Origin of the sequence: Agromyces sp. NPDC127015, from assembly GCF_042725165.1 — a bacterium.
Taxonomy (GTDB): domain Bacteria; phylum Actinomycetota; class Actinomycetes; order Actinomycetales; family Microbacteriaceae; genus Agromyces; species Agromyces chromiiresistens.
This window is the reverse complement of the sequence record NZ_JBHXDI010000001.1, coordinates 115343-170419: the sequence shown is the minus strand read 5'-3', so window position 1 is coordinate 170419 and position 55077 is coordinate 115343. Positions and strand designations below refer to the sequence as shown.

Here is a 55077-nt window from a genome sequence, read left to right as displayed (position 1 = left end):
GGAGCAGGCCGCGTCGAACGCGCTCATCCGCCCGCTCTCGGTGTACAACGGGGTCGACGAGCGGCACGTCCCGGCCAAGGGCTGACCATGTCGCACGTCTTCCTCGAGATGACGATGACGCTCGACGGCTTCACGGCCGCACACGGCGTGAGCCTCGAGCATCCGCTCGGCATCGACGGCGAACGCGTGCACGAGTGGATCCGCAACTCGGTGTTCGACGGGACGGTGCCGCGCGACAGCGACGCCGTCGTCGACACGGGGCCGCAGCGCATCGATCGCGAGGCGGCCGAGCGCATGTTCGAGTCGACGGGGGCGTTCGTCATCGGTCGGCGCACGTTCGACGTGGGCGAGGGCCCGTGGAGCGACGACCCGGTGTTCGAGGGCCGGCCGTGCTTCGTCGTCACGAGTCGCGATCGCGAGCCGATCGTGCGCGGCGGCTCGCGATTCGAGTTCGTCACGGGCGGGGTGGCCGAGGCGGTCGAGCGTGCGAGTGCCGCCGCGAGCGCCGCGTCGGTGTGCGTGATGGGCGGCGCAGAGGTGGCCCGCCAGGCGCTCGCCGCCGGCCTCGTCGACGAGGCGCGCCTGCACCTCGTGCCCGTGCTCCTCGGCGGCGGCTCGCGACTGTTCCCCGACTCGGCGGCGCACCGCGTCGAGCTCGAGACTCTCAGCGTCGCGCAGGGCGCGAAAGCGACGCATCTGCGCTACCGGGTGCTGCGTCCGGAGGCGGTCGAGTAGCGAGCGCCAGCGAGCGTATCGAGACCACTCGCCTGTGGTCTCGATACGGCGCTCCGCACCTACTCGACCGACGGCTGGACCGTGATGAGGTCGACGGCCGAGGTGTTCATGAGCACCGCGCCCTCGTCGCCGACCACGACGATGTCCTCGATGCGCACCCCGAACCGCCCGGGCAGGTAGACCCCGGGCTCGATCGAGAACGCCATGCCGGGCTCGAGCGGCCGCGTGTTGCCGGCGACGATGTAGGGGTGCTCGTGCACCTCGAGCCCGATGCCGTGGCCCGTGCGCGTGATGAAGAACTCGCCGTACCCGGCCTGCTCGATCACCTCGCGCGCGGCTCGGTCGATCGACTCGGCGGTCGCGCCCGGCCGCACGGCGGCGACGGCGGCGCGCTGCGCGGTGCGCACGAGTTCGTGGACCAGCGCGAACTCGGGGTCGGGCACGCCGCCCGCCACGAGGTAGGTGCGCGTGCTGTCGGAGTTGTAGCCCGCCGGGTTCGGCCCGCCGATGTCGACGACCACCGGGTCGCCGGCCTCGATGACCCGGTCGGATGCCTCGTGGTGCGGCGATGCGCCGTTCGGGCCCGACGCGACGATCACGAAGTCGGCCGTGCGGTGTCCCTCTTCGACGAGCGCGGCGGCGATGTCGGCGGCGACCTCGTTCTCGGTGCGGCCGGCGCGGAGCCATTCGCCGATGCGCCGGTGCACACGGTCGATCGCCGCGCCGACCGAGGCCAGCTCCTCGATCTCGTGCGGCTCCTTGCGCATCCGCAGTTCGCCGATGAGCTCGCCGGCGGGCCGCAGGCGCAGCTCGGGTCGGGCCGACTGCAGCCGGAACGCATGCAGGAACGGGAGGTGATCGTCGACGGCCGCGGCGCCGAGATCGTCGCCGAGTTCGCCGAGCAGCGCGGCGTAGGGGTCCTCGCCGTCGAGCCACGTCACGAAACGGATTCCGGCCGCCTCGGCCGGGCTCCCGTCCCAGCCGCCGCGCTCGAGGGCGGGCAGGATCATGACCGCATCGTCGGGTGCGTCCGAGGGCACGGCCAGCAGCGTGAGCCGCTCGTGCGAGGCGACCGAGCGGCCGACGAGGTAGGCGAGGTCGGGCCCGGGCGCGACCAGCACGACATCGACGTCGGCGTCGCGCGCGGTGCCGGCGAGGCGGCGGAGGCGTTCGGTGGTCGTGGCGGCGGCGGTCGACATGCCATGGAGTCTACGGCGGGGCCCCGAGGCGCCGAATGGGGCGCCCGGTGGCGGCGCGCGGCGGCGGGCCACCGAGCATGTCGGATGCCTCGACCGCTCGCCGCACCCTATGCTGCTGACGTGGAACCGGAACCCGAGACGCGGGCGCAGCAGCCCGTGCCCAAGCGGCGGTTCCACTGGCTGCGCACCGCGAGCGACCGGGTGCCGACGAAGTGGTTCGCGACCGCGGGCACCGTGCTCTTCCTCGCGGCGACCGCCGCCTTCGGCGGCCTGGCCACCGCGGAGGAGCCCGGCCCCGCCGCCCTCGCCGTCGGCGAGGAGCATCGCAACGACCAGCTCGCCGTCGCGGTGCAGCGCGCGGTGCTCATCGACAAGCTGCCCGAGGCCGGCATCACGGTCGAGCCGGGACAGCGGGTGCTCGCGCTCGTCGTCGACGCCGAGAACCTGTGGACCGAGCCGCTCATGACTGCGCGGGGTTACAGCGTGCGAGACGCGGTCGTCCTCGAGCGGGGCTCCGACGTGGTCGAGGCCGACGAGGTCGCCCGGCTCGACGACGGCACCTTCGGACCGTGGCTGCAGCCCGGGGTGCCGGCGACCCTCGTGCTCGCGTGGGCGGTCGACGGGCGGTCGTACCGCGACGACCAGGAGCTGCGCTTCGTGGTGCGCGACGAGACCCTCTACACCGCGTCGTTCGTGGCGAGCGGGCGGAGCTGGGAGGACCCGGTTCCGGCGGCGTACGTCACCGTCGCGATCGAGGATGTCGGGGCGGGGAAGGATCCCGATGCGGATGCCGCGGACGACACGCCCGTCGATCCCGCCGTCGGTCAGAGCGACGAAGGGGCCGCCGGATGACCCGCCGCTGGGTGCCCCCGGTCGCGGGCGCCGCCTTGGTCGCGGCGGCCTGGGGCGTCACGGCCGTGACCCCGGCCGAGGACTCCGCCGAGCAGCCGTTCGTCGTCGCCGCGCCGGTGGGGATGCGCGCCGAGGGCCGGAACCTCGCGCTCACCGTCACCGGCGTGCGCGCCGCCGACGCCGTGGTGAACGGGGGCTGGCGGGCCGAGGGGGAGTGGGTGGTCGTCGATGTCGAGTCCGAGGCGACCCGGATGGAGACGGGAACCCTGTTGCAGTTCGTGACCCTCCGCCTCGGCGGCCGCACCTACCGGGCGAGCGAGCGCCCGCCCGATTCGATGTTCGGCCATCCGCTCTCGGTCGGCCTGCCGTCGGCCGGCTCGGTCGCATTCGAGCTGCCCGAGGGCGCGCTCGACGCCGGCGCAGCGGGCGTACCGGACGAGCTCGTGCTGCGCTTCGGCCTGAACCTCGACGACCGACTCGACTCCGTGCTCGAGACCCGCGTGCCGCTCGACGATCTCGAGCACGTCGGGGAGGCCGAGATCGCGCCCGTCGACTGGGCGGGCTCATGAGCGAGGTGCGGCAGGAGGGGTCCGTGAGGCCAGGGCGACGCCGACGCCCGGGCGGCTGGTGGCGGCGCAACGCCGCAGCCCTCGTCGCGCTGGCGCTGCTCGTGCCCGCGACCTTCGGTATCATCAGCTCGAACGAGGCGAGCACGAACGCGACTCGCGCGCAGATCGTGCCGATCGAGGTCGAGTGGGGGCAGACGTACGACTACGCGGGCACGACATGGGGGCCCGCGACCGTCGAAGAACTGCCCGTCACCGACGAGTACGACATCCCGCAGGACGCTCGCCTCATCGAGGTCACCATCCCGGTGGTGCCGGGCGATGAGGAACCGGGATGCTTCCCGCCGACGCTGCTCGAGACGGGCGGCGAGCAGCGGCAGTGGGATCAGTCGGGGATCCTCCTCGGCTGGAACACCACCTCATGCGCGCTCATGGGGACCGAGCCGTTCGACATCGTCGCTCCGTTCGTCCTCCCGCCCGATGCCGAGGGCCCGTTCGTCGTCGACCTCGAGCTCGTCGCCGACGCGCCGGCGATCCTCCGGCTGCCCGTCGGCGACTGAGGCCGCCGCGGCATCGGCGTCGGAACCGGGCGCCGTCGGGGCGCCGGGCGCCGAGGCATCCGTCGCGGCGAGCCGTCCGATGACCGCGTCGTACGCACTCGAGACGAGGGCGATGCGCACGGGCTCCGTCACGAGCGGCACGACGAGCAGGATGGCCGTGTCGGCCACGAACCAGAACGTCTTGAGGTCGTGCGGTCCGATCGCCCGGGTGATGCCGTAGCCCAGCAGCCGCTCGCCGGCGACGAGGAGGGTGGCGAGCAGGATGTAGCCGCCGATCAGCACCGGCCCCGCGCGCCACATGAGCACGAAGGCGCGGCCGATGGGTCGGAACCGCGAGACGAGCTCGCCTCCGATGTCGGCGAGCCGGCGGCGGACGCCCGACGGGAGTGCGCCCCAGCCGTGGCGCGCCCGATCGAGGATGCCGACGGACAGCTGCGGCGCCTCGGCGGCGACCGCCTGCCCGTAGATCACCCCTGCGATCGTGAGCCAGGCGACCGGCAGCAGGATGACGCCGCCGAGTTCGCCGAGGAGCCACTCGACGCCCTCCCAGACCCAGGCGATCGGCACCAGCTGCTCGGCGGTCCACGCGCGGAGGTCGGCGAGCCACACCATCCCCTGCCGCGAGGCGACCCACTCGCCGATCCAGCCGGTCGCCTGCGAGAGCAGCATCACGGTGAGGAACACCCAGATCGCCTCGAGGTAGACGGCGACGAGGCTGAGCAGGCGGGGGAGCCGGTCGCGGTAGCGATTCCAGGCCCAACGACCGGCGAAGGCGACGACGATGAGCAGGATCGTGACGGGTTCGAAGCCGAGCTGGTCGATGGTGCCCGCACCGCGAGCGACCGCCTCGCCGCCCAGCAGCTCGGACGCCCCGTTGACCTCCGTCTGCACCTCGAGTGCACGTGCCGAGTAGGCGGCCATGTCGTCGCGCAGGTAGCCCCAGGCGGCGTAGAACGCGAAGAACGGCAGCACGCCGGCGAGCAGTGCGTCGACGAATGCCCGGCGCCGCTCCGACGCCGACGGCGGCAGCGGGGCGATCGCACCGAGACGGGCCATGCCGTCTCGCACGGTGAGGAACATGGCCACGAAGCCCACGAGCCGCGCGAGGATCGCGAGCGGCATGAGCAGCAGGCCGCCGACCGCGCTGTACGCCCCGACGAACCCGGCGAGCTCGATGACGAGATAGCGGACGAGCACTCCGGCGAGGAACCACGCGAGCAGTGCCGGCCAGTGCGCGGCGAGCAGCCGTCCCGTCGTCTTCAGCATGGCGAGCACGACACCACGGTAGCGGCTCCGCCAGGCAGGGGCACGCGCATCGTGATCGGTCCCCACAACTTCGGCGCGAGGCATCCGCCCGTGATTGTCTGGATCGACGGATTATCCATATCCACTGCGATCTCGTCATACAGTCGTGGATCATGCACATGTTCTTCCGCACGATGCTGCATTTCGTCCTCGCGCGCTTCCGCTCACGGCTCGGCCACGGCGACGTCGCCCGCACGAACTTCGTCACGCTGCCGACCGACCTCGACATCCTCAACCACATGAACAACGGGGTCTACTTCTCGATCATGGATGTCGCGCGGTTCGAGATGCTCGTGCGCAACGGCGTCTGGCAGCTCATGCGTGATCGCGGCTGGTACCCGGTGGTCGCGAGCGAGACGATCACGTTCCGCAAGTCGCTCAATCCGTGGAAGCGGTTCACGGTCGAGTCGCGCATCATCGGCCACGACGACAAGGCCGTCTACATGGAGCAGCGATTCGTGCGCCCCGATGCATCGGGCAAGCCCGAGATCTATGCCACGGGATACATCAGGGCCCGGTTCCTGCGGAAGGCGGGCGGCACGGTGCCGATGGGCGAGCTCGTCGAGGCGTTCGGCGTCGAGGGCTTCGAAGGCATCCCCGAGTGGATGGAGCGCTGGGGCAAGGACGTCGCGCTCCCCGTGACCCGCGCCGCGGCGCCGTCGATCTGGGAGTGACGCCCCCGGCGGTCGGGTCGGCGCGGAGCGCCGTGTCGAGACCCCCGTTCAGGCCTCCTTCGCGAGCCCCTCGAGCACGAGGCCGAGCTTGTCGCCGAACGTGCACGCGAACAGCTCGTCGACCGGGCCGTCGTCGATCTGCTCGGTCAGGTTCGAGGCGATGAGCGTGTTGATGAGCATGCCCTGGGCCATGAAGCGCATCGCCTCGTCGGCGTCCATCACGTCGCGCATGCGCGAGTAGATGCGCATGAACCCGGCGCGCGCGACCGGACCGATACGGGGGTCGTGGCCGAGGAGGAACCCCTGCATCAGCGCGAGCAGGATGCCGCGGTCGGTCTCGACGAGCTCGACGTACGCCTCGCCGATGCGCGGGCCGACCGGCTTCTCCGAGGTCTCGTCGGCGACCGCCGCGTCGAAGGCCGCGAGGATGCGGGCGCAGGTGCGCTCGAGCACGTCGATGAACAGCTGCTCCTTCGTGCCGAAGAGGCGCACGACGTAGGGCTGGCTGATGCCGGCGGCCTTCGCGACGCGGTCGGTCGTGGCGCCGGCGTAGCCGAGCTCGCCGAACACGCCGGTGGCGGCTTCGAGGATCTGTTCGCGCCGCTCCGTCGCGGGGATGCGATCCGTGGTGGAACTCATGCTTGACATGTTATCAGTCGATTACTACAGTCGCTTCCATACTGGTTATCAGTCGATTACCACACCATCTCGAAGGAGCTTCCGATGTCCACCAGCGCACGCCGCATCCCCGTGTGGCTCGCGATCGTCGCGGCATCCCTGCCGATGTTCATGGCGACGCTCGACAACCTCGTCATCACCAATGCGCTCCCAGCGATGGCCGTCGACCTCGGTGCCTCGATCGAAGAGCTGCAGTGGTTCGTCAACGCCTTCACGCTCGCGTTCGCGACCTTCATCCTCGCCGCGGCCGCGCTCGGCGACCGCATCGGCCGCCGCACCGTCTTCGTCGTCGCGATCGCGATCTTCACCGGGGCGAGCGTGCTCGTCGCGCTCAGCACCGAGCCGTGGATGGTCATCGCGAGCCGCGCCGTGCAGGGCTTCGGCGCCGCGGGCATCATGCCGCTCTCGCTCACCCTGCTCGCCGGCAGCGTGCCGAAGCGACTGCGCCCGATGGCGATCGGCATCTGGGGCGGCGTCGCCGGCCTCGGCGTCGCGCTGGGCCCGCTCATCGGCGGCGCCGTCATCGAGGGCTGGAACTGGCAGGCCATCTTCTGGCTCAACGTGCCCGTCGGTCTCGTCGCGATCCCGCTCGCACTCGCCGTGCTGCCGAACACGCTCGGGGCGCGGGCCCGCATCGACCTCGTCGGGGTCGCGCTCGCCGGTCTCGGCGTGCTCGGGCTCGTCTTCGGGATCGTCCGCGGCAACGACGCGGGCTGGGAGAGCCCCGAGGTGATCGGCTCGCTCGTCGCCGGCGCGCTGCTGCTCGCCGGGTTCATCGCCTGGGAGGCGCGGGCGAAGGCGCCACTGCTGCCGCTGCGCCTCTTCCGCGACCGCAGCTTCACGGCGGCCAACCTCGTCGGCTTCTGGTTCAGCTTCGGCATGTTCGGCTCGGTCTTCGTGCTCATCCAGTTCCTGCAGGTCGTGCAGGGCGCGTCGCCCCTCGAAGCCGGCGTGCAGACGATGCCGTGGACGCTCGCGCCCATGTTCATCGCCCCGATCGCCGGCGCGATCGCCCCGCGCGTCGGCACGCGCACCCTCATCGTCACCGGTCTCGCCCTGCAGGCCGCGGCGCTCACCTGGATCGCGCTCGAGATGGACCCCGACGTCGCCTACGCGTCGCTCGTCGGGCCGTTCCTCATGGCCGGCATCGGCATGTCGCTCGTCTTCGCCCCGATGTCGACCGCCGTGCTCGCGCACATGCCCGAAGACGACCACGCCAAGGCGTCGGGCACGAACTCGACGCTCCGCGAGGTCGGCGTCGCGCTCGGCGTCGCGGTGCTGACGGCCGTCTTCACGGGAACGGGCGGTGAGCTTACGCCCACCGGCTTCACGGATGCCGCGGTGCCGGCCGTGCTCGTCGGCGCCGCCGGCCTCGTGGTCGCGCTCGTCGCGGCGCTCTTCCTGCCCGCGGGCCGCGGCACCGGCGAGCAGGGTCCGGCGGCCGAGGACGACGCGGCCGGGGCATCCGCGGTCGGAGCCGAGCCGGCCGGCCCGGCCGGGCGCGCCGAGCCTGCCGAGCCTGCCGAGCCTGCCGAGCCCGAGCCTGCTGCCGTGTAGCGCGGCCGCGACCGGGCGGCGAAGGCGCGGCGCAGAGGGTGGCGCGGCAGGTGGGCGGTGAAATCGCTAGCTGCGCGCCTGCCTCGGGATCACGACCTCGCGGATGATGAGCAGGATGCCCGCCGAGATCGGGATCGCCACGAGGGCGCCGAGCAGGCCGAGCAGCGTGCCGCCCGCGAGGGCGGAGATGAGCACGATCGTGCCGGGCACCTGCACGGCCTTGCCCATCACCTTCGGCGTCAGGATGTACGCCTCGACCTGCATGTAGACGAGCATCGCGATGAGCACGATGATGCCGGCGAGCGGCGAGACGAAGAGCGCGACGATCGTCATGATCACGGTCGTGATGACGGTACCGATGAGCGGGATGAGCGTGATGAAGAACGCGAGCACACCGATGAAGAGGGCGTACTTCACGCCGACTGCCGCGAGCAGGATCGTCGAGAACACGGAGTTGCAGAACGCGAGCACGACCATGCCGCTCAGGTACTTGCCGACCGAGAGCATGATGCGCTCTGCGAGGCTCTCGACCCGGGCTCGGTGGCTCGCGGCCACCAGGGTGTAGCAGGCGCGCTTGGTCGTGTCGAGGGTCGCGATGAAGTAGATCGAGAGCACCACGACGAACACGCCCGTCGAGATGCCGTCGAGCAGTGCGGCGCCGAACTGCAGGGCGCCGCCGCCGATCGCCGCCCACGTGTCGGGGTCGGTGAGCACCCCGCCGACCCACTCGACGATCGACGAGAGCACGCCGTTCGTCGACTCGTCGTACCGCTCGAACCACCCGGAGTCGACCAGGTGGTGGATCTCGGCCGGCATCGTCTTGATGAAGACCGCCGCCTGGTTGACGACCGGCGGCACCACGAGCCACACGATGCCGACCACGACGGCGACGAACAACAGGATGACGGTCACGATCGCGGCGCCCCGAGGCAGCCCCCTGCGCTGGAACCAGCGGATGAGCGGGTCGAGCCCGAGCGCGACGAACGCGGCGATGAACACCGAGAGCACGACGCCCTGCAGCGCGACGAGCGCCGACGCGAGCATGAGCGCGAGCAGCACGCCGAGCGTGACGATGAAGCCCCAGCGCAGCGGGTGGTTGACGAAGAGCCCGTCGCGCGGGCGATCGCGTCGCCGCCGGAGGCGTTCTGCCGTGTTCACGCGCGCCAGTCTAGGGTCGGGCCGGCCTCAGTTGGCGGTGTCGGGCACCTTCAGTTCGCGGTAGTGGGGCGAGAACTGGGGGAAGTAGGTCTCCCACGCGGGCATCGCGGCGCCCGAGCGGGCGGCGATGAGCCGGTCGAGGTAGAAGTCCCAGCCCGGGCCGATGCTCGCCGCGTCCGCCCCGTCCTTCACGCGCTGGCCGAGCGTCAGGGTCGTCATGCCGCCGCCCTCGACGAGGTGGCAGAACACCCGGACCCCGCTCGGTCCCGACCCCGAATCGGCCGTGAACCGGTGGGGTGCCGCGCACTCGAGGATGGAGACGTTCATCCACTCGGCGCCCTCCTCGCTCATCTGGAAGCGCACGCCGCCCGTCGACGGGCTGCCCGTGTAGGTGCCGATCCACGCCTTCATGGCGTTCGGGTTCGTGAGGCTGTACCAGACGTCCTCGATGGGCGCATGGAACAGCCGATCGAACTGCAGGTAGAGCCCGTCGGCCTTCAGCACGTAGTGCCCGGTCGGTTTCGCGGTCATCATCGCCCCCAGTCTTTCGTTCAATTCAGGCTAAGCCCGCGGATGCACGAACCACTAGAGTCGGTGGCATGAGTTCGAAGGGGCGCGTTGCGCACGAAGAGACGATGGACATCACCGAGGGCAAGTCGGGGCTGTGGGGCTGGCTCGCCGGCCTGATCGTGCTCGTCCTCGTCGCCCTGCCGCTGTCGGCCGCGTTCGCATTCGCGACGAACCCGCACACGCAGCAGCTGTTCTCGGGGCGGCTCGAAGAAGTGGGCACCGGCGCCTACCAGACCTTCTGGTGGATCGTGACGCTCTTCCTCGTGGCCGTGCCGATCCTCGTGGGCTACGTCGTCGCGAATCTCTCGGCGAAGTCGCTGGCGATCGCGGGCGCCATCATCGCGCTGTTCGTCATCGCGATCATCGTGCTCGGCCAGATGTTCATCTTCTGACCCCGGCACCGGGTCTCACCCCGTTCGGGTGGATGCCTCGTCGAAGGCGTCGCGGGCGTCGGTGATCTGCTCGTGGTGGGCGGCAGCCCACCCCACGAGTCCGAGCACGGGTTCGGCGAGCGAACGGCCGAGCTCGGTCGCGGCGTACTCGACGCGAGGCGGGATCTCGGCGTAGCTCGTCCGTGAGACGAGTCCGTCGCGCTGCAGGTTGCGCAGGGTCTGCGTGAGCATGCGGTGCGAGATGCCGTCGATGCGGCGCTGCAGTTCGGTGAAGCGCAGCGGTTCGTTGTGAAGCAGCCCGACGACGAGCAGGCTCCACTTGTCGCCGACGCGGGCGAGCACGTCGCGGATGACGTCGCTCGCCTCGTGCTCGACGCTGCACGGCGACGCCGCGGGCGGCAGGCGATCGACGACGGCGTCGGCGGTCAGCGGGGTCGCCATGGTGCTCCTCTCCGGTCGCACGCTGCCCCCGATACGCACCTCGGGGTGCGTGACGCACGGTGAAGTGCGTGGGGGTCGTCGGTTAGAGTCACCGATCGTGCGTTACGCACTGATGGTAACCGACTCGTCTGGAGAAACACCTTGATCATCGCGCTGTGGATCGTCACCGGCCTGCTCGCCCTCCTGTTCGTCATGGCCGGAAGCATGAAGGCGCTGAAGTCGCGCGAGGCCGTGCTCGCCAACATGCCCTGGGTCGAAGACGTCAGCGCCGGCCAGCTGAAGACCATCGGCATCCTCGAGCTGCTCGGCGGCATCGGGCTCGTGCTGCCCGCCGCGACCGGCATCCTCGCCTGGCTCACCCCGACCGCGGCGTTCGCGCTCGCCGTCACCATGGTGTTCGCCGTCGCGCTGCACGTGAAGCGCAAGGAGTCGTTCGTGCCGAGCCTCGTGCTGGGCGTCGTCTCGCTCGTCGTCGGCGTCGGTTGGATCGTGCTCGCCTGAACCGCGGCATCCTCGTGTCTGGTCGCAGGCCATACCATACGGTATGGTATGGAACATGGATGCCGCCCTTCCCGACCCGGTCTGGCCCGTCGTGCTCCTCGCTGCGATCTGCTTCGGCGACGCCCTGCTCTGCCTGAAGCCCGTCGCATTCATCGCGAAGTGCTTCGAGGACGTGGGCTTCCCGAAGAAGTGGTGGTGGGTGATGCCGCCGATCAAGTTCGCCGCCGCCGCGGGGCTCATCGCGGGCATCTGGATTCCGTACCTCGGCGCGCTCACCTGCGCCGCGCTCATCGCCTACTTCCTCGTCGCGATCGGCATGCACGTGCGGGCGCGCGACCTCGGGCGCAACCTGTTCCTCAACGCGACGGGCATGCTCGTGATCTGCCTCGCGACCGGACTCTTCTGCTTCGTGCTCTGACCTGCGGGCCTCCGCCCCGGTGCGCCGGCCGGCCTCAGTCTCCGGCGCCGTCGCCGTCGCCGTCGGCCGTCGGTCCGCCCGCGACCGGGGCGATCTCGAGCAGGAGCTCGTAGACCGCCCGGAGCTCGTCGCTGCTGATCGGCGGCACCGTCGCGGCCGCGCCGACCGAGACGAGGTACGGCACGAGTGCCGCGGTCCGGGCGGCCGCGTCGGATGTCGTCGCCGGCCGCCACACCGCCTGCAGCGCATCGATGATGCGCGCGTCGATGCGCGCCTGCGTCGCCCGCGCATCGTCGTCGGAGTGCGCCCAGGCGCGCACGGCAGCGTCGAGCGCGGTCGGGCGGATCGATGGAGCGCCCGAGATCGCGAGCTCACTGAGCCACGAGAGGGTGGCGCGCGTGCCGCGGGCGCGCTGTGCCGCGATCCCCTCGTCGATCGCGGCGAGGGTGTGCTCCTCGTAGTACGCGAGCAGTGCGTCCTTGTAGGCGCCGGCCCCGGTGAAGTGGTGGTGGAACGACCCCTTCGTCACGCCGAGGCGTGCCGCGAGCCGGTCGATCCGCAGCCCCGGCGCGCCTTCGGTCGCGAGCACCTCGAGCCCCTCGTCGAGCCAGCGCTCGCGTGTCGTCGACATGGAGCCACCGTACCGGAGGGTATGGCGCGGCGCCCCATCCTCAGCCGCCGCGCCCTCAGCCCGCCAGCTCCTCGAGCACGGCCATCGCGGCGTTGTGCCCGCCGATGCCGCTCACCGCGCCGCCGCGGACCGCGCCCGACCCGCACAGGAGCACGCGAGGGTGCCGCGTGGCGACGCCCCACCGCTCGGCCGACGTCGCGAGCGGCGCGCCGTCGTCGGCCCACGGCCACGACAGCGGGCCGTGGAAGATGTTGCCGCCCGGCATGCGCAGCGACTCCTCGAGGTCGAGGGTCGTCTTCGTCTCGATGCACGGCCGGCCCGAGGCATCCTTCGCGATGACGCCCTCGACGGGTTCGGCGAGCACGCTGTCGAGCGAGTCGAGCACCGCCTGCTGCAGCAGCTCGCGCAGCTCGGCGTTGCCGTGGCGTTCGAGCAGGCGGTGCGGCACGTGCAACCCGAAGACGGTGAGCGTGTGCATGCCCGCGGCGGCGAGTTCGGGCGCGAGGATCGACGGATCGCTCAGCGTGTGGCAGTAGATCTCGCACGGCATGGGCGAGGGGATGCCGCCGCGCACGGCTGTCGAGAAGGCGGCGTCGAGCTGCGTCGCGAGCTCGTTGATGTGGAAGGTGCCCGCGAACGCCTGCTCGGCGGCGACGTCTGCGTCGCGCAGCCGGGGCAGCCGCTCGAGCAGCAGGTTGACCTTGACCTGTGCGCCCTCGGGCGCGTGCAGAGCGTGCAGGCGCGCACGCACGACGGGCGGCACCGCGGCGGCATCGGGGTCGCCCGCCTCGACGAGCCGCTCGAGCACGGCGGGCGCGACGTTCGCGAGCACCGTGCCCGCGGTCGCGACCCGTTCGCCGCCGTCGACCCGGTAGCGCACGCGACCGGTCGGGTCGACGGCCACGACCTCGGCGCCGGTCACGAGCCGCGCTCCTGCCGTGCGCGCCGCACGCTCCAGCTCGCCCGAGACCGCGCCCATGCCGCCGATCGGCACGTCCCAGTCGCCGGTGCCGCCGCCGATGACGTGGTAGAGGAAGCACCGGTTCGCGTCGAGCGACGGGTCGTCGAGCGCGGTGAACGTGCCGATGAGCCCGTCGGTCGCGACGACCCCGCGCACGAGGTCGCTCGCGAAGGTCGCGTCGATCGTCTCGCCGAGCGGGCGCTCGACGAACGCATTCCAGACGTCGTCGTCGCCGACGAGCGCGCGGGCCTCGGCGCGGGTCGGCAGCGGCTCGGTCAGGGTGGGGAAGAGGCGCTCGGCCAGCCGTGCGGTGCTTCGATAGAACGCGTCCCAGGCGGCGGCGTCGGCCTGCGCGTCGACGCGCTCGAAGGCGGCGCGGGATGCCTCGGGGCCGGCGTCGCCGTCGACGAGCAGGCCGCGCCCGGGGTCGGCGGGGTCGGGCGTGTACGACGAGAACCGGCGGCGGACGAGCCCGATCTCGAGGCCGAGGTCGTCGACGATTCGCTGCGGCAGCAGGCTCACGAGGTACGAGTAGCGGCTGAGCCGTGCGTCGACGCCCTCGAACGCCTCGGCCGAGACCGCCGCGCCGCCGAGGTGGTCGTCGCGCTCGAGCAGCAGCACGTCGAGGCCGGCGCGGGCGAGGTAGGCGGCGGCCGTGAGGCCGTTGTGGCCTCCGCCGACGATCACGACGTCGTGCGCGGTGAGGGCGGCGGCGGTGGGGGCGGCGGCGGCGGGCTCGGGCGCTGGTCGGGGGAGCGGCATCCTCCGAGCGTAAACGCCCCGGCTGGGGCGGGGGTTCCGCAAACGGCAATGCCGGTTCCGCCTCACATGGGGCGGAACCGGCATTGGCCGAATCGTTACTCCCGGCGGGGTGCCGACGACGGCTGCGGGCGTCACGATGGAGCGAGCATCAACTCGGGAGGCGTCATGATCGGCTCGACTGTGCTCACCTCGTGCGCGACGAACGTCGACTGTCACGACACGGCGGCGGTCACGTTCGATGCGTCCTGGCTGGTCGCGACCCTGCTCGTGCTCGGGGCGGTGATCGTCGTCGCTGCCGTCGTACTGGCGCGTCGAGGTTCGAAGGGCTGAGCGCGCTCAGCGCGCCCGGCGCATCGCGCGCACGCCGACGACGACACCCACCGCGCACGTGACGATCGCGGCGATCGCGCCGCCGACGACGGCGGGGGCTCCGAAGTCGCCGGCGAGCAGCGCCCGCTCGGCGCCGACGAGGTAGCTCAGCGGGTTCACGGCAGCGGCCACCTTCATCCAGCCGGGGCCGTCGTCGAGCGGCAGCAGCATGCCCGAGAGGATCATGAGCGGGAAGAGCAGCGTCTGGTGCACCATCCAGAACATCCAGTCGCGGTTCCGGCAGGCGAGCGCGAGCGTGTAGCTCAGTGCACCGAAGCCGATGCCGAACACCGCGAGCACGAGCAGGCCGGCCACGAGCCCTGCCGCGTTCACGCTGAACCCGAACGGCACGGCGACGAGCACGACGATCGTGCCCTGGATGACGAGGGGCACGACCTCCTTCAGGGCGCGGCCGACGAGCAGGGCGCTCCGCGAGAGCGGGGCGACGAGGGTGCGCTCGTGCGAGCCGGTCTGCATCTCGAACAGCAGGTTCGCCCCGGTCGAGGCGGTGCCGAAGAGGGCGACCATGACGAGGATGCCGGGCACGAACCACTGCAGCGTGCCTGCGACGTCGCCGCCGGCGGCGCCGATGAGCAGCGGCCCGAAGAGCCCGAGGAAGACGAGCGGCTGCACGAGCGAGAACACGACGCTGAACGGGTCTCGGATGAGGGGCTTCGACTCGCGCACGAAGACGGCGGCGGTGTCGTGGACGAAGCCCGTGGGGCGGGCGGTGGGTGCGGTGGTGGTCATGAGAGCGGTCCCTTCAGGTGATCGTGCGGTCAGACGGTGGCGAGTTCGGCGGGCTCGGCGTGCGCCGCCTCTTCGCGGAGACTGCGGCCGGTGAGGGCGAGGAAGACGTCGTCGAGGGTCGGCTGCCGGTGCGTGGCGGCGACGACCTCGATCCCGGCGTCCGACAGGTCGCGGATGTAGCGGGGCAGCGCCCGGTCGCCGCCCGGTGCCGTGACGGCGACGACCCTCGGGTCGGCCGGGTCGGGCTCGGCGCCGATGCGGGCGGCTGCGGCCGCGGCATCCGCGGCGGTGTCGAACGCGAGCGTGACGCGGTCGCCCGCGAGCGACGACTTGAGCGCCCCTGCCGTGTCGTCGGCGATGACCGAGCCGTGGTCCATGACCATGACGCGCTCGGCGAGCTGGTCGGCCTCGTCGAGGTAGTGCGTCGTGAGGAAGATCGTGGTGCCGGTCTCGCGGCGGAGCTCGACGATGTGCTGCCAGAGGTTGGCCCGGCTGTGCGGGTCGAGGCCCGTCGACGGCTCGTCGAGGAACAGCAGCCCGGGCCGGTGGATGAGCCCGAGCGCGATGTCGAGCCGGCGCTTCTGCCCGCCCGAGAGCTGCTGCACGGTGCGGTTCGCGACCTGGCCGAGCTCGAGCGACTCGATGAGCTCGGCCGCGCGGGCGCGGGTCTCTCGGCGGCCGAGCCCGTAGAACGCGCCCTGCGCGTGCAGTTCGTCGCGCACGCGCTGGGTGTGCCCGCCGGAGCTGCCCTGGCCGACGTAGCCGATACGGCGGCGAACCCCGGCCGCGTCGGTGCGGATGTCGCATCCGGCGACCGTGGCCCCACCGCTCGTCGCGGGCAGGAGGGTCGTGAGCATGCGGAGCGTCGTCGACTTTCCGGCGCCGTTCGGGCCGAGGAACGCGACGAGCTCGCCCTCGCCGACGGCGAGGTCTAGGGAACGGACGGCCTCGACGGTCTGCCCCTTGGAGCGGAACGTCTTCGTGAGGCCCTGTGCGGTGATCATCTGGTTCGTCATGCGGCCAGTCTCTCGAGGCATCCGGTCACTTTCTGTCCGCATTAGAGGGAGAATCGGAACATGGCCGCGACCACCTCGAGAACCCTCGAACTGCTCTCCCTCCTGCAGAGCCACCGGCACTGGTCGGCGCGCGAACTCACGGGCCGGCTCGGCGTCAGCGAGCGAACGCTCCGACGCGACGTCGAACGGCTGCGCGAGCTCGGCTACGGCATCGAATCGGTGCGCGGCAGCGCCGGAGGCTATCGGCTCGAAGCGGGTACGGGACTGCCGCCGCTGCTGCTCACCGACGACGAGGGCGTCGCGATCGCGCTCGGCCTGCGCTCGCAGGCGACGGCCGGGCTGCGCGGCGCCGAGCACACGACGCTCTCGGCGCTCGCGAAGATCGAGCAGGTGCTGCCGCCCGCGCTGCGCCGGCGCATCGAGGCGCTGCAGTCGCACACGGCGGTCGGCGTCGGCGTGGGCGGGTGGAACCGCTCGGGCCGTCCGGCACCCGAGGTCGACGCCGAACTGCTCGGACTGCTCGCCCTGTCGTGCCGCGACGGCGAGCGGCTGCGGTTCAAGTACACGGATGCCTCGGGGCAGGGGTCCGCCCGCAGCGTCGAACCGTACCGGCTCGTGCCCGTCGCCCGTCGCTGGTACCTGCTCGCGTGGGACCGCGATCGCGACGACTGGCGCACGTTCCGGCTCGACCGCATCAGCGACGTGTTCCCGACCAGGGTGCGCTTCGAGCCGCGTGCGCTGACCGAGGAGGATGCGCGCGAGCGCGTCGAACGCGCGGTGCGCTACCGGCGCCGCAGCATCGAGGCGCGCGTGATCGTCGAGCTTCCGCGCGCCGAGCTCGTCGAGCACCTCGGCTGGTACGGGCGCGAGGTCCAGGCCGTCGATGAGGCGCACTGCGCGTGGCCGCTCGAGGCCGAGTCGGTCGAGGCGCTCGCGATGGCCCTCATGTGGATTCCTCCGGGCGTGCGCTACCGCGTCGAAGGGCCGGAGCTGGCCGAGTTCCTCGGCCGGCAGGCCGAACGCTTCGCGCAGGCCACCGCCTGAGCGGGCGCGCTCAGTCGGAGCGTTCGAGGGTGCCGATCTCGTAGCCGTCCTGGCCGAGCACGGTCATCGTGTCGTCGGCGATCGTGGCCTCGTTCAGCCCCGCGAGCCAGGTGTCGACGCCTTCGCACGCCATCTGGGTGACGGCGACGTCTTCGAAGTGGACGTGGTCGGACTCGTCGACCGTCCAGGTGCCGCTCAGCCGGTTGCAGCCGTCGGTGCCGCTGAAGTCGCCGCCCTCGTCGAGGGTGAGCGAGGGTGAAGCCGTGTCGGTCGCATCGCCCCAGGTGCCGGTCGGGTCGATGGAGCCTCCCTGCACCGACCCCTCCTCCCCGAGGCATCCGGTCAACAGGAGCAGCATGACCGCTGCGCCTGCACCGAGCGCGACCCTCCGAGTGATGGTCATGCCGGTCAGGGTAGTGGCCCGGCGGGTCGGCCGCCATGCCCAGAAGTGGGCTGCCTACGCCGTGCGGGGGAGCGTCGCGACCACGGCGTCGTGATCGTCGTGGACGGTGAGGGTGTCGCCGTCGACCTTGGCCCAGTCGAGCTTCGCGAGCGACTGGTCGACGCCCTCGCAGGCCATCATCGTGGACGCCATCCGGTCGAACTCGATCGTGCCGTCGTCGTCGGGCTCCCACGAACCGGTGAGCGAGTTGCAGCCGTCGCTGCCCGTGACGGTGCCGTCGGCGGCGATCACGAGGAACGGCTGCTGCGGCGCATCGGTGCCCCAGGTGCCGACGAACGCGCTCGCCGCTCCCGACGCCGCCGGGTCGTCGCCCGCGACGGCCGGCTCGTCGGAGGTGCGTTCGAGCGTGCCGAGCTCGACGTCGTCGTCGCCGAGCACCGTCATCGTGTCGCCGTCGATCGTCGCCTCGTCGAGTGCCGAGAGCCAGGTGTCGACGCCCTCGCAGGCCATCCGTGTCGAGGCGACGTCGTCGAACTCGATGCGGCCGGCGCCCTGGTCCTCCCAGCGGCCGGTGAGCCGGTTGCAGCCGTCGGTGCCGGTGAGCGTGCCGTCGGCGGCGAGCGAGAGCGACGGCGCCGTGGTGTCGGTCGGGTCGCCCCACGTGCCGACGGCGCTCGCCGGGCTCGGGCTCGGCGACGAGTCATCCGACCCGCCCGGGCTCGCGCACGCGGACACCAGGGCGACGGTCATGACGGCGATGATCGCCGCGCCGGTTCGCATGAGCGGGCGGCGCGGGGCGCGGTTCCGGAGCGTCAGCGGTTCCATGCGCCGAGCGTAGCCCTCGGTGGGGCTCGCCGTGCCGCGCCGTGCCGCGTCAGTCGGCGGCGGGCGTCGCGGTCGCGCGGGCCGCGCGGGCGAGTGCGTCGCGGCACGCGACGACGGCCGGCCGGGCGGCGGCGGCGTGCCGCGTCGACGTGAAGACCTCGCGCTCGGGGTGCCCCGGCAGGTCGACGAGGCGCACGCTCGGCGCCTCGCCCGCCCACACGAGGTCGGGCAGGAGCCCGGCGGCGTTGCCCGACCGGATGAGCCGGATGTGCGCCATGAGGTCGGCGGTCTCGAACCGCACGTCGGGTTCGAAGCCCGCCTCGCGGCAGAGCTGCTCGGCCCACTCTCGAGACGCCGTGCCGGCAGGCTCGAGCACCCAGGGCATGCTCGCGGCGGTCTTGAGCCCGGCGGGGCGCGACGCGGGGTGCGGCGGCAGTGCGAGCCGGATGGCGTCGGCGGCGAGGTGCACCCGGTCGAGCTCTTCGCGGTGCGCGCGCGTGTGCCCCGGGTACTGCTCGGCGATGACGAGGTCGAAGTCGCGCGCGGCGACCTCGAAGAGCCCGACGTCGGGTTCGCGCTCGGTGATCTCGACCCGCAGCGCGGGGTGCTCGGCGCGCAGCAGGGTGAGCGCCTGCGGCACGACCGCGTGCGCCGCCGACTGGAACACCGCGATGCGCACGGTGCCGCCGACCGAGGTGAGCGAGCGGGCGACGTCGGCCTCGGCCTCCTCGAGCCGGTCGAGCACCGCGCGCGCGTGCTCGACGAGCACGAGCGCCTGCGGCGTGAGCTGCACGCGCCGGCCGACCTGCACGAGCAGCGGCACGCCGGCCTCGCGTTCGAGCTGGCTGAGCTGCTGCGACACGGAGGAGGGGCTGTACGAGAGGGCCTCGGCGACTGCGGCGAGCGTGCCGCGCTGGCTCAGTTCGACCAGCAGGCGCAGGCGGCGCACATCGAGCATGGGGGCCTCCGGGGGCATCCGAGCAATCGTTCGGTTTCCCTGAATAGTATGCATCGGAATCGTTCGCTGTACCTGACGGATGTCGCGGCGCACACTTATCTCGAGAGGCGCGCGACAACCCCCGGCGTGCCCGAAGCAAAGGACACTACCCTCGTGACCATGTCGAACGCCGCCACTGACGCACGGCCGGATACCGATCACGTCGTCGCCCTCGTGCGCCGCTGGCTCGAAGAGAGCGCGAATCACCCCGTCGACCCCGCCGCCGAGCGTCTCGCCGGCGTGCTGAAAGACCCGAACGGCCTCGCGTTCACCGTCGGCTTCGTCGACGGCGTCATGCGCCCCGAAGACCTCGGCGTCGCCGGCCGCAACCTCGCCCAGGTCGCGAAGCTCACCCCGAAGTTCCTGCCGTGGTACCTGAAGGCCGCGATCCGCCTCGGCGGGATCGTCGCGCCCGTGCTGCCGTGGGTCGTCATCCCGATCGCGCGCCGCGTGCTGCGCGCCATGGTCGGCCACCTCGTGCTCGACGCCACCCCGGCGAAGCTCGGGCCGGCGATCGCGAAGCTGCGCGAGTCGGGCAACCGGCTGAACCTCAATCTCCTCGGCGAGGCCGTGCTGGGTGAGGACGAGGCCGACCGGCGCCTCACGGGCACCTACGAGTTCCTCGCGCGCGACGACGTCGACTACGTGTCGATCAAGGTGTCGTCGGTCGTCAGCCAGCTCTCGATGTGGTCGTTCGACGAGGCGGTCGCGAAGGTCGTCGCGAAGCTCACCCCGCTCTACGAGCTCGCGGCCGCCGGCAGCGCGAAGGGCACGGCGAAGTTCATCAACCTCGACATGGAGGAGTACCGCGACCTCGACCTCACGATCGCGGTCTTCACGACCCTGCTCGACCAGCCGCAGCTGCGCGGTCTCGAGGCCGGCATCGTGCTGCAGACCTACCTGCCCGACGCGCTCGGCGCCATGCAGGAGCTCACCGCGTGGGCGCAGGCCCGGCGCGCCGCGGGCGGCGCGCCGATCAAGGTGCGCATCGTGAAGGGTGCGAACCTCGCCATGGAGCAGGTCGACGCGGCCGTGCACGACTGGCCGCTCGCGACCTACTCGTCGAAGCAGGACTCCGACACGAACTACAAGCGGGTGCTCGACTGGTCGATGACCCCCGAGCGCGCCGACGCGGTGAAGCTCGGCGTCGCCGGTCACAACCTCTTCGACGTGGCCCACGCCTGGCTCACCGCGCGCGAGCGCGGCGTCGAGAGCCGGGTCGAGTTCGAGATGCTGCTCGGCATGGCGACCGGCCAGGCCGAGGCGGTGCGCGGCGATGTCGGCAACCTGCTGCTCTACACGCCCGTCGTGAACCCCTCCGAGTTCGACGTCGCGATCGCGTACCTGATCCGCCGCCTCGAGGAGAACGCGAGCCAGGAGAACTTCATGTCGGCCGTGTTCGAGCTCGGCGCAGACCGGCGCCTGTTCGAGCGCGAGCGCGAACGGTACCAGCGCTCGCTCGACGCCCTCGAGGCCTCGAACGGGGATGCCGCGGTGCCGTCGCCGAACCGCACCCAGAACCGCCGCACCGAGTGGGAGGGCGACGCGCTCGCCACGGCGATGGCCGCCTCCGACGCACCCGCACCGGGCAGCGAGCACGAGGGATCGCTCACGAGCGTGGTGCTCGGCATCACGCGCGGGTCGGCGGGTGACGAGCTCGTCTCGCCCGAGGCATCCGCGTCGGCATCGGCCGATGCGCCCGGAGCGGTGGCCGGTCCGGGCGTGACCCCCGGGTTCCGCAACGAGCCCGACACCGACCCCGCCCTCGCGGCGAACCGCGAATGGGGCCGCCGGATCCTCGCCAAGGTGCCCGACACGAAGCTCGGCCTCGACGCCGTCGCGGCCGCTCGCGTCGACGACGAGGCGACGCTCGAGCGCATCATCGAGACCGTCGCGGCGAACGGCAAGGCCTGGGGCGAACTGCCCGGCGCCGAGCGCGCCGCCGTGCTGCACCGCGCGGGCCTCGCGCTCGCCGCGAACCGCGACCGGCTCATCGAGATCATGGCCGCCGAGACGGGCAAGACCATCGCCGAGGCCGACCCCGAGATCAGCGAGGCCATCGACTTCGCGCACTACTACGCCGAGCGCGCCCGCGAGCTCGACCACGTGCAGGGCGCGACCTTCGTGCCGTCTCGCCTGACGGTCGTCACGCCACCGTGGAACTTCCCGGTCGCGATCCCGGCCGGCGGCGTGCTCGCGGCGCTCGCCGCGGGCTCGGGTGTCATCATCAAGCCCGCGAAGCTCGCGCAGCGCTCGGGCGCCGTCATGGTCGAGGCGCTGTGGGAGGCCGGCATCCCCAAGGACCTGCTCGCCCTCGTCGACATCGGCGAACGCGAGCTCGGCAAGCAGCTCGTCTCGCACCCGACGGTCGACCGCGTCATCCTCACGGGTGCGTACGAGACGGCGCAGTTGTTCCGCTCGTTCCGCGAGGACCTGCCCCTGCTCGCCGAGACGAGCGGGAAGAACGCGATCATCGTCACCCCGTCGGCCGACCTCGACCTCGCGGCCTCCGACGTCGTGAAGAGCGCCTTCGGCCACGCCGGCCAGAAGTGCTCGGCGGCCTCCCTCGTCATCCTCGTCGGGTCGGTCGCGAAGTCCGAGCGGTTCCGCCGCCAGCTCGTCGACGCGGCGACCTCGCTGCGGGTCGGCTACCCGGCCGATGCGCAGAGCCAGATGGGCCCGATCATCGAGCCCGCGAACGGCAAGCTGCTGAACGCGCTCACCGAGCTCGGCATCGGCGAGGAGTGGCTCGTCGAGCCCAAGCAGCTCGACGACACCGGCAAGCTGTGGTCGCCCGGCGTGAAGACGGGGGTCGCGCCCGGCTCGTACTTCCACCTCACCGAGTTCTTCGGCCCGGTGCTCGGCATCATGCACGCGAAGGACCTCGACGAGGCGATCCGCTTCCAGAACGCCGTCGACTACGGCCTCACGGCGGGCCTGCACTCGCTCGACTCGGAGGAGCTCGCGACCTGGCTCGACCGCGTCGAGGCGGGCAACCTCTACGTCAACCGCGGCATCACCGGGGCGATCGTGCAGCGCCAGCCCTTCGGCGGCTGGAAGAAGTCGGCCGTCGGCGCCGGTGCCAAGGCCGGCGGCCCGAACTACCTGTTCGGCCTCGGCGACTGGGTGCCCGAGCACGGCAGCGCCTCGAAGTCGCTGCACCTGCGCGGCCTCGAGCGCCGCGTGACCGAGCTCATCGAGGCGGCGCAGTCGGCCCTCGACTACGACTCGTTCGAGGTGCTGCGACGGTCGGCACTGTCGGACGAGGTCGCCTGGGCCGAGGAGTACGGCACGACGCGGGACGTCTCGGGCCTCGGCGTCGAGCGCAACGTGTTCCGCTACCGGACGCTGCCGGTCGCCGTGCGTATCGGTGAGCAGGCGACCCTGGCCGAGGGTCTGCGGGTCATCGCGGCGGGACTGCTCGCGAAGGCGCCGTTCACGGTCTCGAGCGGCGTCGAGCTGCCCAAGAACGTGCGCACGGTGCTCGCCGCCCGCGACGTGCGGGTCGTGCGCGAGAACGACCGCGACTGGCTCGAGCGGGTGCGCGCCAACCGCGCGAACGCGCTGGGCGGCGCCAGCCGCGTGCGGCTCGTCGGCGGGGATGCCTCGGCGCTGGCGTCGGCGCTCGGCGGTTCGCCCGACGTGGCCGTGTGGTCGCACCCCGTGACCCCGTCGGGCCGCGTGGAGCTGCTGCCGTTCCTCCACGAGCAGGCGATCTCGATCACCAATCACCGCTTCGGCAACCCGACGACCCTCTCCGACGGGGTCATCTGAGCCGAGTTCGGTCAGTTGCAGGATGAGCCGGTCGGCACCTTCGTATGAGACGGTGCTCGCCGGCTCATCCTGCAACTTTCGACCACCGCGGCCTCGAAAGCACTCAGTCACCGCGGCGATCGCCGCGGTGCGGGAGTCGAGCCGTCCTCGACCTCCCATTCCGCTCGCGACCAGTGCGTCGGGAGCTCGCCGGTGGTTCGGCGGTGTAGCGCGCCCTGTTCATCGATCTCGATGTGCAGCGTCCGCGTATGCAGCCGGTACGTCGGCACTCCGGACAGCCAGTAGAGCGGATTGATCAGCTCGATGAGCATCCGCCAGCCGGGCGGGGTGGCGACATGGGTCATCGTCAGCTCGAACGCCGATTGCCGGGCCACATCCCAGCCCTGATTCATCCTGAGCAGCATCTCGCGGCGCAGTGCGGCGGTTCGCGCCCCCTCGTTCACGGCGAGTCAGCGCCCGCGGTTGCGGCGGCGGATGCCTCGGGGCGCGCGCCCGCCGACGAACGACTGCGCCGAGTCGACGACGAAGCCCTGTCGCAGCGCCTCGCGGCCGATGAGCATGCGGAAGCCCATCTCGTCGCGATTCGTGAGCGTGACCTCGGCCGTCACGGTGCGGCCCTGCAGCACGACGTCCATGAGCACGACGATGCGCTCCTCCGAGTGGCCCGACGAGCTCCGCACCTGGCGGCGATCGTGCACCGGCAGTTCGACGACGACCGCGTCGTCCTCGCTCTCCTGCCACGGGTGCACGCCGAAGCGCACGCGTCCGAGCGGGGCGTCGGCCGAGGCATCCGACCCTTCGGCGGGCTCGGCCGACGGCGACGGCAGCTCCTCGACGTCGAACGCGTGCAGCGACGAACTCCGCGCGCCCGTGTCGAGCTTCGCCTTGATCCATGGCACCCCGAGTGCGGGCAGCGAAACCCATTCGCGCCATCCTGCGATGGTGCTTGAATGGGAGGTCTCAGTCACATCGTCCATCTTGGCAGGGCACCACGCATGAAACTTGCGATCCTCTCGCGCGCGCCGCAGGCGTACTCGACCCAGCGGCTGCGCGCGGCCGCGCAGCAGCGCGGGCACCAGGTGAAGGTGCTCAACACGCTGCGGTTCGCGATCGACCTCGCCGGGCCCGAGCCCGACCTGCAGTTCCGCGGGCGCCAGCTGAGCGACTACGACGCGATCCTGCCGCGCATCGGCAACTCGATCACGTACTTCGGCACGGCCGTCGTGCGCCAGTTCGAGCAGATGGACGTGTACACGCCGAACACGGCGAACGGCATCTCGAACGCCCGCGACAAGCTGCGCGCGAACCAGATCCTCTCGCGGCACAACATCGCCCTGCCGCCGACCGCGTTCGTGCGCAACCGGGCCGACGTGCGGCCCGCGATCGAGCGCGTCGGCGGTGCGCCGGTCGTCATCAAGCTGCTCGAGGGCACGCAGGGCATCGGCGTCATCCTCGCCCCGCAGGTCAAGGTCGCCGAGGCGATCATCGAGACGCTGCACTCGACCAAGCAGAACGTGCTGATCCAGAAGTTCATCGCCGAGAGCCGCGGCCGCGACATCCGCGCCCTCGTCGTCGGCGACCGCGTGGTCGCCGCGATGCGACGCGTGGCGGCGGGCGACGAGTTCCGTTCGAACGTGCACCGCGGCGGCACCGTCGAACCCGTCGAGCTCGCGCCCGAGTACGAGCTCGCGGCCGTGCGCTCCGCGCAGATCATGGGGCTCAAGGTCGCCGGCGTCGACATGCTCGAGGGCGACGAGGGCCCCCTCGTGATGGAGGTCAACTCCTCGCCGGGCCTGCAGGGCATCGAGACGGCGACGAACCTCGACGTCGCGGGCGCGATCATCGACTACATCGCCAACCAGGTCGCGTTCCCCGAGATCGACGTACGCCAGCGACTCACCGTCTCGACCGGTTACGGCGTCGCCGAGCTGCTCGTGCACGGCAACGCCGACCTCGTCGGCAAGACGCTCGGCGAATCGGGCCTGTGGGAACGCGACATCACCGTGCTGACGCTGCACCGCGGCACGACCGTCATCCCGAACCCGCGCAAGGGCGTCGTGCTCGAGGCCGACGACCGGCTGCTCTGCTTCGGCAAGCTCGAGGAGATGCGGTCGATGATCCCCGAGCGCCGGCGCCGCCGGGCGAAGGTGCGCAAGCTCCCGAAGCAGCCGCTGCAGCAGAGCGAGTAGCGCGCGCCGCGCAGGGCACGCCTTCGCTCGTCGCCGCCAGCCTCCGCCCGGCGCTGTCCACGGGTCTTCCCGCATCGTGAAGTCGCGCATGCTGCGCCGCGGCCGGAGTGTTGGGCGTGGGCGGTCAGCCCGCGTCGAGTGCGGCGGCGACGATCGAGCGGGCGGCGGATGCCTCGACGCCGAGCCGCTTCGCGAGCGCGGCGTAGTCGGCGGCGGCGGCCTGCAGGGCTCGTTCGGCAGGGTCGCCGTGCTCGGCGACGAAGGTGCCGTTGCGGCCCCGGCCCTCGACGACGCCGTCGGCCTCGAGCGCCTTGTACGCCTTCGCGACGGTGTTCACCGCGAGGCCGAGCTGCTCGGCGAGGGCGCGCACGGTCGGCAGCTTCGTGCCGGGGGCCGCACGGCCGGTGCGCACCGCCTCGACGACGGCCGCGTGCAGCTGCTCGTACGGCGGCAGGGACGAGGGCTGATCGATCGAGATGCTCAGGCTCGAGGCATCCATGTCGTGGCCGAGGTCGCCCGCGGGTCAGTCGCGGTTGCGGTTGACGAGGCGCGAGAGCACGATCGCGCTGCGGGTGTGGTCGACGTTGGGGGCGATGCGCACGCGCTCGAGCGCGTCTTCGAGCGAGGCGATGTCGCGCGCGCGGATCTGCACGATCGCGTCGGCCGAACCCGTGACGGTGCCGGCGTAGACGACCTCGGGCACCTCCTGCAGGATGCGCTTGAGCTCGTCGGGCGCCACGGTGCCGCGGCAGAACAGCTCGACGTAGGCCTCGGTCGACATGCCGTCGACGGTGGGATCGACCTGGATCGTGAACGACCGGATCACGCCGTCGGCGACGAGTCGGTCGACGCGCCGCTTCACCGCGGAGGCGCTGAGCCCGACCGACGAGCCGATGTCGCCGTAGCCCGCCCGGGAGTTCTGCCGCAGCAGATCGAGGATCGCGCGATCGAGGTTGTCCATGGTGGGAGTGTACGCGGATTCTTTGCGCGACAACACCGGATTGCGGCGGAATCGTGCTTGCGCTAGTCGACCGGGGTGAGCGCGGCCGCGCGCCGCGCGCGAAGCCCGTCGAGCAGTGCGGCCATGCCGATCTCGAACGCGGCGATCGCGCTCGTCGACTCCTGGTACTCGGGCGCGAGGGCGGCGTGCACCATCTCGAGCTCGGCGGGCACGGAAGCCTGGTCGAGCATGTCGCTCGGAGCGACGATGTCGAGCGCCGAGCCGAGCACGTGCGCCTCGACCGTGCGCATCACGGCGACCGCGTGGTGCATCGGCCACCCGGCATCGATGAGCGCGCCGATGACGACGTCGTAGATCTCGAACGTCGACACGTCGCGGATGGGCGTCGTCGCGAGCACGCGGATGAGGTTCGGGTGCGCGGCGAACACGGTCAGGTACGAGCGGGCCCAGGCCTCGAGGGCGACGTCCCACGGGTGCTCGCCGAACGCCGAGGTGTCGATGTCGCGCACGATGTGGGCGCGCACCAGTTCGATGAGCTCGTCGCGGCTGCCGACGTGGTTGTAGAGCGACGAGACCTGGCGGTGCACGCGGCCCGCGAGGGTGCGCATCGTGAGCGCATCGCTGCCCTGCTCGTCGACGATCTCGAGCGCGACGCGCACGAGCTGTTCGCGATTCACCGTCGACATGTTGCGCCCCGCATCTTCCGTTCGCCCTGCGGAGAGTGTAACCTCTCAGCACTCGGTACGAACAGTGTTCGTACGAACGATGTTCGTACGGCCCGCACATGCGGGCGGACGCGGCTCACGGAAAGCAACGGTGCATTGACCACGACCCACTTCTTCGGCGGAACCATCTGGCGCGGGGCCGGTGAGGCCACGTCGCGCTCGCTCCTCGTGCGCGACGGCGTCGTCGTCGCGCTCGACGACGAGGCGGATGCCGCGGCCGCGGCCGTCGTCGCCGCTTCGCCCGCCGATCTCGAGCGGGTCGACCTCGACGGCGGGTTCCTCATGCCCTCGTTCGGCGACGGCCACGCCCATCCGCTCTTCGGCGGCCTCGAGGCCGAGGGTCCGGCGGTACGCGACTGCCGCTCGGTCGAAGCGATCGTGGCCGCCGTCGGCGAGTACGCCGCCGCGCACCCCGACGTGCCCTGGATCTTCGGCGCCTCGTACGACCCGGCCCTCGTCGAGGCGGGGCTCTTCGACGCCCGCTGGCTCGACGAGGCGGTCGCCGATCGCCCCGTCGTGCTGCGGGCCTACGACTACCACACCATCTGGGTCAACTCGAAGGCGCTCGAGCTCGCCGGCATCGACGCCGCGACCCCCGAACCCGTGCTCGGCGAGATCACCCGCCGCGCCGACGGCAGCCCGCTCGGCACGCTGCGCGAGTGGGGCGCCGTCGACCTCGTGCTCGACGTCGCGCCGACCCGGCCCGCCGACGAGCGACGTCGCGCCCTGCAGCGCGCAGGGGAGTACTACCTCTCGCACGGGGTCACCTGGGTGCAGGACGCCTGGGTCGAGCCCGGCGACGTCGACAGCTACCTCGACGCCGCCCGGCACGAGTTGCTGCCCGTGCGGTTCAACCTCGCGCTCTACGCCGACCCGCGCCGCTTCGCCGTGCAGTTGCCGCGCATGCTCGACTCGCGTCGCCGCGTCGAGGCGCTCGGGTCGCCGCTGCTCACCGCGAACACGGTCAAGTTCTTCGCCGACGGCGTCATCGAGTCGGAGACGGGCGCGCTGCTCGAGCCGTACTGCTCGGCACTGCACAAGCACGGCATGTCGGTCTGGCAGGGTCGTGATCTCGACGACGCCGTCCGCGCGGTCGACGCGGCGGGGTTCCAGGTGCACATCCACGCCATCGGCGACGCCGCCGTGCGCCAGGCGCTCGACGCCATCGAACGGGCGCTCGACGCCAACGGTCCGCGCGACCGACGCCCCGTCATCGCCCACGCCCAGCTCGTCGACGACGCCGACCTCGCCCGCTTCGCGGAGCTCGGCGTCATCGCCTGCATGCAACCGCTCTGGGCCCAGCTCGACCCGCTCATGACCGTGCTCACGGTGCCCCGCCTCGGTCGGGAGCGCGCCGACCGCCAGTACCGGATGCACTCGATCGACGAGTCGGGCGCGGTGCTCTCGTTCGGCTCCGACTGGCCGGTGAGCTCGGGCGCCCCGCTCGACGGGCTCGCGATCGCGGCCTCCCGGCAGACGGCCGACGGCGTTCCCGCCGGCGGCTGGACCCCCGACGAGATCCTCCCCGTCGACCGCGCGCTCGACGCGTACTCGGCCTCGGTCGCCTACCAGGCGTTCGGGGATGCCTCGGCCGTCGACGCCCGCGACGCGGCATCCGCCCCGTGGGGCCGCATCGAACCCGGTGCGAGCGCCGACCTCGTCCTGCTCGCGCGCGACCCGCGCGAGCTCGAACCGGGCGAACTGCCCGTCCTCCCCATCCGCGCCACCTATCTCGCAGGAAGCCCCCGATACCGCGCCGCAATGTAGCGGCGCCCACGAAAGGATCCCCCACCATGTCCCAGTCGACCGGCCCCGAGCCGTTGATCTCACCCACGTCGGCCACCGCCCAGGTCACCGAGGGCCGCTTCAAGCGGGTGCTCGGAGTGCCCTCCCTCACGCTGTTCGGCCTGGCCTACATGGTGCCGCTCACGGTGTTCACCACGTACGGCATCGTGACGCAGATCACGGGCGGCCGGGTGGCGGCGGCGTACATCATCACCCTCGTCGTCATGGTGTTCACCGCTCGCTCGTACGCGCGGATGGCGGTCGCGTACCCGTACGCCGGCTCCGCGTACGTGTACGCGCAGCGCAGCTTCGGCGGCGCCGTCGGGTTCATGGCCGGGTGGGCGCTGCTGCTCGACTACCTCTTCCTGCCGATGATCAACTACCTGGTGCTCGGGTTGTACCTGAACACCGCCTTCCCCGTCGTTCCGCCCTGGGTCTGGATCGTGCTGTCGATCGCGATCGTCACCGTGCTGAACCTCATCGGCATCGTCTCGGTCGCCCGCGCGAACTTCGTCATCATCGCCGTGCAGGTGATCTTCATCGTCGTGTTCGTCTCGCTGGTCTTCGCCTCGGTGGGCGGCAGCGACGTCGACCTGCTGGCTCCGTTCACCGGTGACGGCACGGTCGAGGGCTTCGCACCGCTCTTCGCGGGCGCGGCGATCCTCTGCCTGTCGTTCCTCGGCTTCGACGCGGTGTCGACCCTCTCGGAGGAGGCGAAGGACTCGACCCGCACGGTGCCCCGGGCCATCATGATCACGACCATCGGTGCCGGCCTGCTCTTCATCGTGCTCGCGTACTGCGCCCAGATCGGGTTCCCGTCGAACGAGTTCGGCTCGGCCGACACCGCGGCGTTCGACGTCGTGCAGGCGGTCGGCGGCCAGTGGCTGACGCCGCTCTTCATCGCCGGGTTCGTCGCGGGCGCCTTCGGCTCCGCCCTGACCTCGCAGGCGTCGGTCGCGCGCATCCTCTTCGCGATGGGCCGCGACGGCGTGCTGCCGCGGTCGGTCTTCGGGCACCTGAACAAGCGCTTCGGCACCCCGCACGTGGCGATCCTCATCGTCTCGGCGGTGTCGCTGCTCGCGATCGTGTTCGACCTGACGCTGCTCAGCGAGATGATCAGCTTCGGCGCGCTCATCGCGTTCTCGGTCGTGAACCTGGCGGTCATCAAGCACTACTACGTCGACCGCAAGGAGCGGTCGGGCATCGCCGTGCTGCGAAACCTGATCCTGCCCCTCGTCGGCTTCGGCCTCACGGTCTGGCTGTGGACGAACCTGTCGCCGCGCACGTTCATCATCGGCCTCTCGTGGCTCGCCATCGGCGTCGTCATCCTCGCGATCGCCACGAAGGGCTTCCGCCGGCCGACCCCGATGCTCGACCTGAAGGAGTAGCCGTGCCGGGCGGGGTCGTGCGATCTGTGTGAAATCCGGCCCCGCCCGTGCGCCGCGCTTGAGGCCGTCCCCCGGCCATCGCCACGATGGGGGACATGGTGCCGAAAGTCTGGTGGGGAATTCTGGCGGCGATCTTCGCGGTGTTCGTCATGTTCGTGGGGGTGCTCTACAACTCGTCGTCCTCGACGCCGGTCGCGACCGGGCCGGGCGTCGAGGGTGAAGGCGAGCACAAGAGCTGGACGTTCATGGTCTACATGATCGGTGACACCAACCTCGAGCCGTACGCGCTCGACGACCTCGCCGAGATGGCGTCGGTCGGCTCCACCGACGAGGTGAACATCGTCGCGCTCGTCGACCGCAGCGCCGACTACACGACCGATCCGGCCGTCGACCTCGCCGACTGGGAGGACACGGTCTCGTTCCAGGTGCAGCAGGATCACCTCGCGATCATCGACGAGCCCGGCGAGCTCAACATGGGCGCCCCCGAGACCCTCGCGGACTTCATCGCCGACACGACGACGCGGTTCCCGGCCGACCAGTACGGCCTCGTGCTCTGGGACCACGGCGCCGGCTGGCCGGGAATCGGGCCCGACGAGACCGACGGCTACGACGTGCTCGACCTCGACGAGATGAACGCGGCCCTCACCGACGGACTGGGCCGCGCCGGAATCGACGCGCTCGACTTCATCGGGTTCGATGCGTGCCTGATGTCGACGTACGAGGTCGCGAGCGTCATGTCGGAGCACGCCGGCGTGATGGTCGCATCGCAGGAGCTCGAGCCCGGCCACGGCTGGAACTACACGGAACTCGCGACGCTCGCCGACGACCCCGGCACGACCCCGACCGACCTCGGCTCGGCGTTCATCGAGGGCTACGCCGAACAGGCGGAGGAATGGGGCACGGGCGCCGACATCACGCTCGCGATGCTCGACCTCGCCCAGGTCGCCGGGGTCCAGGAGGCCGTCACCGGACTGGCCGACGTCTACGAGGCCGATCCCGACGGCCTCGGCCCGGAGATGGCGACCGCGCAGACCGACGTGCTCGAGTTCGGCCGCAACCCCGACCCAGAGCTCGCCACGAACCAGATCGACCTCGGCGGATACGTGCAGAGCCTCGCCGAGACCGGCGGGCCCGAGGTGGCCGCCGCGGCCGAGGCGGTCGCGCAGTCGCTCGACGCGCTCGTGCTCGACGAGACGACCGGGCCGGCGACCGACTCGGCATCGGGCCTCTCCATCTACTTCCCCGAGGTCGAGGCGTACTTCTCGGACGACTACTACTCCCTGCGGGACGTGCCCGCGTGGCCCGACGCCCTGTCGGCGTTCTTCGACAGCGGAAGCCGGCTCGCCGACGACGTACGTGCGCGGTTCGAGACGGGCGACGATGCGACCGAGGTGGCGTTCGACGACGACGGCGTCGCCTTCACGGCCTACCTGCCGCCGGCATCGGCCGCGGCGGTGATCAGCTCGACCGTCTCGGTCGGCTACCGCGACGGGGACGACCTCGTCTATCTCGCCGAGATGCCGGCCGCGCTCACGGCGGGCGACGACGAGGCGTCGGTGTCGGCCCGGTACGACCTGACCTACCTCACGCTCAGCGACGGCGACGGCGAGATCGCCGTCTACCAGGACATCACGACCGACGACGAGACCGGCTACCGCACGATCGACGTGCCGCTCGAGTACGTCGCGCCCGACGACGACGAGTACCAGGACGCCCTGCTCTCGATCGTCGTCGACGCCGACGGCTCGGTCCTCGAAGAGGACTTCTACGTGGTCGACGAGTCGGGCACCTACGGTGCGATGACGCCCGACCCGGAGGCGACGATCTACCCCGTCGCCCTCGTGCTCACGGGCGACGAGGAGTGGGAGTACCAGCGCACCGACGACGACGGCATCGCCGCCGACCTGCCGTCCATCGAGTACGCGCTCGAGTACCTCGAGTCGGGCACGACCCTCGTGCTCGACGCCGACGTGCAGGACTACGGGCAGGAGGCCGACACGGTGAGCGTCGAGGTGGTCATCCCCTGACCGGCTGAACCGCAACCCGAGTCGTAGGCTGGGCGCATGCCCTACGACGATCGTGCGCGCCTCGGCGTGCAGCTGCAGCCCCAGCACGCCCGCTACCCGGCGATCCGCGATGCCGTGCTGCGCCTCGAAGAGCTCGGTGCCGACCTCGTGTTCAACTGGGACCACTTCTTCCCGTTGCACGGCGATCGCGACGGGCTGCACTTCGAGGCGTGGACGATGCTCGGCGCCTGGGCCGAGCAGACCGAGCGCATCGAGTTCGGCACGCTCGTCAACTGCAACTCGTACCGCAACGCCGACCTGCAGGCCGACATGGCCCGCACCCTCGACCACATCTCGGCCAAGGGCACGGGCGTCGGCCGCTTCGTGTTCGGCACCGGCGCCGGCTGGTTCGAGCGCGACTACGTCGAGTACGGCTACGAGTTCGGCACCCGCGGGTCACGGCTGAACGACCTCGCGCGGGCGCTGCCGCGCATCGAGGCGCGCTGGGCGAAGCTCAACCCGGCGCCGACCCGGCGCATCCCCGTGATGATCGGCGGCAAGGGCGAGCAGAAGACGCTGCGGCTCGTCGCGAAGCACGCCGACATCTGGCACTCGTTCGTCGCGCCCGATGAGCTCGCCCACAAGCTCGACGTGCTGCGTCGGTGGGGCGACGAGGTCGGCCGGGATGTCTCGGAGATCACCGTCTCGAACGAGCTCGACCGTCACGGGGTCGATGTCGAGCACGCCGACGCGCTCTACGCGCAGGGCGTGCGACTGTTCACGATCGGGGTCGACGGCCCCGACTACGACCTCGGGCCGGTGAAGCGCTGGCTCGCCTGGCGAGACGCCCGCAACGGCTGAGACGCACGGCGTCGAGCCGGGCCTACTCGGCTTCCGGTCGCACGACCGCTCCGAAACCGGCCGTGCCGCCGGGATTGAGGAAAGCGGTGATCGGCGGGTAGTCCTCGTAGCCGACGGTGACCTGCAGGCCGGTCGCCGGAAGCATGCCGTCGGAGGTGCAGGTGGTTCCGGCGCCGCCGTTCGGCATGACCATCACGAGGCAGAGATCGGCGCCCTTCGTCACCGCATACGCCGCGGCGCCGTCCGAGCGGGTGACCAGCAGCCGGCTGCTCATGGCATCGAGTTCGGACCCCGAGACGATATCGGCGGGCAGTTCGTCGGACGGCTGGGGGTCGCGCCGGATGAGCTGTAGGCCTCCGTGGCAGTGGCGGCTTCGGCTGCTCCGATCATCATGGGTCTCTCGGCGTCGGGTGCGCTGCCGGAGCGCGGATCGCCCGCGTCGATGATGCCCAGCGAGACAGGCTCTTCCGGGATCATCGCCGAGGTCAGCGGGCCGAGGCTCGCACCGCCGACAAGGCCGGCGACGAGGGCGGCGGCCCCGGCGACGACGGCCCAGCGCGCGGTCGACCGCGTCGAGCGTGGTGACGGGGCGGCGTCGATCGCGTCGAACGGCGCGTCGGGATCGACGCCGCCCGGCGAGACGTCGGCATCGGCGCCGGCGGCAGCGCCAGCGGCAACGGCCTCGCCCGCGTGCGCCGCGACGTCCGCGAGCTCGAGCAGCTCCGCCTCGGCGGCCGCCCGCTCTTCGGGCGAGGCATCCGCACCGTAGGCGATCCGCTGCAGGCGTCGCCGCCGTTCGTCGTGCTCGGAACCGTCCACGCGACCTCCGGGTTCGGCCGGCAGGCCGCCGGGTCTGCTCAGACTGCCGCAGGCCGCGCGCCGTGGCAAGCGGCAGCCGCTGCGGGCCGCGTCACCGGCCGACGACGCGGATGGCCCCGTTCGACGTCGAGAGGTCGAGCAGGAACTCGCCGTCGGCGAGGTCGTCGATGTCGACGTCGACCGAACCGTTCGAGGTGTCGGTCTCGACCCGGTAGGTCGCCCCGTCGGTCGGCACGGCGAGGTCGATCGCCCCGTTCGACGTGCGCGCCTCGACCTCCTGCCCGGTCTCGAGCTGCAGGTCGATCGCCCCGTTCGAGGTCACGGCGCGGATTCCGGCGCCGGCGAGGCCGCGACCCTCGATGCGCCCGTTGCTCGTGCGCGCAGCGACGGTGCCCGACACCTCGTCGAGCTCGATGCGTCCGTTGTTCGTCTCGACGTCGACGTCGGACACGTCCGTGAGCTCGATGGACCCGTTCGACGTCGAGCCGCGCACCTCGACGCCTGCCGGCAGCGACACCGTGTAGTCGACCGAGCAGTTGCGCCCGCAGCCGCCGAGCACGAGCACGCCGTCGCGCACCTCGGCGGTCTCGCGGGTCGGGCGCTCGCCGCGGTACGACACCGTGCGCTCGACCGTGACGGGTCCGGAACCGGACCCGCCCTCGACGCTCACCGCACCGTCGGGATCGTCGATCTCGATCGCGCGCACCGGTTCGTCGAACGATGCGTCGTCGCTGAACCGCTCGACCGGCGCCAGCCAGGCGCACCCGGCGACGAGTGCGGTCGCCGCGACCGCGACGGCGGATGCGATGGTCCGGGTGGTGCGCGTCATCATGCCTTCTCCTCGGGGCACGGTGTCTCCCAGCCCCCATTCGATGGTGGCACGTGGAAGGCGACGTCGCACGGGGGAGGACCCCCGGGGGTCTCGTGACGCTCGCTGCGCTCGCTCCTCAACCCGCTCGACGGGTGGGGAGTAGGGTGACCCGCATGGGCAGTGTCACCGAACCTGCCCCGGGGGAGTACGGACCGCCTGAGCCGGGTGTGACCGACGGCGGCGAACGCGATACCCGGGGCGACCACGGATTCTTCGGGCAGCCGCGACCGCTGATCCACATCTTCGGCGTGGAGATGTGGGAGCGGTTCAGCTTCTACGGCATGCAGGGCATCCTGCTGCTCTACCTCTACTACTCGGTCGCCGACGGCGGGCTCGGCATGGACCAGACCGCTGCGGCGGGCATCGTCGGCGCCTACGGCGGCACGGTCTACCTCTCGACGATCCTCGGCGCGTGGATCGCCGACCGGCTGCTCGGCAGCGAACGGGTGCTGTTCTACAGCGCGAGCGTCATCATGGCCGGCCACCTCGCCCTCGCGTTCCTGCCGGGCTTCTGGGGGGTCGGCGTCGGGCTCGTGCTCGTGGCGTTCGGCTCGGGCGGCCTGAAGGCGAACGCCACGAGCGTCGTCGGCACGCTGTACTCGGAGCACGACCCGCGTCGCGACGCGGGCTTCTCGATCTTCTACCTCGGCATCAACCTCGGCGCGTTCCTCGGGCCGATCCTCACGGGGCTCGCGCAGACCACGCTCGGCTTCCACTGGGGCTTCGGGCTCGCCGCGGCCGGCATGGCGTTCGGCCTCATCCAGTACTCGTTCGGCCGCAAGAAGCTGCCGGCCGAGGCATCCGTGGTGCCGAACCCGCTGCCGCGCGACCGCATCGGGCTCGTGATCGGCATCGCCGTGGCGGCCGTCATCCTCGTCGCCGTGCTCGTGCTCACCGGTCTCGTGACCGCGACGAACCTCGTGAACTGGGTGATCGGCGGCACGATCGCCGCGGCCGTCGCGTACTTCATCGTGATCCTCGCGAGCAAGCACCTCTCGTCGACCGAGCGCAGCCGGGTGTTCGCGTTCATCCCGCTGTTCATCGCGAGCGTGGCGTTCTGGTCGCTCTACCAGCAGCAGTTCACGGTGCTCACGATCTACTCCGACGAGCAGCTGAACCGCGACCTGTTCGGCTGGGAGATGCCGGTGTCGTGGGTGCAGTCGATCAACCCGATCTTCATCATCGTCCTGTCGGGCGTGTTCGCCGCGATCTGGACGAAGCTCGGCGACCGGCAGCCGTCGACGCCCGTCAAGTTCGCGCTCGGCACGATGATCATGGGCGTCGCGTTCCTGCTGTTCCTGCCGTTCGCGGGCGGTGGCGAGGGCTCGACCCCGCTGCTCTGGATGGTGCTCATCCTCTTCGTGTTCACGGTCGCCGAGCTGCTGCTCTCGCCCGTGGGGCTGTCGGTCACGACGAAGCTCGCACCGCGGCGGTTCCACACGCAGATGGTGGCGCTGTTCTTCCTGTCGATCGCGCTCGGCACGTCGATCGCGGGCCTGCTCGCCGAGTTCTACACGGTCGTCGACCAGGTGACGTACTTCGGTGTCCTGGGTGCCATCGCGATCGTGCTCGGCGCCGCGCTCGCGCTCGGCAGCCGCGGGGTGCTGAAGCTCATGGCCGGAGTGCGGTGAGGGGTCGCCCGCACCGGTTACGATTCTCTGGATGTCCCGACCGCTCGTGGTGATTCCCACGTACAACGAACGTGAGAACCTCGCCTCGATCGTGGCGAGGGTGCGCACGGCGGTTCCCGATGCCTCGGTGCTGGTGGTCGACGACGCATCGCCCGACGGCACCGGGGTGCTCGCCGACGAGCTCGCGGCCGCCGACCCCGCGGTGCAGGTGCTGCACCGCGGCGGCAAGGAGGGGCTCGGCGCCGCCTACCTCGAGGCCTTCGACTGGGCGCTCGGGCACGGGTTCGACCCCGTCGTGCAACTCGATGCCGACGGGTCGCACCAGCCCGAGCAGCTGCCGTCGCTGCTCGCCGCGCTCGCGGGCACCGACCCGGCCGGCGAACCCGTCGACCTCGTGATCGGTTCCCGCTGGATCCCGGGCGGGGCGATCGAGAACTGGCCCCGGCGCCGTCAGCTGCTCTCGCGCGGCGGCAGCGCGTACGCGCGCTGGGTGCTGCGGCTGCCGACCCGCGACGCGACCGCCGGGTATCGCGCGTTCCGCGCCGACGCGCTGCGGCGCATCAGGCTCGAAGACGTGCACACGCGCGGCTACGGCTTCCAGGTCGACATGCTGTGGCACGCCCGCGAGGCCGGACTCACCGTGGTCGAGGTGCCCGTGACCTTCGTCGAGCGCGAGCGCGGTCGCTCGAAGATGAGCGCCGGCATCGTCGTCGAGGCGATGCTGCGCGTGACCGGCTGGGGCATCTCGAGCCGGTTCCGCCGACCCCCGCGCTGAGCGCGCCGAGCCCTCAGCCGGCGAGCAGCAGCGGCTCGGCGAGCAGCCGTTCGCGGGCCTGCAGGCGGGCCCCCACGAGTGCGGCCTCGCCGCCGACACGGCTCGGCGAGAGGGTCGGGATCGCCTCGAGCGCACCGCCGCCGAGCGTCGGCCGGTTCGCCCGGAAGGCGGCGTCGATGTCGCCGATCAGCTGCCCCCAGTAGCCGCCGACGACGACGACGGTCGGGTCGAGGGTCGGCACCATGAGCTGCAGCGCCCGACCGACCCAGTGGGCGGCGTCGAGCCACGACCAACGGGCGCGGTCGTCGGCGGACCGCACCCCGGCGACGAGCTCCGCGAGCGCGGCGAGCTGCCCCTGCTCGGCAGCCAGGTCGGCGAGGCCGGCACGTTCGACGATGCGCTCGGGAGCGGCGACGGTGACGAGGCATCCCTGCTGGCCGCATTCGCAGCGCACCCCGCCGGGAACGACGGGCAGGTGGGCGAAGCCCGTGGCGAGCCCGTGCGCGCCGGGCATGGGGCGTCCGCCCGAGATCGTCGCTGCGGCGAGGGCGTCGTCGCCGACGATGTAGAGCACGTCGTCGATGCCGGGCAGTTCGGAGTGCTCGGCCGCGACGGCCGCGGCCGCAGCCGGGCGCAGCGAGACCGGCAGCGCGAGCGACGACTCGACGTCGGCGAACGCGGGGGCGTACCCGCGCAGCACCCCGAGCAGGTCGAGCGGTTCGGCGCCGAGGCGGGGGTCGGCGACGACGATCGCGGGCCGGCCGACGACGGCGCCGCCGGCGAGCACCGTGACCTCGGCGATGGGATGCTTCCCGCGCTGCGCGCGGCCGATCGACCTCGAGAGCACGGTCGAGAGCAGCTCGAGGGGGTCGGCTTCGATCGTGAGCGGCTCGGTGAATCGGGCGAGCTCGGTGCCGTCGAGCGCGGCGACCGTCGCGATCGCCTCATCGGTGCCGAGCATCGCCGTGATGAGCGCGTGGTCGGCGGCCGCGAGGGTGAGCGGGGCGGCGCGACCGTCGCCCGCCGTGCCCGACGCTCCGGGACGCAGCACGCCCGAGTCGAGGAGTCGCGAGGTGAGCCCGGCGATCGTGCCGCGGCCGAGGCCGGTCGCGGACGCGAGCTCCGAGCGGGTCGCGGGCCCGTGCACGACGAGGTGATCGAGCAGCCGGGCCGACTGCGCGCGGTGCACCTCGTCGAGCGGGCCGGTGGTGGTGGGTACGGGATGTTCGCCGGCCGCGGTCATGTTCGCAAGCATGCTCGGCTCGGGTCACGCGGTCACGTACCCCGTTCGGGGGGCATTTCGTACCGTGCGGTGCGCGCCGCCGGGGCACCGGCGGGTGCTCGCCCTGGTGCCGGGGCTCGGTCTTCGGAACGGATACGCCGGTTCCCCCTCATCGCTGAGGGGGAACCGGCGTCGCGTGAACGGATGTCCGGCCGATCGATCCGGCCCGCTCGGCGTCAGAGCAGGGGGCGCACGCTCGCGTAGCCGTCGTCCGCCACGATCGACGGGGTATCGTAGACGCGCGTCGGGTACGCGTGCGGGTCGGCGCCCACGGGCGCCCACGGCACCGAGCCGCCGACGACGAACGCGACCGCGCCCGCGTGCAGCTCGTCGGCCAGCGCCTGCGGCGGGTTCGGGCCGGCGAGCGGCACCATCGCGGGGCCGTCGAGGCAGTCGAAGAAGAACGGCACGTCGAGGCAGTGCTCGGCGAAGCCGAACGTGCCGCTGGGCCAGGCGAAGCGGTAGAGCCACGTGCCGCCCGTGGGCCCGTCCGTCGCGCCGGTCGCCGCCGCGCGGGCGGCGACGGCGCGCAGCATCGGCACCTTGAACATGCGGTCGGTGATGAGCCGGCCGAGCAGCCTGGCGTTGCCGTGCTTCGCGACCTCGCGGTTGGCGTCGAGGTACGGGCGCACACGGGACTTCGACAGGCCCGACTTCTTCAGCAGCATCGACTTCGGCACGAACCGCAGCGCCGTCGGCGCATCGAGCAGGGCCATCGCGAACTCGTCGTCGGTCGCGCCGAGCACGAGCGGCTTGTCGGCGCCCACGCCCGCGGCGAACGAGTCGATCGTCGAACGGCGCAGCAATTCGCCGTCGATCGCGGGCCCGAGCTGCAGGCCGACCTCGAGCAGGTCGTTCATGGCGTCGGGGCCCTCGAGCGCGGTGGCCGACTTCTGCACCTCGATCAGGCGCTCCTCGCTCACCGATCGGAACCCGGCGAGGGTCGGCTCGACGCCGAGCTCGGCGGCGACCCTGCGACCGAGCGCCTCGGCCCGCGAGGGCGTCACGTCGGCCGTCGCGCCCGAGATCGCGTACACCCCGTGGAAGAGGTGCTGCGCCGCCTCCATGCCGAGCAGCGTGAGCACCGCGCCGCCGCCGGCGGACTGGCCGGCGATCGTCACGCGCGCCGGGTCGCCGCCGAACGCGGCGATGTTCTGCTGCACCCACTCGAGTGCGAGCAGCCAGTCGCGGACGCCGCGGTTCGATGGGGCGTCGGCGATCCAGCCGAAGCCGTCGAAGCCGAGACGGTACGAGATCGTCACGGTGACGACGCCGTCGCGGTTGAAGTTGCGGCCGTCGTACCAGGGGCTCGCGGGGGAGCCCGCGAAGTAGCCGCCGCCGTGGATCCAGACGAGCACGGGCAGGCCGGCGTCGCCCTCGGCGGGGCGCTCGGGCGAGGGGGTGAAGACGTTCACGTTCAGCGTCGAGTCGCCCTCGATGCTCGGCTCGGGGATGAGCGTCACGCCGGGATCGCCGCGCTGCGCGGTCGGCGCGAACTCGAGGGCGTCGCGCACCCCCGCCCACGGCGCCTTCGGCACGGGCGCCGCGAACCGCAGTTCGCCGACCGGCGCCTCGGCGAACGGGATGCCGAGGAACGCCGCCGACCGCGCGGCACCGCGACCTCCGCTCGCGTCGGCTGCGTGGCGAACGGTCGGGCGCCACCGGCCGCGCACGCGGCCGCCGAGGGTGTCGACCTCGACGAACGGGGATGCCGCGGAGGCATCCTGCTCGGTGCTCGTGCCCGGCCGGGCAGGGGTGTGCGACATGTGGATCTCCTAACGCACGCTCTTGATCGGGGCCGTCGCGATCGCCGCGACGACCGTGAGCACGATGCCGAAGACGAACAGCATCGCATAGCCGCCGAGCGAGGTGATGATGATGCCGGCGATCGCGGCGCTCATCGCCTGCGGCACGTTGGTGGCGATGTTGAGGATGCCGAGGTCCTTCGCGGCGGCCGTTCCGCCGCCGGGCAGCACCTCGGTCATGAGGGCGGCATCGACCGACATGTAGAGCCCGAAGCCGATGCCGTTGACCACGTTCAGGATGATCATGCCGGTCATGTCGGGCATGAGGATCGGGGCGACGAAGCCGGCGGCCATGATCGCCGACGACACGTAGATGAAGACCTTGCGCTTGCCGATCCTGTCGCTCCACCAGCCCGAGAGGGCGATCGCCGCGAGCGTGGGCACGAGCGAGACGAGGGTCAGCATGACGGTGGCCTGGCCGGCCTCGACGAGCGACATGCCGACGTAGTCGGTCAGCATGTAGAACGACATCGCGACGACGACGAAGTAGCCGAGCATGAGCGCGAAACGGGCGGTGAAGGCCCAGGCGAAGTCGGGGTACTGCCTGGGGCTGACCCAGAAGCCCGCGAGGAACTTCTTCCAGCTCCAGGCCTCGACCGCTGCCTCCTTCGACGACCAGTCGCGGTCGACGACGACGAAGACGACCGTCACCACGATGATGGCGATGCCGTACGAGGCGTAGCCGAGGCCGAGGTCGAGGGTCTCCGCGAAGACGCCGGCCGCCATGATGCCGAGCGTCATGCCGACCTGGGTGCCGATGCCGAACATGGCGCTCGCGCCACCGCGCCTGTCGCGCGGGAAGCGGTCGGGCGTGATCGCCGAGAGCGGGCCCTGCACGGCGTTCAGCGCCACCTGGATGAGGACCCAGAAGACGCCGACCCAGAACACCGAGTCGAGGAAGCCCATGCCGAGCAGCAGCACGCCGCCGATGAGCGCGCCGCCCACCATCCACGGGGCGCGCCGCCCGAGGCGGGAGCGGGTGCGGTCGCTGATCGCGCCGACGATGGGCTGGGCGAACAGCGTGAACACGAACGACAAGGTCGAGACGATGGCGAGGTTCTGCACCTTGTTCGCGTCGTCGATGATCGCGACCTGCATCGGCAGCAGGATGGCCCCGATGCCGCCGTAGATGCCGAACAGCACGAGGCCGACGGTGAGCAGGCCCGGCAGCGTGCGCCACGTGGGCGGCGGGCTCGCGGGCGGGTCGCCGTGCAACGGCTCGGTCGCGGTGATCACCCCGGTGGGGGCGAGCTCGGTGGCGGGGTCGCTGGGGGGCAGAGCGGACAACGGTGGCTCCTCTTCGTCGAGACGGCCGAGCGGGGGGCTGGGCGGGTCGGTGCGAGCGCGTGCGGTGAAAGACGAATGGCACTCGGCAATGAGTATGCACCTCGCAGGGTATAAATTCAACCGTTGAACTAATCTCGCGAACGGGCGGCCCGGTTCGCATGGGCGCTGCCCGATCGGCGCGCGGCGGCCGCGGTTCGCGTGGGCCCCGGGCGAGTCGGCCGGGTTCAGCGCGCGAGCAGCAGCTGCGGGTCGGCGAGCAGGCGGTCGCGGGCCTCGTGCACCGCCCCGAGGAGCGCCGCGTCCGAGCCCAACCGGCCCGCCTCGATCGCCGGCACGGCCGGCCACGAGCCGTCCCCCCGCGTGATGGTCGGCCGATTCTCCCGGAAGGCCGCCTCGATCGACGCGGTGAGCCTCGACCAGTAGCCCCCGATGACGATCACCTCGGGGTCGACGGCGAGCGAGAGGATCTGCAGCGTGCGCGCGATCCAGGGGAGGGCGCCCCGCCAGGCCGCGGCGGCGAGCGGCTCGCCCGCGAGGATGCGCGCCGCCAGCTCGTCGAGGGTCGCGCCGAGGCCGCGCTCGCCGACGAGGTTCGTGAGACCCGCACGCTCGAGCAGCACGTCGGGGCCGGCGACGGTCACGAGGCAGCCCCGCTGGCCGCACTCGCAGTGCCGTCCGTCGGGCACCACGGGGAGGTGGCCGAGCGCGCCGCCCGCCCCGTGCGTGCCCTCGAGGATGAGGCCGCTCGACACGATCGCGCCGCCGATGCCCGAGTTGCTCTTGAGGTAGAGCAACGCATCGACCCCGGGCAGCAGTGCGCGCTCGGCGAGCGCCGCGAGCCAGCCGTCTGAGGCGAGCGTGACGTTCGCGCCGGGGTCGAGCTCGGGGAGGCGCTCCCGCAGGCCGGCGGCGACGTCGACCGCATCCCAGCCGAGATCGGTGTCGGCGAGCACGACCGCCGGCTCCCCGCCGACGGGTGCGAACACGACGACCGGCAGCTCGGCGACGCGGCGGCCCAGCGCGGCCGTGGCGTCGAGCGCCTCGCCGACGGCGGTCGCGAGCAGGTCGAGCACGCGGCCGGGGTCGCCCATCGGGCGGCCGTGCTGGCGCGAGGTGCGGTGCAGCTCGGTTCCGGCGAGGTCGGTCACGAGCGCGGTCGCGGTGTCGGCGTCGACCTGCGCGACGACGATCGCCACCTCGGGCGCATCGAGTTCGAGGCGCGTCACCGGACGGCCGGCCCCGCCCGGCTGGGGTGGCTGCTCGCGCAGCACGCGGGCATCCGTGAGCGACGCGACGAGGGCGGTGACGGCGCCCCGCGTCAGCCCCGTGGCGGTGGCGATCTCGCTGCGCGCGCTCGGGCCGGCCGCCGCGACGTGCCCGAGCACGAGCGACAGGTTGTGGCGACGGACGTCGCCCGAGACGAGCGAGCGGGCGGAGCGGGGCACGCGTCAGCTCCGGCGGACGACGAGCTGCCAGAGGTAGGCGATGCTCTCGGCCATGTCGATCGACGGGTCGAGCATCCACTGGGTCTGCAGGCCGTCGGCTGCGGCGAGGAAGAGGTTCGCGGTCTGCTCGGGGTCGACGTCGGCGGGGACGTTGCCGGCCGCCTGCTCGTCGCGGATGAGGTCGGAGAAGCGCAGCCGGAACTGCCGGTACCGCTCGATGAAGAACTCGCGCGCCGGGTGGTCGGGGTCGCCCGCCTCGGTCGAGAGCTGGGCGTAGAGGCGCACGAGCCCCGGGACCTCGGCGTTGTGGCGGATGACGGCGAAGAACCCGTCGATCGGGCGCTCGCGCTCGCCCTCGAGCGCCTGGCTGTCGACCTCGTCGCGCTTGCGCAGGATCTCCTGGAAGAGCTCCTCCTTCGAGGAGAAGTAGTGCAGGAGGCCTGCCTGGCTGAGCCCCACCGCGTCGGCGAGCTCGCGCACGCTCGCACCGCGGTAGCCGTTGCGGGCGATGACCTCGAGCGCGGTGGTGAGGATCTCCTCGCGCTTCGCGACGCCCTTCGCGTACGAACCCCTGCTTGCCATATCTGCATGCTAGTCGCTTGCGCGTCAAAACCGAGTGACATATGGTTTTCGCGCTCGGTCTCATCGGCGAGGCCGCCTCGAGAAGCGATCCCCCGGATGGCGATGGCGTCACCGTGTCGTACGAGCAGATCGGGCGGCTCATCGCCGCGGCGAACGCGGGTGGCGACGGGGCCCGGTAGGACGCGTACGGGTCCTACCGGAGCCGACTCCGGCACCGCCGCCGGACGGGCGTCGGTGGCGGCGTCGCACCGGGGCGCCGCCCGAGGCGAGCAACCCTGAGACGGCCGGCTCCGATCGGCGCATCATTCGGCGGGACGGCCCGGGTGCGAGGCATCCGGCCGCCCCGTAGCTTTCGGAGCATGGACCTCGCCGTCGTCGCCGGCGCGATCTCGACCGGCCTCTTCGCCATGAGCTACCTGCCCATGCTGGTGAAGGCGGCGCGCACGAAGGACCTGTCGTCGTACAGCGTCGGTAACCTCGTCATCACGAACGTCGGCAACGCGCTCTACACGGTCTACGTGGTGAGCATGCCGTTCGGGCCGATCTGGTTCCTCCACGGCTTCTACCTCGCGAGCTCCGCGCTCATGCTCGCCTGGTTCCTGCGCTACCGGTCGCGGTCGGATGCCTCGGGCTCGCCCGGCCCCGACGAGGCGGAGGGCGCGGCGAACGCGCGCGCCGCGGCGAGCCCGGCGTCGAGCGAGTCGCCGATCCGCGGTGTCGCGGCGAAGACCCGGTCGCGGCCGATCACGACGGTCGCCCGGGTCGCATCGAGCTGGGTCATGACCCGGTCGCCGAGCCCCACGAGGATGAGCGCGCCGCCGGCTCGCCGCAGGCGCTCGGCGTAGTCGGTGACGACCCGGATGAACGTCGAGCCGAGCTCGTCGGTGCCGCGCATGCGCAGCACCACGACGGCGCGCTCGCAGCGGTCGGGGATCTCGGGCAGCTGGCCGGCGAAGATCGGTGCGGCCGCGAAGAACAGGCTGCCGTAGGGCACGAGCACGACGACCTCGCCGGGCGCGAGCACCGCGGGCGGCTCGGTCTCGACGGGGTGCGGGCTCGAGTCGTCGTAGACCCAGCGACGGATCACGACCCGGTTCGACTGCCGGGCCACGTGCAGCACCACGGCGAGGCCGACACCGACGAGCACGGCGTACTGCAGCGGCACGATGAGCGTGAGCACGAAGGTGACCGCGAGCACGCTCGCCTGGATCGGGCCGGTTCGCCACACCATCACGAGGTCGCGCGGCTTGAACGTGCGCACGCCGACGAGGATCAGCAGGCCTGCCAGGGCGGGCATCGCGACCTGCGTGATGACGCCGCCGAGCAGCAGCACGCCGACGATCATGACGACGGCGGCGAGGAGGTTCGCGAGCGCGCTGCGGGCACCCGCGGCCCGCACGATGGCGGTCGCCGACATCGAACCGCCGACCGGCATGCCCTGGAAGAGCCCGCTCGTGAGGTTCGCGATGCCCTGTCCGCGGAAGTCGGCGGACGCGTCGGGGTACTCGCCGTCGGGGTTCGCGATGGACCCGGAGATCGCGGCGCCCTGCACGAGCCCGACCAGGGCGAGCGAGAGCGCGGGCACCAGCAGGTCGAGCGTGAGGGACGGGTCGGGCAGCGCGGGCAGTGGGATCGCGTTCGGCACGTCGGTGAGGTCGCCCACGATGGCGGCGTCGCCGAACCACGGCACGAGCGGCAGCAGCGAGGCGAGCACGACGGCCACCACGAGCGAGAGCGGGCCGAGGAAGGTGCGCTCGAGCAGCAGGATGAGCCCGATCGTCACCGCCCCGATGACGAGGCTCGGCCAGTGGATCGACGTGAGGTGGGCGAACGTGTCGATGGTCCGGATGATGCGGTTCGCGCCCTCGCCCGCGTAGCCGGTGAGGTTGGCGAGCTGGCCGAGCACGATGTTCACCGCGACGGCGTTGATGAAGCCGACGAGCACGGCGGTCGGGATGAACCGCACGAGCGAGCCGAGCCGGGCGAGACCGAGGCCGAGCATGACGAGGCCGGTGAGGATCGACAGCGTCGCGATGACGACGCCCTGCCGGTCGGAGCCGACCACCAGGGGCACGTCGGCGATCATGACCGACATCGCCCCGGTCGCCTGCACCGACATGTAGACCGAGCCCGTCGCGAGCGCGCCGCCCAGCGTGCCGAACAGGTAGCCGTAGAGGCCGTAGACGGGGTTCACCCCGGCGAGCACGCCCGAGGCGAGGCCGTCGGGGATGCTCTCGATGCCGAGCACGAGCCCGGCGCGGGCGTCGGAGAGCATCGTGCGCCGGGTGCCGAACCGGGCGAGGTAGCGGCGCACCGGCCCGCGCTTCGGAGGGTGCGGGGCGCCGGCCGGCGGCTCGGCGGGCGGCTCGGCCGAGTCGTTCTGGCCCGTCTCGCCCGCGGCATCCGACATGCTCGACCTCCCCACCGCTCATCGTAGGGGGCCGCGTCAGGTGCGGGGCAGCAACCCCGCCACGAGCGCGTCGACGATCTCATCGGTCGAGGTGCCGGGATCGATCGGCGTCGTGAGGCGATCGAGCACGAGCCCGTCGAGGGCGTAGTGGAAGAGCGCGATCTCGCGGCGCCCGCCGGGCAGTCCCGCTGCCTCGTTGAAGGCGATGTCGGCGGCGAACGCGGTGCGCTGCCATTCGTGGAGCACGGCGGCGATCTCGGGCCGGCGGGTGCTCTCGAGCCGGAGCTCGAAGAGGGCGAGGGTGACGTCGCGCTCGGTGCTCAGCCGTCGCACGATGTCGCGCACGTAGTCGGCGAACAGCGCGGGGCCCGCGGGCTGGCCGGCGCGGATCTCGAGGTCGTCGTCGGTCGGTCCGAGTCGCTCGCCGATGCGCGCCACGAGCCCGGCGATGAGGGCGTCGCGGCTCGCGAAGTAGTTCGATGCCGTGCCGAGCGGCACCCCGGCCGCGCGGTCGACCGCACGGTGCGTGAGCCCGCGCGCTCCTTCGGCGGCGAGCACGCCGATCGCGGCATCGGCGAGCAGTCGGCGGCGTTCGTCGTTCCGGGCCATGCGGTCGAGTCTAGACAAGATCACGACAGGTGTAGTAGTTTCGCAACCACAACATCAGTAGTGGATAAGGAAACGATGCGAGAACTCGTGTACTACGTGGCCGTCAGCCTCGACGGCTTCATCGCCGGGCCGAACGGCGAATTCGACGCGCTCGACGCCGAGGGCGACCACATGGCGACGATCTACGAGCGCTACCCCGACGCGATGCCGACGGCGGGTGCCGCAGCGCTCGGGGTCGAGCAGTCCGGCGCCGTCTTCGACACCGTGCTCATGGGCTGGAACACCTACGCGATCGGGCTGCCCTTCGGCATGACGAGTCCGTACTCCCACCTCCGGCAGATCGTGTTCTCACGGTCGCACCGGGCCGAGGGGGCGAACCTCGTCGTCGTCGACGACGATCCCGTCGACGTCGTGCGGGCGCTCAAGGCCGAGGCCGGCGGCACCGACATCTGGCTGTGCGGCGGTGGGGCGCTCGCCGGGCAGCTGGTCGACGAGATCGACCGCCTCGTGCTCAAGGTGAACCCGAAGCTGTTCGGTACCGGCATCCCGCTCTTCGCCGGGCTCGACTACCGGCCGCGCGCCTTCGAACCGGTCGAGAGCACGAGCCACGGGTCGGGCGTCACGATCGCCGAGTTCGCACGGCGGCGCTGAGCCGGCCGCTCCCGGGGTGTTCGGGGCCGTTCGCTCTGCGGCGCGCCCGCAACCCCCTTGTCGACCCGGCGGTCGCAACGTAGACCGGGAGGGTATGGAAGGGAGCACGACATGGCGATCAGGCTGAACGAGACGGCGCTCCGCCACGCGAGGTCGCTCGTGCGCGACGACAGGGTCGAGCGCGACGAGCGCGACGACTGGAGCGAGCACGCGCCGAGCGCCGACGAGGAGAACGCGTTCATCGACGACGAGGGCTGGACCGAGTACCGGCACTGGCACCTCGGCATCGACGACGACGCCGACAATGAGACGAAGGAGGCGTACTCGTTCCCCTACGGCGACTTCCGCAGGGTGCACCGATGCGCCGTGATCTCGCTCGAGAGCCGGGCCGGGCAACACGACCACGACGAGATCCGCGACGCGGCGAAGCGCCTGCTCGAGCTGATCGACGAGGGGTGAGCATGCGGGAATCGAAGAGGGCCGACCGCCGCCGCGCGAAGGAGGCGATCGCCGCGGTGCGCGAGCTGGAGGACGAAGTGCGCCGCATGGCGAAGCGGCTGCCGGGCGACGCGCGGGCCAGGCGTCGCCTCGAGTCGGCCGTGGAGTTCGCGGAGGCCGCGGCCCTCGCCGCCGACGCCGAGCGCCGCAGGTCGCCGCGTTTCGCCGCAGAACGAGCGGCGCTTGCGGCCGCCCGGCTGGATCGGGCCTCGATCCGGTACGGAGCGGCCCCCGCGTCGACCGGACGCGCGGGTGACGTGCCGCCGGTCGGCGCCGATGCCGCCCTGCGAGCCCGACGGCGTGCGAAGCTCGTGAAACGCCGGCGCACGCAGGCCGAGCAGGCGCGCAAGATGGCGGCCCGTGCGGCCGCGCTCACGATCGCCCAGTCGATCGTGGTGCCGAAGGGGCGCACCGGGCGGGCGCGCTGAGCTCGCCGGTCTACTGAGGGCGTCGATCCGGCGCGTCCGGCTCACCGGGCCACGGGCCGCGCCGGTCGCCTCACTCGGCGGCGGCCGTCTTCGGCTTCGTCCCTCGGGCAGTGCGGGGCTTCGCGACCGTCTTCGCCGTGGTCGCCTTCGCGGTGGTGGTCGCCTGCTTCGCAGCGGCGGTCGCCCTCGCTGCCGGGGCGGCCTTCGCCGCCGCAGTCGTCTTCGCGGAGGCGGCGGCCGCGGCCCGCGTCGCCGGCTTCGCCGCGCGCGGGCTCCGGACGGTCGTGGGCCTCGCCGACGAGGCCTCGGCCGCGGCATCCTGCACCGGCCGTGCGATGGGCTGCAGTCGGGCCAGCTGCGTCACGTGCTGGGGGCCGAGCTCGTCGAGCGTCTCGACCTCGAGCAGCTTCATGGTGCGCTCGATCTCGGTGCGCAGGATCGAGATCGTCTTGTCGACGCCCGCGCGACCGCCGGCCATGAGGCCGTAGAGGTAGGCGCGGCCGATGAGCGTGAACCGGGCGCCGAGGGCGATGGAAGCGACGATGTCGGCGCCGTTCATGATGCCGGTGTCGACGTGCACCTCGAGGTCGTCGCCGACCTCGCGCACGACGTGGGGCAGCAGGTGGAAGGGGATCGGCGCCCGGTCGAGCTGGCGCCCGCCGTGGTTCGACAGCACGATCGCGTCGACGCCGCGGTCGGCGAGCAGCTTCGCGTCGCCGACGGTCTGCACCCCCTTGACCGCGATCTTGCCGGGCCAGATGTCGCGGATGATGTCGAGGTCGTCGAACGAGATCGTCGGGTCCATCGCCGAGTCGAGCAGCTCGCCGACCGTGCCGCCCGTCGAGCTGAGCGACGCGAACTCGAGCTTCGGGGTCGTCAGGAAGTTGATCCACCACGCCGGTCGCGGGATGGCGTTGACGATCGTGCCCGGCGTGAGCTGCGGCGGGATCGAGAAGCCGTTGCGCTTGTCGCGCAGGCGCGCGCCAGCGACGGGGGTGTCGACCGTGAAGAAGAGGGTGTCGAAGCCGGCGGCCGCGGCGCGCTTCGCGAGGTCGTACGAGATCTCGCGACGGCGCATGACGTAGAGCTGGAACCAGTTGCGCCCGTTCGGGTTCGCCGCCTTCACGCCCTCGATCGAGGTCGTGCCGAGCGTCGAGAGCGTGAACGGGATGCCCGCCGCGCCCGCTGCACCGGCGCCGGCCACCTCGCCCTCGGTCTGCATGAGGCGGGTGAACCCGGTCGGCGCGATGCCGAACGGCAGGGCGCTCGGGCCGCCGAGCACCTCGCGGCTCGTGTCGACCTCTGGCACGTTGCGCAGGATGCCGGGGTGGAACTCGATGTCCTCGAACGCCTGGCGGGCGCGGGCCAGCGACAGCTCGCCCTCGGCCGCGCCCTCGGTGTAGTCGAACGGCGCCTTCGGCGTGCGGCGCTTCGCGATCGCACGCAGGTCGGCGATCGTGAGCGCCTTGTCGAGCCGGCGCTTCGTCGCGTTGAGCTCGGGGGCCTTGAAGCGCATGAGCTCGGCGAGCTCCTTGGGGTTCGGGAACTGGCGCTGGACCATCGTGGTGCGTGCCTCTCTCAGTGGTGGTCGATGAACGTCTCGGCGTAGTACCCCGAGATGTGGTCGTGGATGCGGGTACGGGCGGCCGCGGCATCGCCCGCGCGGATGGCGTCGACGACCCCGCGGTGCTCGCCGCGCAGGCGAGCGGAGGTGGTCGGCCAGTCGTCGATGCGGGCGAGCCCCTCGAGCGCGTAGCCCTCGATGCCGCTGCGCAGGCCCGCCATGGTCGCGGTGATGACCTGGTTGCCGGATGCCTCGGCGAGCGCCAGGTGGAACTCGGCGTCGAGTGCGAGGAACTCGGCGGGCTCGAGCGCGGGGGAGTCCATCGCGTCGAGCAGGCGGTCGGCGGCGGCGAGGTCGGGGGAGTGGGCGCCGCCGTCGAGGCTGCCGCGCTCGGCGAGCTCGCCCGCGACGGCGGTCTCGAGCAGCAGCCGGGTGCGCACGATGTCGGCGACCGGGAACCCGCTCGCCGCCACCTGCAGCCGCATGAGCGCGCTCATGCCGCCCGACGGTGTCGCGATGATGATGGCGCCCGCGTTCGGGCCCGAGCCCGTCTGGGTGCGGATGAGCCCGAGCACCTCGAGCACCCGCAGCGCCTCGCGCACGCTCGAGCGGCCGACGCCGAGGTCGGCCGAGAGGGCCCGCTCGCCGGGCAGTCGGTCGCCGGGGCGCAGGCGGCCCTCGATGAGCTGCGACTCGATGTGCTCGAGCACGGTGCGCCACGCGCGCGTCTCGCTCATGCTCCGTCGCCTCCGTGCCTGCACCCACTGTGGTCAGACCACAGCGTACCAGATGTGGTCAGACCACAGAGCGTCCGCCATGAATCAGGTACGACGCGCTGAGGTGGGTTCAAACCGACCTCAGCGCGCCGAACCCACCTCAGCGCGGAACGGCCCCGTCAGGGAACGACGACCGCGCGCCCGCGCAGAGTGCCGTCGTGCAGGCGCCGGTACGCCTCGGGGGCGTCGTCGAGCGAGAAGCGCTCGGTCTCGATCTTGACGAGACCCGCGCGGGCGAGATCGAACACCTCGAAGAGCTCGGCGCGCGAACCCCAGTACGGCGAACGCACGGTCGCGTCGTACGGCGTCATGAGCATGCCGGCGGGCAGCATGCCGGCCCCGACGCCCACGAGGACCTGGTCGCCCTCGACCGCGAGCATCGCGTGGCCCGCGTCGAGCGTCGGCTGGATCGCGACGAAGTCGAACACGGCGGCGGCGCCCTTGCCTCCCGTGAGCTCCTTGACCCGCTCGGGCGCCTCTGCGTCGGACGGGAACACGTGATGCGCGCCCACCTCGGTCGCGAGGCGCAGCTTGTCCTGGCTCACGTCGAAGGCGATGACCGTCGCCGGCGTGAGCGCGCGCAGGATCTGGATCGCGACGTGGCCGAGCCCGCCCGCGCCGATGACGACGGCGGTCGAGCCGGGCACGAGCTTCGGCAGCGACATCTTGATCGCGTGGTACGGCGTGAGCCCCGCGTCGGTGAGGGCCACGTGCTCGACCGGGTCGAGGTCGCCGAGCGGCAGCAGGAACCGGGCGTCGGGCACGACGAGGAACTCGGCCATCGCGCCCGGGGAGCCGAGCCCGGGCGGGCGGATGCCGAGCTCGGCGGCGCGCTCGCAGTAGTTCTCCTTGCCCTGCGCGCACTGCACGCAGCGGCCGCAGCCCCACGGACCGTAGACGGCGACCGCTTCGCCGACCTCGAGCCCGGTGACGCCCTCGCCGAGCTTGTCGACGACACCGGCGCCTTCGTGCCCGAGCGTGAGCGGCAGGCCGTAGACGTACTGCTCCTCATTCAGCCCCATGATGAAGCTGTCGGAGTGGCAGGCCCCGGCCGCGGTCACCCTGATGCGCACCTCGCCCGGTCCGGGCTCGGGCGTCGCGATCTCGACCACCTCGGGCGGCTGCCCGATCGTGCGGTACTGCAGTGCCTTCATCTTGCTTCCCCCTTCGTATGACCTCGTCCGCCGGTTGAGGAGCCGACGACGGAGGCGTCTCGGAACCCCGCCCTCAGTCCTTGTTCGTGCGGATGCGCACGCGCCCCCGGCCCGTCTCGTCGAGCTCGACGACGCCGCCGCGCGACTTCAGGAACTCGCTGAACGAGGCGAATCCCAGACGCCGCTCCTGGAACGACGGGTCCATGCGCAGCATCTGGTTCTTCACGGCACTCGAGGACTGCCACTCCTCGTCGTTCTTCGACCGCAGCAGCTCGATCGCCTTGAGCAGCAGTCGACCGGGGTTGCGCGGGCTGCCGGTCGCCTCGTCGGGAACGTGGTCGGTCGGGGCGACGAACTGGATGACGCGCGCCGACGGCCGCTCGGCGGGCTCCGCCGGCGTCTCGTCCGCCTCGGCCGCGCTCTTCGCGTCCTCCTTCGGCTGGCTCCTCGCCCTCCGGCTGCTGCGGGGGGATGCCTCGGGCGCGGCGTCGGCCGCGGCATCCGGCTGCTTCGTGCTCGCCCTGCGGCGCCGCGGCGCCGCCTCGGGTGCGCGCTCGACGACGTCGGCCTCGTCGTCGACCGCGGCGTCGGTCGAGAGCAGCGCGTCGTAGTCGGCGAACTCGTCGACCGCGGCGGTGAGGGCGCGGCTCGTGCCGCCGGCGACGCCGATGCCGACGACGTATCGGCCGAGCCGCTTCGCCTTCTGCGCGAGCGCGACGTAGTCGGAGTCGCCCGCGACGATCACGATGTGCGTGAGGTCGTCGATGCGGAACATGTCCTCCACCGCGTCGACCGCGAGGCGGATGTCGGCGCCGTTCTTCGTCGCCGAGAGCGGGAAGAGCTGCACGAGGTCGACGGCGCGGTCGATGAGCTGGCCGCGGTAGCTCGCGTTCACGGGGGTCGACCAGTCGGCGTAGGCGCGGGCGATCGCGATCGTGCCGAACGTCGCGGCGAAGTCGAGTACCGCGTCGATGTCGACCGTCGCCTCGCGGAGCTTCTCGGCCGTCTTGGTGCCGGCGGTGGGCGCCTTCGAGCGCGAGGTGTCCTTGCGGTAGGCGAAGTCGCCGTGGAGCTGGTCGTACCGCGAGATGACGATGTTGTCGAAGTCGAAGTAGAGGGCCACGCGGGGTTCTGCCGAAGCGGGCATGTCGACCTTCCGTCGGTTGCGTCACCTTCGAGCCTATGCCCGCCCGCGCCGATCGCACACGCGTCATCGTGCGCAACACGGGGAATACCCGGCCGACGCCGTCGTTGTCCTCCGGTGCCGACGACCGTTCCGACCACGAGGAGCCCCATGACCGACGCCACCGCCACCGCCTTCCGCCGCCCCATCGGCGCGTCCGATCTCGAGGTCGCCCCGCTCGCGCTCGGCACGAACGTCTTCGGCTGGACCGCAGACCGCGACGCCACCTTCGCGGTGCTCGACGCCTTCACCGCCGGCGGCGGGAACTTCCTCGACACCGCCGACGGGTACTCCCACTGGGTGCCCGGCAACACCGGCGGCGACAGCGAGCGGCTCATCGGCGAGTGGCTCGCGTCGCGCGGAGCGCGCGACGACGTCGTCATCGCGACCAAGGTGAGCACGCACCCCGAGTTCACGGGCCTCGCGGCGGCGAACATCCGGGCGGCCGCGGATGCCTCGCTGCAGCGTCTCGGCACCGACGTCATCGACCTCTACTACGCCCACTTCGACGACGCCGCGGTGCCGCTCGAGGAGACGGTCGGCGCGCTCTCCGAGCTCGTCGACGCGGGCAAGGTGCGCGCGATCGGCATCTCGAACTACACGCCCGAGCGCATCGACGAGTGGTTCCGGGTGACCGAGGCGAACGACTTCCATCGCGCCGTCGCCCTGCAGCCGCACTACAACCTCGTCGAGCGCGACTTCGAGGCCAACGGGCTGCGCGAGCGCGCGGAGCGCGAGGGGCTCGCGGTCTTCCCGTACTTCTCGCTCGCGAAGGGCTTCCTCGCCGGCAAGTACCGCACCGAGGCCGATGTCACCGCCGAAGGGGCGAGCGTGCGCGCGGGCGGTGCCGCGCCGTACCTCGGCGAGCGGGGGAGCCGTGTGCTCGCGGTGCTCGACGAGGTCGCGGCCGCGCACGGGGCATCCGTCGCCTCGGTGTCGCTCGCGTGGCTCCGGCAGCAGCCGACCGTCGTCGCGCCCATCGCGAGCGCCCGCAGCGTCGAACAGCTCCGCGAGCTGCTCGACTCGATCCCGCTCGAGCTGACCGCGGCGGAGCTCGCGGGGCTCGCCGACGCGTCGGCCTGATCCGTGCGGCGGCACCGGATCGACCGCTAGGCTGCGCTCGTCGGTCCATGGGGGTCCGGGGCTCGGGGGAGCCCGGTGCGATGGGGGAGGAACGCCATGCGCGTCGTCCGAGGTGCCGCCGTTCCGGCGGTCGTGATCATCGCCGCGGCGCTCGCCGGGTGCACGGCGGCCGAACCGTACGCGCCGAGGATCGAGCTCGGCGACGCGCCGCCGGCCGACGCGGTCGAGCTCGCCGAGGGAGCCCTCGACCCCGCGCTCGAGTCGCTGCCGGGCCTCGTCGAACGCGTGCTCGACGAGACCGGCGTGCCCGGCGCCGCCGTCGCGGTCGTGCACGGTGGCGAGACGGTCTTCGCCGACGGGTTCGGGGTTCGGAAGGTCGGCGAGGACGACCCCGTCGACGCCGAGACGGTCTTCCAGGTGGCGTCGATGTCGAAGCCGATCGGGGCGACCGTCGTCGCGACGCAGGTCACCGACGGCGTCGTCGGCTGGGACACCCCCGTCGCGCCGCTGCTGCCCGGGTTCGCGCTCGCCGACCCGTGGGTGACGGAGCACCTCACCGTCGGCGACCTCTACGCCCACCGCTCGGGTCTGCCGCTCGCCGCGGGCGACGACCTCGAAGACCTCGGATACGACCGCGAATACGTCATCGACCACCTCCGGTACCAGCCGCTGAACCCGTTCCGCATCAGCTACGGCTACGCGAACTTCGGCATGACGGCGGGTGCCGAGGCGGTCGCGAACGCGGCCGGCGTCGACTGGGAGACGCTCTCCGAACGCGAGCTCTACGAGCCGCTCGGCATGACCTCGACGAGCTCCCGGCACGACGACTTCGTCGCCCGCGAAGACCGCGCCGCGCTGCACGCCCTCGTCGACGGCGAGTTCCAGCCCCTGTACGAGCGCGACCCCGACGCGCAGTCGCCCGCGGGCGGCGTGAGCTCGAACGTCGTCGACGTGGCGAAGTGGATGAGCTTCGTGCTGGCCGACGGCGTCGCCGACGGCGAGACGCTCGTCGACACCGCCGACCTGGCTGCGGCGATGCGCCCGCAGGTCACCTCTGCCCCGTCCGACGTGCCCGGCATGCGGTCGGGCTCGTACGGCTTCGGGTTCAACGTCGGCACCCAGACGAGCGGCCGCGCCACCGCCTCGCACTCCGGCGCATTCGTGCTCGGGG

At 71.9% G+C, this 55077-nt stretch carries 55 protein-coding genes and 1 pseudogene (2 of these 56 only partly in view); 24 read left to right on the top strand and 32 right to left on the bottom strand.

The genetic code is table 11. The annotated features are described in order from the left end of the window. Both ACFWGP_RS00725 and ACFWGP_RS00720 read left to right on the top strand, forming a co-directional pair. On the top strand, positions 1-85 hold the end of the coding sequence (locus ACFWGP_RS00725; RefSeq protein ID WP_231429060.1) for a bifunctional 2-methylcitrate synthase/citrate synthase. It extends 1049 nt beyond the left edge of the window; 85 of the gene's 1134 nt are visible here — the last part of the coding sequence; the start codon falls outside the window, past its left edge; it ends in the stop codon at positions 83-85. Between the two features lie 2 nt (positions 86-87). Beyond that, positions 88-735 (top strand): dihydrofolate reductase family protein, encoded by a 648-nt coding sequence (locus ACFWGP_RS00720; protein ID WP_275506020.1) that lies wholly within the window; start codon positions 88-90, stop codon positions 733-735. A 59-nt stretch (positions 736-794) separates the two neighbouring features. Here ACFWGP_RS00720 and ACFWGP_RS00715 read toward each other — a convergent pair whose 3' ends face one another. After that, on the bottom strand, positions 795-1934 hold the full coding sequence (locus ACFWGP_RS00715; RefSeq protein ID WP_376929913.1) for a M24 family metallopeptidase: 1140 nt from the start codon (positions 1932-1934) through the stop codon (positions 795-797). A 120-nt stretch (positions 1935-2054) separates the two neighbouring features. Here ACFWGP_RS00715 and ACFWGP_RS00710 point away from each other — a divergent pair, with 120 nt between their 5' ends. Both ACFWGP_RS00710 and ACFWGP_RS00705 read left to right on the top strand, forming a co-directional pair. After that, on the top strand, positions 2055-2786 hold the full coding sequence (locus ACFWGP_RS00710) for a hypothetical protein (protein ID WP_376929912.1): 732 nt from the start codon (positions 2055-2057) through the stop codon (positions 2784-2786). Then, entirely contained in the window at positions 2783-3355 is a 573-nt protein-coding gene (locus ACFWGP_RS00705) for a hypothetical protein (protein ID WP_376929911.1), read from the top strand. The genes ACFWGP_RS00710 and ACFWGP_RS00705 overlap by 4 nt, the downstream gene beginning before the upstream one ends. 416 nt (positions 3356-3771) lie before the next feature. Here the strand turns inward: ACFWGP_RS00705 and ACFWGP_RS00700 are convergent, their stop codons facing one another. After that, positions 3772-5178, bottom strand: a complete 1407-nt coding sequence (locus ACFWGP_RS00700) for a hypothetical protein (RefSeq protein WP_376930420.1) — start codon at positions 5176-5178, stop codon at positions 3772-3774. A gap of 152 nt (positions 5179-5330) precedes the next feature. Between ACFWGP_RS00700 and ACFWGP_RS00695 the strand changes: the two genes are divergently transcribed. Beyond that, positions 5331-5891, top strand: a complete 561-nt coding sequence (locus ACFWGP_RS00695) for a thioesterase family protein (RefSeq protein ID WP_231429054.1) — start codon at positions 5331-5333, stop codon at positions 5889-5891. 48 nt (positions 5892-5939) lie between these two features. Here ACFWGP_RS00695 and ACFWGP_RS00690 read toward each other — a convergent pair whose 3' ends face one another. Continuing rightward, entirely contained in the window at positions 5940-6530 is a 591-nt protein-coding gene (locus ACFWGP_RS00690) for a TetR/AcrR family transcriptional regulator (protein ID WP_231429053.1), read from the bottom strand. An 84-nt stretch (positions 6531-6614) separates the two neighbouring features. Between ACFWGP_RS00690 and ACFWGP_RS00685 the strand changes: the two genes are divergently transcribed. Next, entirely contained in the window at positions 6615-8126 is a 1512-nt protein-coding gene (locus ACFWGP_RS00685) for a DHA2 family efflux MFS transporter permease subunit (protein ID WP_376929910.1), read from the top strand. A 66-nt stretch (positions 8127-8192) separates the two neighbouring features. Here the strand turns inward: ACFWGP_RS00685 and ACFWGP_RS00680 are convergent, their stop codons facing one another. Both ACFWGP_RS00680 and ACFWGP_RS00675 read right to left on the bottom strand, forming a co-directional pair. Next, positions 8193-9284: an AI-2E family transporter gene (locus ACFWGP_RS00680; protein WP_376929909.1), complete on the bottom strand. Its 1092-nt coding sequence runs from the start codon at positions 9282-9284 to the stop codon at positions 8193-8195. A 27-nt stretch (positions 9285-9311) separates the two neighbouring features. Beyond that, positions 9312-9818: an SRPBCC family protein gene (locus tag ACFWGP_RS00675; RefSeq protein WP_231429050.1), complete on the bottom strand. Its 507-nt coding sequence runs from the start codon at positions 9816-9818 to the stop codon at positions 9312-9314. 65 nt (positions 9819-9883) lie between these two features. Between ACFWGP_RS00675 and ACFWGP_RS00670 the strand changes: the two genes are divergently transcribed. Then, a complete protein-coding gene (locus ACFWGP_RS00670; RefSeq protein WP_231429049.1) occupies positions 9884-10246 on the top strand; it encodes a hypothetical protein in 363 nt (120 codons plus the stop codon). A gap of 15 nt (positions 10247-10261) precedes the next feature. On the opposite strand, the gene ACFWGP_RS00665 is transcribed toward ACFWGP_RS00670, so the two are convergent. Continuing rightward, positions 10262-10687 (bottom strand): winged helix-turn-helix transcriptional regulator, encoded by a 426-nt coding sequence (locus ACFWGP_RS00665; RefSeq protein WP_376929908.1) that lies wholly within the window; start codon positions 10685-10687, stop codon positions 10262-10264. A 141-nt stretch (positions 10688-10828) separates the two neighbouring features. Between ACFWGP_RS00665 and ACFWGP_RS00660 the strand changes: the two genes are divergently transcribed. Both ACFWGP_RS00660 and ACFWGP_RS00655 read left to right on the top strand, forming a co-directional pair. Further along, entirely contained in the window at positions 10829-11188 is a 360-nt protein-coding gene (locus ACFWGP_RS00660) for a DoxX family protein (protein WP_231429047.1), read from the top strand. A 55-nt stretch (positions 11189-11243) separates the two neighbouring features. After that, complete coding sequence (locus tag ACFWGP_RS00655; RefSeq protein WP_231429046.1) at positions 11244-11606, top strand: DoxX family protein; 363 nt, start codon at positions 11244-11246, stop codon at positions 11604-11606. Between the two features lie 34 nt (positions 11607-11640). Here the strand turns inward: ACFWGP_RS00655 and ACFWGP_RS00650 are convergent, their stop codons facing one another. Both ACFWGP_RS00650 and ACFWGP_RS00645 read right to left on the bottom strand, forming a co-directional pair. Further along, positions 11641-12237 (bottom strand): TetR/AcrR family transcriptional regulator, encoded by a 597-nt coding sequence (locus tag ACFWGP_RS00650; protein ID WP_376929907.1) that lies wholly within the window; start codon positions 12235-12237, stop codon positions 11641-11643. Positions 12238-12292: 55 nt separating this feature from the next. Next, positions 12293-13960 (bottom strand): phytoene desaturase family protein, encoded by a 1668-nt coding sequence (locus ACFWGP_RS00645; RefSeq protein WP_376929906.1) that lies wholly within the window; start codon positions 13958-13960, stop codon positions 12293-12295. A 165-nt stretch (positions 13961-14125) separates the two neighbouring features. Here ACFWGP_RS00645 and ACFWGP_RS00640 point away from each other — a divergent pair, with 165 nt between their 5' ends. Further along, positions 14126-14290 (top strand): hypothetical protein, encoded by a 165-nt coding sequence (locus ACFWGP_RS00640; RefSeq protein WP_231429043.1) that lies wholly within the window; start codon positions 14126-14128, stop codon positions 14288-14290. 6 nt (positions 14291-14296) lie between these two features. Here ACFWGP_RS00640 and ACFWGP_RS00635 read toward each other — a convergent pair whose 3' ends face one another. Both ACFWGP_RS00635 and ACFWGP_RS00630 read right to left on the bottom strand, forming a co-directional pair. Further along, positions 14297-15079, bottom strand: coding sequence for an ABC transporter permease (locus ACFWGP_RS00635; RefSeq protein ID WP_376929905.1), 783 nt, complete (start codon positions 15077-15079; stop codon positions 14297-14299). Positions 15080-15108: 29 nt separating this feature from the next. Further along, entirely contained in the window at positions 15109-16095 is a 987-nt protein-coding gene (locus ACFWGP_RS00630) for an ATP-binding cassette domain-containing protein (RefSeq protein WP_231429041.1), read from the bottom strand. Positions 16096-16155: 60 nt separating this feature from the next. On the opposite strand from ACFWGP_RS00630, the gene ACFWGP_RS00625 reads away from it, so the two are divergent. Further along, entirely contained in the window at positions 16156-17139 is a 984-nt protein-coding gene (locus tag ACFWGP_RS00625) for a helix-turn-helix transcriptional regulator (RefSeq protein ID WP_376929904.1), read from the top strand. A 10-nt stretch (positions 17140-17149) separates the two neighbouring features. Here the strand turns inward: ACFWGP_RS00625 and ACFWGP_RS00620 are convergent, their stop codons facing one another. Genes ACFWGP_RS00620 through ACFWGP_RS00610 form a run of 3 tightly spaced genes read right to left on the bottom strand, consistent with a single transcriptional unit; the run spans position 17150 to position 19325 of the window. After that, complete coding sequence (locus ACFWGP_RS00620) at positions 17150-17542, bottom strand: META domain-containing protein (RefSeq protein WP_231429039.1); 393 nt, start codon at positions 17540-17542, stop codon at positions 17150-17152. A 54-nt stretch (positions 17543-17596) separates the two neighbouring features. Continuing rightward, positions 17597-18367 carry an META domain-containing protein gene (locus ACFWGP_RS00615; protein WP_275506024.1) on the bottom strand — a complete coding sequence of 257 codons (771 nt, stop codon included), beginning with the start codon at positions 18365-18367 and terminating at the stop codon, positions 17597-17599. A 49-nt stretch (positions 18368-18416) separates the two neighbouring features. Further along, entirely contained in the window at positions 18417-19325 is a 909-nt protein-coding gene (locus ACFWGP_RS00610; RefSeq protein WP_231429037.1) for a LysR substrate-binding domain-containing protein, read from the bottom strand. Positions 19326-19484: 159 nt separating this feature from the next. On the opposite strand from ACFWGP_RS00610, the gene ACFWGP_RS00605 reads away from it, so the two are divergent. Next, positions 19485-23138: a proline dehydrogenase family protein gene (locus ACFWGP_RS00605; RefSeq protein ID WP_376929903.1), complete on the top strand. Its 3654-nt coding sequence runs from the start codon at positions 19485-19487 to the stop codon at positions 23136-23138. A gap of 107 nt (positions 23139-23245) precedes the next feature. Here the strand turns inward: ACFWGP_RS00605 and ACFWGP_RS00600 are convergent, their stop codons facing one another. Both ACFWGP_RS00600 and ACFWGP_RS00595 read right to left on the bottom strand, forming a co-directional pair. Then, positions 23246-23530, bottom strand: coding sequence for a hypothetical protein (locus ACFWGP_RS00600; protein ID WP_275506026.1), 285 nt, complete (start codon positions 23528-23530; stop codon positions 23246-23248). A 57-nt stretch (positions 23531-23587) separates the two neighbouring features. Then, positions 23588-24115 carry a RimK/LysX family protein gene (locus tag ACFWGP_RS00595; RefSeq protein ID WP_231429034.1) on the bottom strand — a complete coding sequence of 176 codons (528 nt, stop codon included), beginning with the start codon at positions 24113-24115 and terminating at the stop codon, positions 23588-23590. Between the two features lie 18 nt (positions 24116-24133). Here ACFWGP_RS00595 and ACFWGP_RS00590 point away from each other — a divergent pair, with 18 nt between their 5' ends. Next, a complete protein-coding gene (locus tag ACFWGP_RS00590; protein WP_231429033.1) occupies positions 24134-25327 on the top strand; it encodes a RimK family alpha-L-glutamate ligase in 1194 nt (397 codons plus the stop codon). A gap of 124 nt (positions 25328-25451) precedes the next feature. Here ACFWGP_RS00590 and ACFWGP_RS00585 read toward each other — a convergent pair whose 3' ends face one another. The 3 genes from ACFWGP_RS00585 to ACFWGP_RS00575 form a co-directional block, all read right to left on the bottom strand. Further along, a complete protein-coding gene (locus ACFWGP_RS00585; protein WP_231429032.1) occupies positions 25452-25826 on the bottom strand; it encodes a GntR family transcriptional regulator in 375 nt (124 codons plus the stop codon). Between the two features lie 24 nt (positions 25827-25850). Further along, positions 25851-26288 carry an Lrp/AsnC family transcriptional regulator gene (locus ACFWGP_RS00580; RefSeq protein WP_231429031.1) on the bottom strand — a complete coding sequence of 146 codons (438 nt, stop codon included), beginning with the start codon at positions 26286-26288 and terminating at the stop codon, positions 25851-25853. Between the two features lie 62 nt (positions 26289-26350). Continuing rightward, positions 26351-26974 carry a TetR/AcrR family transcriptional regulator C-terminal domain-containing protein gene (locus ACFWGP_RS00575; protein WP_376929902.1) on the bottom strand — a complete coding sequence of 208 codons (624 nt, stop codon included), beginning with the start codon at positions 26972-26974 and terminating at the stop codon, positions 26351-26353. Between the two features lie 135 nt (positions 26975-27109). Between ACFWGP_RS00575 and ACFWGP_RS00570 the strand changes: the two genes are divergently transcribed. The 4 genes from ACFWGP_RS00570 to ACFWGP_RS00555 all read left to right on the top strand — a co-directional run bounded on the left by ACFWGP_RS00570 (position 27110) and on the right by ACFWGP_RS00555 (position 33053). Further along, positions 27110-28780 (top strand): amidohydrolase, encoded by a 1671-nt coding sequence (locus ACFWGP_RS00570; RefSeq protein ID WP_376929901.1) that lies wholly within the window; start codon positions 27110-27112, stop codon positions 28778-28780. 26 nt (positions 28781-28806) lie between these two features. Then, positions 28807-30186 carry an APC family permease gene (locus ACFWGP_RS00565; RefSeq protein WP_231429028.1) on the top strand — a complete coding sequence of 460 codons (1380 nt, stop codon included), beginning with the start codon at positions 28807-28809 and terminating at the stop codon, positions 30184-30186. 95 nt (positions 30187-30281) lie between these two features. Continuing rightward, on the top strand, positions 30282-32213 hold the full coding sequence (locus tag ACFWGP_RS00560) for a clostripain-related cysteine peptidase (RefSeq protein ID WP_231429027.1): 1932 nt from the start codon (positions 30282-30284) through the stop codon (positions 32211-32213). 36 nt (positions 32214-32249) lie between these two features. Then, complete coding sequence (locus tag ACFWGP_RS00555) at positions 32250-33053, top strand: LLM class F420-dependent oxidoreductase (protein WP_231429026.1); 804 nt, start codon at positions 32250-32252, stop codon at positions 33051-33053. 22 nt (positions 33054-33075) lie between these two features. On the opposite strand, the gene ACFWGP_RS00550 is transcribed toward ACFWGP_RS00555, so the two are convergent. The 3 genes from ACFWGP_RS00550 to ACFWGP_RS00540 form a co-directional block, all read right to left on the bottom strand. Then, positions 33076-33327, bottom strand: coding sequence for a hypothetical protein (locus ACFWGP_RS00550; protein WP_376929900.1), 252 nt, complete (start codon positions 33325-33327; stop codon positions 33076-33078). After that, entirely contained in the window at positions 33324-33872 is a 549-nt protein-coding gene (locus ACFWGP_RS00545; protein ID WP_376929899.1) for a hypothetical protein, read from the bottom strand. Before ACFWGP_RS00545 ends, ACFWGP_RS00550 begins: the two co-directional genes overlap by 4 nt. 91 nt (positions 33873-33963) lie before the next feature. Then, a complete protein-coding gene (locus tag ACFWGP_RS00540; protein ID WP_275506030.1) occupies positions 33964-34704 on the bottom strand; it encodes a DUF4097 family beta strand repeat-containing protein in 741 nt (246 codons plus the stop codon). A 152-nt stretch (positions 34705-34856) separates the two neighbouring features. Between ACFWGP_RS00540 and ACFWGP_RS00535 the strand changes: the two genes are divergently transcribed. Continuing rightward, complete coding sequence (locus ACFWGP_RS00535; protein WP_275506031.1) at positions 34857-36374, top strand: peptide MFS transporter; 1518 nt, start codon at positions 34857-34859, stop codon at positions 36372-36374. Positions 36375-36405: 31 nt separating this feature from the next. After that, entirely contained in the window at positions 36406-37149 is a 744-nt protein-coding gene (locus ACFWGP_RS00530; protein ID WP_231429023.1) for a polyprenol monophosphomannose synthase, read from the top strand. A 13-nt stretch (positions 37150-37162) separates the two neighbouring features. Here the strand turns inward: ACFWGP_RS00530 and ACFWGP_RS00525 are convergent, their stop codons facing one another. The 7 genes from ACFWGP_RS00525 to ACFWGP_RS00495 form a co-directional block, all read right to left on the bottom strand. Further along, positions 37163-38392 carry an ROK family protein gene (locus ACFWGP_RS00525; RefSeq protein WP_231429022.1) on the bottom strand — a complete coding sequence of 410 codons (1230 nt, stop codon included), beginning with the start codon at positions 38390-38392 and terminating at the stop codon, positions 37163-37165. A 215-nt stretch (positions 38393-38607) separates the two neighbouring features. Next, positions 38608-40197, bottom strand: coding sequence for a carboxylesterase/lipase family protein (locus ACFWGP_RS00520; protein WP_376929898.1), 1590 nt, complete (start codon positions 40195-40197; stop codon positions 38608-38610). Positions 40198-40206: 9 nt separating this feature from the next. Continuing rightward, on the bottom strand, positions 40207-41523 hold the full coding sequence (locus ACFWGP_RS00515) for an MFS transporter (RefSeq protein WP_376929897.1): 1317 nt from the start codon (positions 41521-41523) through the stop codon (positions 40207-40209). Between the two features lie 224 nt (positions 41524-41747). Then, positions 41748-42968 carry an ROK family protein gene (locus ACFWGP_RS00510; protein WP_376929896.1) on the bottom strand — a complete coding sequence of 407 codons (1221 nt, stop codon included), beginning with the start codon at positions 42966-42968 and terminating at the stop codon, positions 41748-41750. Positions 42969-42971: 3 nt separating this feature from the next. Further along, positions 42972-43550: a TetR/AcrR family transcriptional regulator gene (locus tag ACFWGP_RS00505; protein WP_376929895.1), complete on the bottom strand. Its 579-nt coding sequence runs from the start codon at positions 43548-43550 to the stop codon at positions 42972-42974. Positions 43551-44154: 604 nt separating this feature from the next. Beyond that, on the bottom strand, positions 44155-45960 hold the full coding sequence (locus tag ACFWGP_RS00500; RefSeq protein WP_376929894.1) for a SulP family inorganic anion transporter: 1806 nt from the start codon (positions 45958-45960) through the stop codon (positions 44155-44157). A 36-nt stretch (positions 45961-45996) separates the two neighbouring features. Beyond that, the gene (locus ACFWGP_RS00495) at positions 45997-46569 is read right to left on the bottom strand and encodes a TetR/AcrR family transcriptional regulator (RefSeq protein ID WP_376929893.1); all 573 of its coding nucleotides are present in this window, start codon (positions 46567-46569) and stop codon (positions 45997-45999) included. A gap of 75 nt (positions 46570-46644) precedes the next feature. Here ACFWGP_RS00495 and ACFWGP_RS00490 point away from each other — a divergent pair, with 75 nt between their 5' ends. The 3 genes from ACFWGP_RS00490 (at position 46645) to ACFWGP_RS00480 (ending at position 48146) form a co-directional block, all read left to right on the top strand. Then, complete coding sequence (locus tag ACFWGP_RS00490; protein WP_231429015.1) at positions 46645-47220, top strand: dihydrofolate reductase family protein; 576 nt, start codon at positions 46645-46647, stop codon at positions 47218-47220. 111 nt (positions 47221-47331) lie between these two features. Then, a complete protein-coding gene (locus ACFWGP_RS00485) occupies positions 47332-47679 on the top strand; it encodes a hypothetical protein (RefSeq protein WP_275506038.1) in 348 nt (115 codons plus the stop codon). Positions 47680-47681: 2 nt separating this feature from the next. Beyond that, positions 47682-48146 (top strand): hypothetical protein, encoded by a 465-nt coding sequence (locus tag ACFWGP_RS00480; protein WP_231429013.1) that lies wholly within the window; start codon positions 47682-47684, stop codon positions 48144-48146. 328 nt (positions 48147-48474) lie between these two features. Here ACFWGP_RS00480 and ACFWGP_RS00475 read toward each other — a convergent pair. From ACFWGP_RS00475 to ACFWGP_RS00460, 4 genes and pseudogenes are all read right to left on the bottom strand, one after another. Then, positions 48475-49707, bottom strand: a pseudogene (locus ACFWGP_RS00475) (alpha-hydroxy-acid oxidizing protein); the annotation flags it as partial. Between the two features lie 17 nt (positions 49708-49724). Beyond that, positions 49725-50447, bottom strand: a complete 723-nt coding sequence (locus ACFWGP_RS00470) for a FadR/GntR family transcriptional regulator (protein ID WP_376929892.1) — start codon at positions 50445-50447, stop codon at positions 49725-49727. 158 nt (positions 50448-50605) lie between these two features. Then, positions 50606-51640: an NAD(P)-dependent alcohol dehydrogenase gene (locus ACFWGP_RS00465; RefSeq protein WP_376929891.1), complete on the bottom strand. Its 1035-nt coding sequence runs from the start codon at positions 51638-51640 to the stop codon at positions 50606-50608. Positions 51641-51713: 73 nt separating this feature from the next. Continuing rightward, positions 51714-52787, bottom strand: a complete 1074-nt coding sequence (locus ACFWGP_RS00460; RefSeq protein WP_231429010.1) for an NYN domain-containing protein — start codon at positions 52785-52787, stop codon at positions 51714-51716. 147 nt (positions 52788-52934) lie between these two features. Here ACFWGP_RS00460 and ACFWGP_RS00455 point away from each other — a divergent pair, with 147 nt between their 5' ends. Both ACFWGP_RS00455 and ACFWGP_RS00450 read left to right on the top strand, forming a co-directional pair. Next, entirely contained in the window at positions 52935-53906 is a 972-nt protein-coding gene (locus ACFWGP_RS00455; protein WP_231429009.1) for an aldo/keto reductase, read from the top strand. Positions 53907-54002: 96 nt separating this feature from the next. After that, a protein-coding gene (locus ACFWGP_RS00450) for a serine hydrolase (protein WP_376929890.1) crosses the window boundary here: on the top strand, positions 54003-55077 show its 5' portion. It continues 515 nt past the right edge of the window; 1075 of the gene's 1590 nt are visible here — the first part of the coding sequence; its start codon is at positions 54003-54005; the stop codon falls past the right edge of the window.

Bases quoted from the DNA above. Each gene is read 5' to 3' on its own strand.
- ACFWGP_RS00495 (WP_376929893.1), bottom strand. From the start codon at position 46,569: ATGGCCCGGAACGACGAACGCCGCCGACTGCTCGCCGATGCCGCGATC.
- ACFWGP_RS00530 (WP_231429023.1), top strand. From the start codon at position 36,406: ATGTCCCGACCGCTCGTGGTGATTCCCACGTACAACGAACGTGAGAAC.
- ACFWGP_RS00620 (WP_231429039.1), bottom strand. From the start codon at position 17,542: ATGACCATCACTCGGAGGGTCGCGCTCGGTGCAGGCGCAGCGGTCATG.
- ACFWGP_RS00720 (WP_275506020.1), top strand. From the start codon at position 88: ATGTCGCACGTCTTCCTCGAGATGACGATGACGCTCGACGGCTTCACG.
- ACFWGP_RS00635 (WP_376929905.1), bottom strand. From the start codon at position 15,079: ATGACCACCACCGCACCCACCGCCCGCCCCACGGGCTTCGTCCACGAC.
- ACFWGP_RS00585 (WP_231429032.1), bottom strand. From the start codon at position 25,826: ATGGATGCCTCGAGCCTGAGCATCTCGATCGATCAGCCCTCGTCCCTG.
- ACFWGP_RS00555 (WP_231429026.1), top strand. From the start codon at position 32,250: ATGCCCTACGACGATCGTGCGCGCCTCGGCGTGCAGCTGCAGCCCCAG.
- ACFWGP_RS00685 (WP_376929910.1), top strand. From the start codon at position 6,615: ATGTCCACCAGCGCACGCCGCATCCCCGTGTGGCTCGCGATCGTCGCG.
- ACFWGP_RS00540 (WP_275506030.1), bottom strand. From the start codon at position 34,704: ATGATGACGCGCACCACCCGGACCATCGCATCCGCCGTCGCGGTCGCG.
- ACFWGP_RS00580 (WP_231429031.1), bottom strand. From the start codon at position 26,288: ATGGACAACCTCGATCGCGCGATCCTCGATCTGCTGCGGCAGAACTCC.
- ACFWGP_RS00565 (WP_231429028.1), top strand. From the start codon at position 28,807: ATGTCCCAGTCGACCGGCCCCGAGCCGTTGATCTCACCCACGTCGGCC.
- ACFWGP_RS00485 (WP_275506038.1), top strand. From the start codon at position 47,332: ATGGCGATCAGGCTGAACGAGACGGCGCTCCGCCACGCGAGGTCGCTC.
- ACFWGP_RS00670 (WP_231429049.1), top strand. From the start codon at position 9,884: ATGAGTTCGAAGGGGCGCGTTGCGCACGAAGAGACGATGGACATCACC.
- ACFWGP_RS00505 (WP_376929895.1), bottom strand. From the start codon at position 43,550: ATGGCAAGCAGGGGTTCGTACGCGAAGGGCGTCGCGAAGCGCGAGGAG.
- ACFWGP_RS00600 (WP_275506026.1), bottom strand. From the start codon at position 23,530: ATGAATCAGGGCTGGGATGTGGCCCGGCAATCGGCGTTCGAGCTGACG.
- ACFWGP_RS00490 (WP_231429015.1), top strand. From the start codon at position 46,645: ATGCGAGAACTCGTGTACTACGTGGCCGTCAGCCTCGACGGCTTCATC.
- ACFWGP_RS00625 (WP_376929904.1), top strand. From the start codon at position 16,156: ATGGCCGCGACCACCTCGAGAACCCTCGAACTGCTCTCCCTCCTGCAG.
- ACFWGP_RS00520 (WP_376929898.1), bottom strand. From the start codon at position 40,197: ATGTCGCACACCCCTGCCCGGCCGGGCACGAGCACCGAGCAGGATGCC.
- ACFWGP_RS00525 (WP_231429022.1), bottom strand. From the start codon at position 38,392: ATGACCGCGGCCGGCGAACATCCCGTACCCACCACCACCGGCCCGCTC.
- ACFWGP_RS00610 (WP_231429037.1), bottom strand. From the start codon at position 19,325: ATGCTCGATGTGCGCCGCCTGCGCCTGCTGGTCGAACTGAGCCAGCGC.
- ACFWGP_RS00665 (WP_376929908.1), bottom strand. From the start codon at position 10,687: ATGGCGACCCCGCTGACCGCCGACGCCGTCGTCGATCGCCTGCCGCCC.
- ACFWGP_RS00675 (WP_231429050.1), bottom strand. From the start codon at position 9,818: ATGATGACCGCGAAACCGACCGGGCACTACGTGCTGAAGGCCGACGGG.
- ACFWGP_RS00640 (WP_231429043.1), top strand. From the start codon at position 14,126: ATGATCGGCTCGACTGTGCTCACCTCGTGCGCGACGAACGTCGACTGT.
- ACFWGP_RS00655 (WP_231429046.1), top strand. From the start codon at position 11,244: ATGGATGCCGCCCTTCCCGACCCGGTCTGGCCCGTCGTGCTCCTCGCT.
- ACFWGP_RS00470 (WP_376929892.1), bottom strand. From the start codon at position 50,447: ATGAGCGAGACGCGCGCGTGGCGCACCGTGCTCGAGCACATCGAGTCG.
- ACFWGP_RS00575 (WP_376929902.1), bottom strand. From the start codon at position 26,974: ATGTCGACGGTGAATCGCGAACAGCTCGTGCGCGTCGCGCTCGAGATC.
- ACFWGP_RS00590 (WP_231429033.1), top strand. From the start codon at position 24,134: ATGAAACTTGCGATCCTCTCGCGCGCGCCGCAGGCGTACTCGACCCAG.
- ACFWGP_RS00630 (WP_231429041.1), bottom strand. From the start codon at position 16,095: ATGACGAACCAGATGATCACCGCACAGGGCCTCACGAAGACGTTCCGC.
- ACFWGP_RS00550 (WP_376929900.1), bottom strand. From the start codon at position 33,327: ATGAGCAGCCGGCTGCTGGTCACCCGCTCGGACGGCGCCGCGGCGTAT.
- ACFWGP_RS00690 (WP_231429053.1), bottom strand. From the start codon at position 6,530: ATGAGTTCCACCACGGATCGCATCCCCGCGACGGAGCGGCGCGAACAG.
- ACFWGP_RS00560 (WP_231429027.1), top strand. From the start codon at position 30,282: ATGGTGCCGAAAGTCTGGTGGGGAATTCTGGCGGCGATCTTCGCGGTG.
- ACFWGP_RS00460 (WP_231429010.1), bottom strand. From the start codon at position 52,787: ATGCCCGCTTCGGCAGAACCCCGCGTGGCCCTCTACTTCGACTTCGAC.
- ACFWGP_RS00500 (WP_376929894.1), bottom strand. From the start codon at position 45,960: ATGTCGGATGCCGCGGGCGAGACGGGCCAGAACGACTCGGCCGAGCCG.
- ACFWGP_RS00705 (WP_376929911.1), top strand. From the start codon at position 2,783: ATGACCCGCCGCTGGGTGCCCCCGGTCGCGGGCGCCGCCTTGGTCGCG.
- ACFWGP_RS00535 (WP_275506031.1), top strand. From the start codon at position 34,857: ATGGGCAGTGTCACCGAACCTGCCCCGGGGGAGTACGGACCGCCTGAG.
- ACFWGP_RS00480 (WP_231429013.1), top strand. From the start codon at position 47,682: ATGCGGGAATCGAAGAGGGCCGACCGCCGCCGCGCGAAGGAGGCGATC.
- ACFWGP_RS00650 (WP_376929907.1), bottom strand. From the start codon at position 12,237: ATGTCGACGACACGCGAGCGCTGGCTCGACGAGGGGCTCGAGGTGCTC.
- ACFWGP_RS00595 (WP_231429034.1), bottom strand. From the start codon at position 24,115: ATGGACGATGTGACTGAGACCTCCCATTCAAGCACCATCGCAGGATGG.
- ACFWGP_RS00700 (WP_376930420.1), bottom strand. From the start codon at position 5,178: ATGCTGAAGACGACGGGACGGCTGCTCGCCGCGCACTGGCCGGCACTG.
- ACFWGP_RS00695 (WP_231429054.1), top strand. From the start codon at position 5,331: ATGCACATGTTCTTCCGCACGATGCTGCATTTCGTCCTCGCGCGCTTC.
- ACFWGP_RS00605 (WP_376929903.1), top strand. From the start codon at position 19,485: ATGTCGAACGCCGCCACTGACGCACGGCCGGATACCGATCACGTCGTC.
- ACFWGP_RS00715 (WP_376929913.1), bottom strand. From the start codon at position 1,934: ATGTCGACCGCCGCCGCCACGACCACCGAACGCCTCCGCCGCCTCGCC.
- ACFWGP_RS00645 (WP_376929906.1), bottom strand. From the start codon at position 13,960: ATGCCGCTCCCCCGACCAGCGCCCGAGCCCGCCGCCGCCGCCCCCACC.
- ACFWGP_RS00465 (WP_376929891.1), bottom strand. From the start codon at position 51,640: ATGAAGGCACTGCAGTACCGCACGATCGGGCAGCCGCCCGAGGTGGTC.
- ACFWGP_RS00455 (WP_231429009.1), top strand. From the start codon at position 52,935: ATGACCGACGCCACCGCCACCGCCTTCCGCCGCCCCATCGGCGCGTCC.
- ACFWGP_RS00615 (WP_275506024.1), bottom strand. From the start codon at position 18,367: ATGGAACCGCTGACGCTCCGGAACCGCGCCCCGCGCCGCCCGCTCATG.